The 55250-nt window shown below is 63.7% G+C and carries 43 protein-coding genes and 2 pseudogenes; 30 read left to right on the forward strand and 15 right to left on the reverse strand.

What is annotated here, in order from left to right:
* The first annotated feature begins 418 nt into the window (after nucleotides 1-418).
* Nucleotides 419-865, forward strand: a complete 447-nt coding sequence (locus DVT68_RS13185) for an HIT family protein (RefSeq protein ID WP_114825551.1) — start codon at nucleotides 419-421, stop codon at nucleotides 863-865.
* Between the two features lie 302 nt (nucleotides 866-1167).
* Here the strand turns inward: DVT68_RS13185 and DVT68_RS13190 are convergent, their stop codons facing one another.
* Entirely contained in the window at nucleotides 1168-1542 is a 375-nt protein-coding gene (locus DVT68_RS13190; RefSeq protein WP_114825552.1) for a hypothetical protein, read from the reverse strand.
* 179 nt (nucleotides 1543-1721) lie between these two features.
* Here DVT68_RS13190 and DVT68_RS13195 point away from each other — a divergent pair, with 179 nt between their 5' ends.
* The gene (locus tag DVT68_RS13195) at nucleotides 1722-2624 is read left to right on the forward strand and encodes a TSUP family transporter (protein ID WP_114825553.1); all 903 of its coding nucleotides are present in this window, start codon (nucleotides 1722-1724) and stop codon (nucleotides 2622-2624) included.
* 918 nt (nucleotides 2625-3542) lie between these two features.
* Nucleotides 3543-3899 carry a DUF1428 domain-containing protein gene (locus DVT68_RS13200; protein ID WP_114825554.1) on the forward strand — a complete coding sequence of 119 codons (357 nt, stop codon included), beginning with the start codon at nucleotides 3543-3545 and terminating at the stop codon, nucleotides 3897-3899.
* 69 nt (nucleotides 3900-3968) lie between these two features.
* On the opposite strand, the gene DVT68_RS13205 is transcribed toward DVT68_RS13200, so the two are convergent.
* The 3 genes from DVT68_RS13205 to DVT68_RS13215 form a co-directional block, all read right to left on the reverse strand.
* The gene (locus tag DVT68_RS13205; RefSeq protein ID WP_199536060.1) at nucleotides 3969-4334 is read right to left on the reverse strand and encodes a hypothetical protein; all 366 of its coding nucleotides are present in this window, start codon (nucleotides 4332-4334) and stop codon (nucleotides 3969-3971) included.
* Between the two features lie 443 nt (nucleotides 4335-4777).
* Nucleotides 4778-7087 carry a sensor domain-containing diguanylate cyclase gene (locus DVT68_RS13210; protein ID WP_147281728.1) on the reverse strand — a complete coding sequence of 770 codons (2310 nt, stop codon included), beginning with the start codon at nucleotides 7085-7087 and terminating at the stop codon, nucleotides 4778-4780.
* Between the two features lie 129 nt (nucleotides 7088-7216).
* Nucleotides 7217-7591, reverse strand: coding sequence for a hypothetical protein (locus DVT68_RS13215; protein ID WP_114825556.1), 375 nt, complete (start codon nucleotides 7589-7591; stop codon nucleotides 7217-7219).
* A gap of 816 nt (nucleotides 7592-8407) precedes the next feature.
* On the opposite strand from DVT68_RS13215, the gene DVT68_RS13220 reads away from it, so the two are divergent.
* The 4 genes from DVT68_RS13220 (at nucleotide 8408) to DVT68_RS13235 (ending at nucleotide 17851) form a co-directional block, all read left to right on the forward strand.
* Nucleotides 8408-9760 carry a sensor histidine kinase gene (locus DVT68_RS13220; protein WP_158543506.1) on the forward strand — a complete coding sequence of 451 codons (1353 nt, stop codon included), beginning with the start codon at nucleotides 8408-8410 and terminating at the stop codon, nucleotides 9758-9760.
* A 203-nt stretch (nucleotides 9761-9963) separates the two neighbouring features.
* Entirely contained in the window at nucleotides 9964-10695 is a 732-nt protein-coding gene (locus DVT68_RS13225) for a response regulator transcription factor (protein WP_114825558.1), read from the forward strand.
* 726 nt (nucleotides 10696-11421) lie between these two features.
* On the forward strand, nucleotides 11422-13575 hold the full coding sequence (locus DVT68_RS13230; protein ID WP_199536061.1) for a S53 family peptidase: 2154 nt from the start codon (nucleotides 11422-11424) through the stop codon (nucleotides 13573-13575).
* Between the two features lie 253 nt (nucleotides 13576-13828).
* Nucleotides 13829-17851: an ESPR-type extended signal peptide-containing protein gene (locus DVT68_RS13235; protein WP_114825560.1), complete on the forward strand. Its 4023-nt coding sequence runs from the start codon at nucleotides 13829-13831 to the stop codon at nucleotides 17849-17851.
* 132 nt (nucleotides 17852-17983) lie between these two features.
* On the opposite strand, the gene DVT68_RS20295 is transcribed toward DVT68_RS13235, so the two are convergent.
* Nucleotides 17984-18331, reverse strand: coding sequence for a hypothetical protein (locus DVT68_RS20295; RefSeq protein WP_147281729.1), 348 nt, complete (start codon nucleotides 18329-18331; stop codon nucleotides 17984-17986).
* A gap of 782 nt (nucleotides 18332-19113) precedes the next feature.
* Here DVT68_RS20295 and DVT68_RS13250 point away from each other — a divergent pair.
* From DVT68_RS13250 to DVT68_RS13265, 4 genes are all read left to right on the forward strand, one after another.
* Nucleotides 19114-19476 (forward strand): ArsR/SmtB family transcription factor, encoded by a 363-nt coding sequence (locus tag DVT68_RS13250; protein WP_114825563.1) that lies wholly within the window; start codon nucleotides 19114-19116, stop codon nucleotides 19474-19476.
* Complete coding sequence (locus DVT68_RS13255; RefSeq protein ID WP_114825564.1) at nucleotides 19473-19856, forward strand: arsenate reductase ArsC; 384 nt, start codon at nucleotides 19473-19475, stop codon at nucleotides 19854-19856. The genes DVT68_RS13250 and DVT68_RS13255 overlap by 4 nt, the downstream gene beginning before the upstream one ends.
* Nucleotides 19856-20560, forward strand: coding sequence for an aquaporin (locus tag DVT68_RS13260; protein WP_233523462.1), 705 nt, complete (start codon nucleotides 19856-19858; stop codon nucleotides 20558-20560). Before DVT68_RS13255 ends, DVT68_RS13260 begins: the two co-directional genes overlap by 1 nt.
* A gap of 247 nt (nucleotides 20561-20807) precedes the next feature.
* Nucleotides 20808-22022, forward strand: coding sequence for a PDZ domain-containing protein (locus DVT68_RS13265; RefSeq protein WP_114825566.1), 1215 nt, complete (start codon nucleotides 20808-20810; stop codon nucleotides 22020-22022).
* 562 nt (nucleotides 22023-22584) lie between these two features.
* Here the strand turns inward: DVT68_RS13265 and DVT68_RS13270 are convergent.
* Nucleotides 22585-23016: a hypothetical protein gene (locus DVT68_RS13270; RefSeq protein ID WP_147281730.1), complete on the reverse strand. Its 432-nt coding sequence runs from the start codon at nucleotides 23014-23016 to the stop codon at nucleotides 22585-22587.
* 366 nt (nucleotides 23017-23382) lie between these two features.
* Complete coding sequence (locus DVT68_RS20300) at nucleotides 23383-23994, reverse strand: hypothetical protein (protein WP_147281731.1); 612 nt, start codon at nucleotides 23992-23994, stop codon at nucleotides 23383-23385.
* Between DVT68_RS20300 and DVT68_RS13280 the strand changes: the two genes are divergently transcribed.
* Entirely contained in the window at nucleotides 23967-24323 is a 357-nt protein-coding gene (locus DVT68_RS13280; RefSeq protein ID WP_114825569.1) for an energy transducer TonB family protein, read from the forward strand. The genes DVT68_RS20300 and DVT68_RS13280 overlap by 28 nt on opposite strands.
* A 190-nt stretch (nucleotides 24324-24513) precedes the next feature.
* Here the strand turns inward: DVT68_RS13280 and DVT68_RS13285 are convergent, their stop codons facing one another.
* A complete protein-coding gene (locus tag DVT68_RS13285) occupies nucleotides 24514-25920 on the reverse strand; it encodes an Hsp70 family protein (protein ID WP_114825570.1) in 1407 nt (468 codons plus the stop codon).
* 168 nt (nucleotides 25921-26088) lie between these two features.
* Here DVT68_RS13285 and DVT68_RS13290 point away from each other — a divergent pair, with 168 nt between their 5' ends.
* The 7 genes from DVT68_RS13290 (at nucleotide 26089) to DVT68_RS13325 (ending at nucleotide 34177) form a co-directional block, all read left to right on the forward strand.
* Nucleotides 26089-27483 (forward strand): pyridoxal phosphate-dependent decarboxylase family protein, encoded by a 1395-nt coding sequence (locus tag DVT68_RS13290; RefSeq protein WP_114825571.1) that lies wholly within the window; start codon nucleotides 26089-26091, stop codon nucleotides 27481-27483.
* Nucleotides 27484-27694: 211 nt separating this feature from the next.
* On the forward strand, nucleotides 27695-29989 hold the full coding sequence (locus tag DVT68_RS13295) for a nitric-oxide reductase large subunit (protein WP_114825572.1): 2295 nt from the start codon (nucleotides 27695-27697) through the stop codon (nucleotides 29987-29989).
* Nucleotides 29990-30629: 640 nt separating this feature from the next.
* The gene (locus DVT68_RS13305) at nucleotides 30630-30842 is read left to right on the forward strand and encodes a hypothetical protein (RefSeq protein ID WP_114825574.1); all 213 of its coding nucleotides are present in this window, start codon (nucleotides 30630-30632) and stop codon (nucleotides 30840-30842) included.
* 208 nt (nucleotides 30843-31050) lie between these two features.
* Nucleotides 31051-31272, forward strand: coding sequence for a hypothetical protein (locus DVT68_RS13310; RefSeq protein WP_147281732.1), 222 nt, complete (start codon nucleotides 31051-31053; stop codon nucleotides 31270-31272).
* A gap of 363 nt (nucleotides 31273-31635) precedes the next feature.
* Entirely contained in the window at nucleotides 31636-32631 is a 996-nt protein-coding gene (locus tag DVT68_RS13315) for an aldo/keto reductase (protein ID WP_114825576.1), read from the forward strand.
* Nucleotides 32632-32882: 251 nt separating this feature from the next.
* Nucleotides 32883-33245 carry a PadR family transcriptional regulator gene (locus tag DVT68_RS13320; protein ID WP_114825577.1) on the forward strand — a complete coding sequence of 121 codons (363 nt, stop codon included), beginning with the start codon at nucleotides 32883-32885 and terminating at the stop codon, nucleotides 33243-33245.
* On the forward strand, nucleotides 33245-34177 hold the full coding sequence (locus DVT68_RS13325) for a sensor domain-containing protein (RefSeq protein WP_114825578.1): 933 nt from the start codon (nucleotides 33245-33247) through the stop codon (nucleotides 34175-34177). The genes DVT68_RS13320 and DVT68_RS13325 overlap by 1 nt, the downstream gene beginning before the upstream one ends.
* Nucleotides 34178-34244: 67 nt before the next feature.
* Here DVT68_RS13325 and DVT68_RS13330 read toward each other — a convergent pair whose 3' ends face one another.
* From DVT68_RS13330 to DVT68_RS13340, 3 genes are all read right to left on the reverse strand, one after another.
* Complete coding sequence (locus DVT68_RS13330; protein WP_114825579.1) at nucleotides 34245-35444, reverse strand: DUF1501 domain-containing protein; 1200 nt, start codon at nucleotides 35442-35444, stop codon at nucleotides 34245-34247.
* 11 nt (nucleotides 35445-35455) lie between these two features.
* Nucleotides 35456-37012, reverse strand: a complete 1557-nt coding sequence (locus DVT68_RS13335; protein WP_114825580.1) for a DUF1800 domain-containing protein — start codon at nucleotides 37010-37012, stop codon at nucleotides 35456-35458.
* A 192-nt stretch (nucleotides 37013-37204) separates the two neighbouring features.
* Nucleotides 37205-37492: a hypothetical protein gene (locus tag DVT68_RS13340; RefSeq protein WP_114825581.1), complete on the reverse strand. Its 288-nt coding sequence runs from the start codon at nucleotides 37490-37492 to the stop codon at nucleotides 37205-37207.
* 126 nt (nucleotides 37493-37618) lie between these two features.
* On the opposite strand from DVT68_RS13340, the gene DVT68_RS13345 reads away from it, so the two are divergent.
* Nucleotides 37619-38227, forward strand: coding sequence for a class I SAM-dependent DNA methyltransferase (locus tag DVT68_RS13345; protein ID WP_114825582.1), 609 nt, complete (start codon nucleotides 37619-37621; stop codon nucleotides 38225-38227).
* Nucleotides 38228-38316: 89 nt separating this feature from the next.
* Here DVT68_RS13345 and DVT68_RS13350 read toward each other — a convergent pair whose 3' ends face one another.
* Nucleotides 38317-39678 carry a carbohydrate porin gene (locus DVT68_RS13350; RefSeq protein ID WP_233523463.1) on the reverse strand — a complete coding sequence of 454 codons (1362 nt, stop codon included), beginning with the start codon at nucleotides 39676-39678 and terminating at the stop codon, nucleotides 38317-38319.
* A gap of 77 nt (nucleotides 39679-39755) precedes the next feature.
* The gene (gene typA / locus DVT68_RS13355; protein WP_114825584.1) at nucleotides 39756-41606 is read right to left on the reverse strand and encodes a translational GTPase TypA; all 1851 of its coding nucleotides are present in this window, start codon (nucleotides 41604-41606) and stop codon (nucleotides 39756-39758) included.
* 322 nt (nucleotides 41607-41928) lie between these two features.
* Here typA and DVT68_RS13360 point away from each other — a divergent pair, with 322 nt between their 5' ends.
* The 3 genes and pseudogenes from DVT68_RS13360 to DVT68_RS13370 all read left to right on the forward strand — a co-directional run.
* A complete protein-coding gene (locus DVT68_RS13360; protein WP_233523464.1) occupies nucleotides 41929-43707 on the forward strand; it encodes a 3-hydroxybutyrate oligomer hydrolase family protein in 1779 nt (592 codons plus the stop codon).
* Between the two features lie 106 nt (nucleotides 43708-43813).
* Nucleotides 43814-44323 (forward strand): peptidylprolyl isomerase, encoded by a 510-nt coding sequence (locus tag DVT68_RS13365; RefSeq protein WP_114825586.1) that lies wholly within the window; start codon nucleotides 43814-43816, stop codon nucleotides 44321-44323.
* Between the two features lie 137 nt (nucleotides 44324-44460).
* Nucleotides 44461-44913, forward strand: a pseudogene (locus tag DVT68_RS13370) (YidB family protein); the annotation flags it as partial.
* 57 nt (nucleotides 44914-44970) lie between these two features.
* On the opposite strand, the gene DVT68_RS13375 reads toward DVT68_RS13370, so the two are convergent.
* Nucleotides 44971-45228 carry a GlsB/YeaQ/YmgE family stress response membrane protein gene (locus DVT68_RS13375; RefSeq protein ID WP_114825588.1) on the reverse strand — a complete coding sequence of 86 codons (258 nt, stop codon included), beginning with the start codon at nucleotides 45226-45228 and terminating at the stop codon, nucleotides 44971-44973.
* A gap of 348 nt (nucleotides 45229-45576) precedes the next feature.
* Here DVT68_RS13375 and DVT68_RS13380 point away from each other — a divergent pair, with 348 nt between their 5' ends.
* From DVT68_RS13380 to prpE, 4 genes are all read left to right on the forward strand, one after another.
* Entirely contained in the window at nucleotides 45577-46776 is a 1200-nt protein-coding gene (locus DVT68_RS13380) for a pyridoxal phosphate-dependent aminotransferase (RefSeq protein WP_114825589.1), read from the forward strand.
* A gap of 75 nt (nucleotides 46777-46851) precedes the next feature.
* Nucleotides 46852-47838, forward strand: a complete 987-nt coding sequence (locus tag DVT68_RS13385) for a malate dehydrogenase (protein WP_114825590.1) — start codon at nucleotides 46852-46854, stop codon at nucleotides 47836-47838.
* Nucleotides 47839-47968: 130 nt separating this feature from the next.
* Nucleotides 47969-48310, forward strand: a complete 342-nt coding sequence (locus DVT68_RS13390; protein ID WP_114825591.1) for a hypothetical protein — start codon at nucleotides 47969-47971, stop codon at nucleotides 48308-48310.
* Nucleotides 48311-48415: 105 nt separating this feature from the next.
* The gene (gene prpE, locus DVT68_RS13395) at nucleotides 48416-50305 is read left to right on the forward strand and encodes a propionate--CoA ligase (protein WP_114825592.1); all 1890 of its coding nucleotides are present in this window, start codon (nucleotides 48416-48418) and stop codon (nucleotides 50303-50305) included.
* A 279-nt stretch (nucleotides 50306-50584) separates the two neighbouring features.
* Here prpE and DVT68_RS13400 read toward each other — a convergent pair whose 3' ends face one another.
* Nucleotides 50585-51799, reverse strand: coding sequence for a citrate synthase family protein (locus DVT68_RS13400; protein WP_114825593.1), 1215 nt, complete (start codon nucleotides 51797-51799; stop codon nucleotides 50585-50587).
* Between the two features lie 141 nt (nucleotides 51800-51940).
* Between DVT68_RS13400 and prpB the strand changes: the two genes are divergently transcribed.
* From prpB to DVT68_RS20450, 3 genes and pseudogenes are all read left to right on the forward strand, one after another.
* Nucleotides 51941-52828, forward strand: a complete 888-nt coding sequence (gene prpB, locus DVT68_RS13405) for a methylisocitrate lyase (RefSeq protein ID WP_114825594.1) — start codon at nucleotides 51941-51943, stop codon at nucleotides 52826-52828.
* Nucleotides 52829-52906: 78 nt separating this feature from the next.
* Nucleotides 52907-54052 (forward strand): bifunctional 2-methylcitrate synthase/citrate synthase, encoded by a 1146-nt coding sequence (gene prpC / locus DVT68_RS13410; protein ID WP_114825595.1) that lies wholly within the window; start codon nucleotides 52907-52909, stop codon nucleotides 54050-54052.
* Nucleotides 54053-54499: 447 nt separating this feature from the next.
* A pseudogene (locus DVT68_RS20450) lies at nucleotides 54500-55250 on the forward strand (hypothetical protein); the annotation flags it as partial.

The raw sequence follows: 55250 nt of genomic DNA on the forward strand, positions 1-55250 counted from the left end.
CCGCATGCACTGTCTGGTGCTTCGGGGGGCAATGTTTCGCGGGCGGCGCAGTGCCGCTCCTGACCGGGGGCGCTGGGCCGCCCTGGCGGCTTCACTGATACACACCATGGCAAGCGGGTCATGGGGGTTCTCTATGTGAAGCCGCTGATGCAGGCGATCGTGGTTGGATGGCCTGGCGATCTTGGCCTTATTTCGGAGGATGTCACGGCGATCATTGGGGCCATTAAGAGCTGTGTTTGGCCCGCTACTGGTCTTGCGGGTCACCCAGGCCGCCAGGGCCTGCGGAGGGCCTAGCCGATAGGGCAGGGTTGTGCTCCACCCACCCACCCATCCGCCCGACGGGCTGCTTAGGTCCGCTTTCGACCTGAAGCGAACAAGGCTAGGATGCCGCAACGAGGGCTTCAGAAGAGTCGGCGTTATGAGGAATGCTCCGCCCGGGTACGAGTGTCCGTTCTGCGATATCGCTCGGACGCTTCCATCGCCAGCGCCAGAATCAGCCGTTGTCTTGGTAGATGACAATGTGTTCGCTTTGGTTCCGACTCACCACTACGCTGGAATTAAAGGTAACTGCCTGGTGATTCCTCGGAGTCACTATGAGAACGTGCTGGACATTCCGGACAACCTTGGAATCGATTTCTTTCGTGCCACGCGACACCTGGCTCACGCCATGCGGAATGCCTTTGGGTGTGAGGGAATCTCCACCCGCCAACACAACGGCCCTGCCGGTAATCAAGATGTGTGGCACTACCATCTTCATGTATTTCCTCGCTACTCAAATGACGGATTGCATGCGGGCCAGAGAGTGCCCTACGCGACTGAGGAGCGAATAGAGTTGGCGGCCAGACTCCGGGCTGCTTTGCTGTAGCGTCCGCTTTCGACTGCCGTTTCAACAGGTCAATGCAACACCCCGGCGAGCCCGCTGGAGCAGCGTTTAAAAGGCCACCGCGCTGCCCTATGCCGGTATCGATCCTGCCAAACCAATTGGTCCAATCGGCCTCTCGAAATTAGGTACTTCGCGCTTTCTGGTTCGGGTGCAATGGGTTGGGTTTCAGGCAATCTCCCAACCTGCATCTTGAGGACAGCCCACTGGGGTGTTGCGTTGACCCATTGAGACCGCAACCCGTAGCGGACGAAAATTGGCGGCAGAACTGCGGTTGTTGCGGCGCGCTAATCGCCTAACTCTTCTTCGGCATGTTTGAGGTGCTTGACTGCCTGCTCCGCGGTATAGCGTGCTGACATCGCCACGCAGGTTGCGTTACGGGGCGTCAGGTGATTGGTGACTACCAGACCAGCAATTTGAGCCACGGCCTCTAGATCCATTTGAGCATTCAATAGCAGGCGGCGCGCGTCCGTCGACAGCGACTCGCCTTTGGCACACAAAAAGCGATCCAGGCGGTCAGCAGCGCCCTTCGCTGCGGCAGATAGCGTGGCCGCAAGCTGAGTCGGCAACGCTCCGTCATTGATTGCATCCGCCGCAAGCTCCGCGCAAGCTCGCGCGACCGTTAACGCATATGGGACCGCTTCGGTTCGCTCGGTCTGCATAGCTGCCCCTTTTCCCCGGGAACACTTATTTCGCAGAATCTGGCGGCCTGCAAGTCTAACGAAAGCTATGGGCTCGGCTTATCGACCCAGAGGCCTAAGGGGCGGGCGAAGAGTGTCTGCTTCCGACCCATTACGGACCTCGGCCTTTCGCGTAACATCGCTCCCGGAGGCTGGGGCTGATGCTGATAGCGCTACTCGCAACCCTCGGGATCGCTATCCTCGTCTATGGGGCCGTCTTGCTGCGCGCCGCCTTGGCCCGTGGGGCTGCGCCGCGTGCGGAGGCTGTGGCCCTGGGCGCCGCCACCAACTTCTTGGATACCCTCGGCGTGGGTTCGTTTGCGCCGACCATGGCCTGGTTCAAACTTCGGGGTCTCGTTCCGGATCGGCTTATCCCGAGCACCATGCTGGTGGGCCACACCCTCCCGGAGATGACGCAGGCGGTGATATTCCTGGCGATCCTGGGCGTGTTCGTGGATCCCGTGCTGCTGGCCGGATGCGTAATCGCGGTGCTCTTGGGCGCACTCCTGGGCGCGCCTTTGGTCGCTCGGACGCGGGTTCCCGTCGTGCAGGCGGTCGTGGGCGTAGCGCTGCTCGTTGCGGCAGCGTTCTATGCTCTTGCGAACGTCGGCCTCATGCCGGTGGGGGGCGTTGCCACGTCCCTTCCTTTGCCGCTGATGCTCTCGGCGATTGCGGCCAATTTTGTTTTTGGCGTTCTCCTGAACTTCGGCGTGGGGAACTACGCGCCCACGCTCGCCATGCTCAGCCTGATGGGAATGGATCCTCGCCTGAGCTTTCCGATCATGGCCGCGGGCGCTGCGCTAGCCGCAGCCGGCGCAAGTGTGCGTCATATCGGGAGCGGATACGTTGACCTGCGCATCGCCGTTGGGCTGGCTGTCGGCGGAACTCCCGCCGTCCTGCTCGCGGCGTTCCTCGTCAAGAGCATGTCCGTCGAGGTGCTGAGATGGCTGGTGACGGCCGTGGTGGTCTATGCGGCAGTCGTGATGCTAAGGGCTGCGTGGGTGGGTCGAGGCGAACGCCAGCCTCACATACATGCGGCCTCAGAAGGTGGCCTGGACCCCTAGCGCAAGGCAGCTCTCCGTCCCCTGCTGCCGTGCTGCTGGAACCTCTGCCGGGAGGGCGACTCGGGCATTCTGGTAAGGTCCGCTTCCGCCCCATAGCCGACATAGTTGACACGAGCAATCTGGGCTGGTCGGCCAATCCACATCAAGAAATACGGTACTCCGTGCGAAGGGGTGACCTGAGGCTCTGCACGGCGGCGAAGGGCCACATGGAGAGCCGCACTCTCTGACGACGGGCTCTATGGCTCTGTGTATCCCTGTGTGCTGCCGATCACCCGGACATGGGCCTCCGTCAGCTGCCGCACTTCGTGGCCACTGGACAGGCGAACGACCAGGCCGGATCCGCCGCGCGGCGTGCGCACGACCCGACCCTTGGCGCCCGCTCGAACGCGAAAGGTCGGGTAATAGAGATCCGTCAGGATCTCGACCTGTAGATGGATCCAGTCCCGCACGGACTTCCCGCACGGCGGCGGCGCCACGCTGATGCGCGTGGGTGTTTTCCGCGGACCGCGTCCTGGAAGCCTTTGCATCGAGCGCTCTCGTGATGGGTGCAGTTCAACCGTAGAGCTTGAGCCGGGCGCGCAACCCCCCTCGCCGAGGATGGGGGAGGGTCAATGGAGGGGGTGGGCAATCGACCTGCTTCCGACCCCGATATAGGTATTCCGCCCCGTTCTCAGTGACCATGTCACAGCGGCCCGACCGCTGGCCGCGAGGGCGGGACTTGCACCGATCGGCTAAGGTCGATATCGGGGAGTGAACGAAATGGCGTCAGGGTTGACCCATGGCGCGCGGGAACATAAGGACGTTTGCTTCCGTCCCAAAGTGGAAAGCTTCCAGAGCCGCCCCGTGTCGATTCCGCAGGCACTCGTGCGTCGCATACTTGAAGGTGAACAAGCCAACGACCCGTCCAAGGAGACAATCATGTCTTATATCGATGGTTTCGTGATCGCCGTACCCAACGCCAACCGCGAACAGTTCATCGAGCACGCCCGCACCCTCGACGTCATTTTCCTCGAGGTTGGCGCGACCCGCGTGGTGGAGTGCTGGGGTGATGACGTGCCCGACGGCAAGCTCACCGATTTCCGCCGCGCCGTGCACGCGACCCAGGATGAATCCGTGGTGTTTTCCTGGATCGAATGGCCCGACAAGGCCACTCGCGATGCCGGCATGAAGAAAATCATGGAAGACCCGCGCATGCCAGCCCCCGGTGACATGCCCTTCGATGGCAAGCGCATGATCTTTGGCGGCTTCAAGCCGGTGGTTAGCCTGCCTGGCTAGGAAGGCCTTGACCTGTTCGCTTTCAAAGTAAGGTCCGCTCCAGATCCGGAGCGGACCTCACAGCAGCCATCAGCGAGTCGTTCTGGGGTATGCGCTGGCTGTGTAGTAGTGGTTCGCCGCGAACGACGTTTGAGGGTGCTTGTGCAGTGCCGCCGAAGCGATGGCGCGACTAAGCTCAGCCTCCGTCAGAGCGACGGTTGGCGATTGGCGGATCGCAACGGCCTTCATCGATTGCGGCTTAAGCATCAGGTGACGCTGAAGTTCCCAGCTATTCGCCAGACGTTGCGCCTGGGCGACTTCGGCTGGCGTGGATCCGACGAAACCCACAACCGCATAACCATTCAGATTGATGGTGTAGGTTCGTACGGCGGCGTTGGCCTGTCCGACGCAAGCAAAGCCGAGGGCGACAACCATGGGAAACATTAAACGCTTCATGAAATGGCCTCCTTGTGCCCGGAAAGGAGTCTGAATCACTGCGAATCATGCGCGCGTAGGTGGGAACAGAAGCTGACCCTCCCACATGGTCTTTACGGGCTCGGAACGGAAGCTTCAACCCCGACTCCGGAAAAGGCTGGCGTAGATGAGAGCAACCAATCCTTTGGTTCTTACGCCAGGAAGTAAAACGAAGTCCTGCTGTGCAGGCTCAGACAGGCGGCTATCGACTCAACGGCCCAATCCATTCGCCTGAGTCCGGTTCCGCCCCATGGTCGACTTCAGGAAAGCTGCGCGGTCGGCAATTCAGCGCAGGTGATCGACCTACGCCATGCCGACGCAGGGCTGCCCACTCACTTTGCCTGACTGATCGGCACGGCATCAGCGCCGCAGGTGACGTCAGGTGTCGATCACGGTGGCGGCTTGAAAGTGATCGCTCGTATCGTTCAGAGGCCTTCGCTCACCAGGCGGAAACAGGCTCGTCCGGCTTCCTTCGCCAGATAGACGGCTTCGTCGGCGCGCTGCGACAGTGCTTCCATGGAAGCAACGTTGCGGCATAGCGCGACACCGATGCTAAGTGTCACCTTCAGTTCGGTTGTACCGAAAAGCACCGGCTGCTGCATCGCATCGGTGATCTGCTGCGCCAGACGTTCGGCGGTGGCGACGTCCTCAATGTCGTGGCAAAGCACGACGAACTCGTCGCCACCCAGCCGGGCGACCAGGTCGGTCTTGCGGATGTTTGCCTTCAGGCGATTCGCCACCTCGGTGAGCGCGACGTCGCCGGCGGCGTGGCCATAGGTGTCGTTGATGTGCTTGAAAAAGTCGACGTCAATCATCATCAGCAGCAAGGGTTGGTGCGTGGATGCAGCATGCTGGATCGCAAGCTGGCTGCTTTCGCGGAACGAGTGCCGGTTGGCGATGCCGGTGAGCGCGTCATGGTGGGCGAGGAAAGCCAGCTTCCGTTCGGCCAGCTTGATGCGCGTGATATCCGTGGTGAGCGTATAGAAGCCGGTCGTAGTTCCGTCGGCGGCGATGGCGGGCAGGTAGGTGGCCTCGAAGTAGCGCGGAGAGCCGTTGCCAGATCCTTCATATTCGAAAGTGGTGGCGGCGCCCTGCAGGACCGCGTCGATGTGCGGCTTCAGGACGGGATAGATTGCAGGGCCGCGCACCTCCTCGACGGTCTGGCCGACGTTCGATGGCGCCTCGCTGCCGGTCACTTGGGAAATATAGGCATTGACGAAGGTGTAGCGCTCGTTGGTATCAACATGCGCGATGTACGCCGGCACGTTATCGGTGATCGTACGCAGGCGCTTCTCGCTGTCGGCCAGCGCTTGTTCGGCGAGCGCTCGCTGGGTGATGTCTCGGCCGGTGTAGACGACCTCCGTTTCACCGGGATGATCCGGGCAGGGCGCCAGTTTCTCCAGCGCCTCAATCCACAAGAACCCTCCCGCGCGGTTGCGCATTCGGTAGCGCAGCATGGTTGGCTGGCCGGTTTCGCGTAGCCGAGCCCTCTGTCGAAGCACGTGATCGTAGTCATCGGGATGGATCAGGTCGACGCCCTGGCTGGCAAATTCCTCCGGGCTCCAGCCGAGTATTTCCTTGACCGAGGGGGAGACATAGCGGCGGCTGTCATCGTAGGCAATGCGCTGGATCAGGTCGCTGGAGTATTCCGCCAGCAGTCGGTATTGCATCTCGCTCGCGGCGACGTCCTTGCTCAGGCGCAGGCGGTCGGCAAGCGCGAGCGCCACGGGCAACGCCACAAGGCACAACACGCCAAGGAAGAGCTGGGCGATCAGCGTTCTGCCCTCGGGATTGAGCGTCTGGACCAGGATGACCGGCCCCTCGCCCAAGGATGTGGCCACGTTGGTCACCAGTGTCACGATGGCCAGGCCGATCACCAGGCCCGGAAAACGGTGCTGGAACACGAGGAAGATCAGCGGCGCAAAAACCAGGAACAGCAGTGGGTAGCCGGTCTGCGAAAATACGCCGACAGTGATGACGGCCAACAGCAACACATCGCGCAGCATGCGCAGGCGACGCCCCTGCACACCTAGCATGCGCTCGCGTTCGCGCAACGCCACCAGGGTGAGCATGCCCACGATCACCATGCCGAGCAGGTGGGCGCGAAACCAATCCCAAGGGGTCGCCGCGAAGAGACCTGGCGGCGCCACCTGCATCGCGATGCCAGCCAGGAGGGTGGATACGATGCAGCCAACCAGCGCCGCACCGACGGCTATTCGTCCGAACCGCTGATAGCTGCGGACTTCCCCGGTGATGGACGGCAAGTAGCGGTGAACAATCGCCGCGACGATCAGGATCTCCGACAGGTGGATCAATACCGTCAGCGCGAGGAGCGGCCTGCCAGGCAGCGCGCCCAAGGCAAGGAAGTGACCGGCCAATAGCGCTGCCGTGGTGATTGCTAGCAGGAGTGGCCAATCGCGGCGCGGCGCCGACAGCAAGACACCGACGACTATGCCGTTGGTCGACCATATCGAGGCCATGACGCCGCCATGGTGCCCGAGGGTCAGGGTAACCGCATCGGATACGAGCACCACCACAAACAAGGCAACCGCCCCGCCAAACAAGTGCAGGCGAGGGCGGTCGGGCAAACGCTGCTCGGCCATGGTCATGCTCCGGAGTGCTGCGACAGTGGGCGGAACTGGAGTGCCATCTTTAGGACGGTTGGTGTCAATGCGTCGTCGCGGGACCGGAGCGGAGAAGCGATCTGGATAACTCGCTCCATTGAGCTGAGGCACTCAATTCGTTAGTGATCTTCATTCGCGTTCGTATCTATAGCGGCCGGGCAGGGCTACCGGCGCAGGGCCTTTGTCCAACAGATATGCGTGCGGGATTGTCCGCGTTCGGCTTGAGGCAACCAGACGCACTTACAGGTTGCACACCTCTTCCACACGGCTGAGGCATTCAACGGCATGGTTGGCCGTGTGGCGAACAATCTTGGCGAGGTAACTCCCATCGCGAGGCGTCGATGTGTAGGTCAAAACGAGCCCGGCGAACTGGGCTATCGCCGCGAGGTCCGACTGGGCTTGAAAAGACCTGTGCACCAGATCAGGGGATATCGTGTCGCCGTGAGTCGAGAGGAATGCCTTGAGTCGTCCCGCAGCATCGCTGGCAGCGACCGATAAGGAAGCGGCCAAAGGCCTGGCGAAGCTCCCCTCGGTCTCCGCCTCAAGTGCAAGTTCCGCGCAAGCTCGGGCCACCACCAGCGCGTGCGACACCGGGTGTGTTCGCTCGGTTTGCATAGGCTCCCCTCTATCCCGCAAGTTTTTTCGCACGGCGTGACCCATTTCACAAGTCATACGAAAGGATGGATGGAAGTCTTTCGCGTAAGGTCCGCGTAAGTTTATGGATCGTAGCTGCCTTGGTGCGTGATCGGACGTGGGCTTTTGCCTCGAGTCGGGGGGCTGTCGAGTCGCCCCGGCGAGGGCTGTTGCGAAACACCACAGCGGGTGTGGCGACGACGGAAGATGCAAGTTTGGACGCCTTTGCGGCCGGTTCAGGCGCCACCTGCTGCGGCGCGACAAGGGCAAGAGTGGACCGATCGAGCGGCGATCCGGTAGAAATGTCCATGTTGACGACGCCACTGCGACTGCCACGACACGTGGTCATTCCCGCCTTGGGCGTTGACGGGGGGCAGCGTGGGAAGGGGAAAGGGACGCGTGGCCTAAGGGGACCTGGATGGCCGGGCTTGTTGTTAGTGCGTCCGGGCGCGGCCTTCGCGCTCGCTTGGTCGTGCCCCCCCTCCATCTGGTTGGGGGCAGTGAGTTCGCCCGTCCATAGACTTGACTGGGGTTGTGTCGCGATAACTGAGCAGAGGTCACCCATGCCTCACACGGAACTGTGATCATGCGATCAGAGGATGGAATTGCACGACGGAAGACGGATTGATGTCCTTGGGGGACATCTGCCCGTCGCAGATCATGTGATTAGTCTCGATGCCACCTGGGAAGTCTCGCTCCACCGAAAATGTTGGTGAGAAAATCATGTGGCACCGATTGCATAGTTGGCTTAACAAAACGCCCGTTTCCGATCCGATAGATCGGCATTACGTGTCGTTCATGCAGCTGTTGTTCGCTACTTGTGTCGTAGTCGTACCAGCGCTCAAATTGGCGTATTACGTTGCGATCATCCTCGGTGCTCCCTTGCACCGCGAACAACGTGTCGACCAGATTCTCGATCTGGGCACGGACGTACTGATAACCGCATCCGCATGCTTTGGCATTTTCTTGTCAATGCGTGGACATTTTCGTCTATCGGTCCTGCAATTCTTGGGCGTCCTCCTCGTTTCATTCACGATCGGCGACATGTCGCCTGGAATGAACCATCCTGCGGGCGACCCAACCCCCTATATCGTTCTCGCATTGGCCGGGCAAATACTGGGCCGGCGAGCGTTGTGGATGACCTATCTGGCGCTACTGGTGTGCATGACCTTGGGCGCACTCGGGACAGCCTCCGCCCCCCACGCGCCAAGCCTTCTGACCGTTGCAACGGTGCAAGTCGAGCGCGCGATAATTTCTCTGGTCATCGCAGTCATCGTGGACCAGACCATGGCGCCCCTCCGGGCGGCCCTGACCGAGTCCCAATCTCGAGGGCGAGAGCTGGAAAAGCTCAACGCCAACCTGGCGCAAGAGATCGTCATGCGCGAGAAGGCCCAGGATCATCTTATTCATGTCCAGAAGCTTGAGGCCGTGGGCCGCATCGCTACTGGTGTGGCGCATGACTTTGATAACGTGCTGAACGTGATGATTGGCTATGCCGCCCACCGCGATCGCCTTGCGGATCGCGGCATGCCAGCCGTGTTGGACGCGATGGAGGACATCGAACTCCAGGCGCGGCGTGCGCTTTCCATCAGCCGCAAATTGCTGAACTTTGGCCGCAAGGATGTCATCCGGTCCGAAACCTTCGATGCAGCCATGGCGTTGCATGAATTGCAGCCGATGCTGCGCCAGTTCTTCGGTGCAAGCACCCGCCTTCGGCTGGAAGGTCCGAGCGTCGGCCTGCACATCAGGATGGATCGAGGCCAGTTCGAGTTGATGCTCCTGAACCTGGCGGCGAACGCCGCCGACGCCATGCCACAGGGTGGCGAATTCATGATCAGGCTGGGCGCGGACGTCGGTGAAAAGATGCTGACTCTCGCGGTGCAGGACACCGGCCACGGCATGAGCGAAGAGGTCCGGCAGCGAATCTTTGAGCCGTTCTACACGACCAAGCCCTGGGGCTATGGCACGGGTCTTGGTCTGTCCGCGGTATTCGACATCCTTTCCGATGCCGCTGGAAGCGTGACGGTCGACAGCAAACTGGGCGAGGGCGCCACATTCAATGTGCGGCTGCCTTTGACTGTACCTGACCACACGGAGCCAGCGCGACCGCGAAGCGGCATACGCGTTTCGCGTGACAGTGTCGCCTTGTAGGTTTCCCGGCAGCACACCCAAGCCTGGAGCTGATCCGACACGCTGAGGGTCCTCACGCACGAGACGGGCCACGCACGCATTGCGGTGGGTTCATCGCCCACCGGACGCCGCCTGCTTAGGTAAATCCTCCTATTGTCAACGCGGCGCCGGATGTCATAGGTTGGTAATAGACGTTGGCGCCAACCGTATCCGATGAAGTAACGATGTCCGGTCTGAAGCAACACGACTTGTCTGCGGCGATACCCGCCCTCCGCGTTGCGATCGTGGAGGACGAGGAGCGCTTTCGCGAAGCGGTGCTCGTCCCGGGGCTCTGTGATTTCGGCTTCGACGCCATGGGCGTCGGCTCCGCTGGTGAGCTCTACAAGAGCATGCTTTCACGCCAGTTCGACATCATCGTCCTGGACATCGGGCTGCCCGACGATAGCGGGCTCAATATCGTCCGGCACATCCGGCAGCTCAATGCGAAGATCGGCCTGATCATGCTCACGGCCAGCATCGAGCGGCAGGATCGGATTCAAGCCCTCTCGGAAGGGGCGGACATGTACTTGCCCAAGCCGATCGACGTCGACGTGCTCGCAGTGACACTGCGCAGCCTCGCCCGCCGTCTCAGCGCCGCGAGTGAGCCGGCCCCTGCGGCCCCGAGTGAGTGGCATCTGGACCCCACCGGCTGGTGTCTCGTAGCTCCGAACGGGACGATCTTTGCGCTGACCTCATCAGAACGTTGCATTGTGAACGCCCTGATTGAGGCGGATGGATCGCCGGTGACGCGCGACGCGCTCATCGAGTCGATGGGCGAAGATCCTTTCACATTCGATCATCATCGACTCGACATGATCGTCTATCGCCTTCGCCGCAAGCTCGGCGATAGCAATTGCGGGCAAAACCCGCTACTTACGTCACGTCGAACGGGATACCTGTTCGTCAAGCAACCGTAGTCGCCGGGCAAATCTGCTTCTTCTTCCTGTCCTCCGGGATGCCCCAAAAAGGGGCAGGGCGAAGTTCAGGCGCGCCAACGAGCGAGTAGTGGAATTTCCCTCGCTGTTTACCTGGTCATGTCGCGATAGCAGGCATCGGAGATGCAGGCTGCACGGCGCTGCGCGCGTCGCTTAGCCCACTCATACCAATTTCCACGGTGACGCCGGGCTGCGCTCCATGCGCGGCCGTCCGCCATCTTCCCTGTGCAAATTTTGTCCCCCTCAAGCGGAAATACGGGGCCTATTTCGCCGCAAATCCCGCCCATAAACAACGATCTGGCCCGCCATCGGGATAGATCACCAATTTCGGATAGGTAGCGCGATGTTGCGTGGGTGACAACGATCCGCCGCGAGCGGAATGTAGCCCCAAGGGAGGATCGCTGGATCACTGGCGATTCATAAGCGAAGTCGCCAACGGCGAGACGCGTTTTCTGGTCGGCACTCACGAAGAGGCGTGAGTGAGGGGCGCACCTGGGGAGGTGCGTTGTGTCGGTCATGAGCGCGTCTTGTTCGCTTCGCCAGAGGTTGCCCTTTGCGCTTTGCATACGCGCCGGGTGGCGCATGTCAAAAACGAGGCCTCCGCCAGCGAGTCGCCGCGGAGACCTCCCTTTCATTTAATTTTCGGGGGAGTCAAAGATGTTTTGCCGTCTACAAAAGCTGAAAACCTGCAACAAGGCACTGCTGCCCATGGCCCTTGCGCTGGCGCTGAGCCCGCTGTCTGGCCACGCTGCCACCACCACGTGGGCGCCCATCGCGACGCATGCCGCGCTGCTCAAGACCACGTCGTCCTCGACCACCGGCTACGTGATCAATGCGCACGGCAAGCCGTCGGTGAAGGCGCCGGTCTCGTCGCTGGACAACAGCAAGGTGCTGCATGTCGCCGTTAGCGTGAATCTGCGCAACGTCGCCCAGCTGCAGGCCTTCAACAAGAGCGTGAACACGCGCGGCAGCGCCAACTATCACCAGTTCCTCACCCCGGATCAGTTCAAGGCCGCCTACGCGCCGACTGACGCCCAGGTGCAGGCCGTCGTGGCCCACCTGCAGCAGTCGGGATTCACCAACATCGAAGTGTCGCCGAACAACACGCTGGTGTTTGCGGACGGCAATGCCGCCGCCGTGGGCAAGGCGTTCAACGCGACCATGAAGTCGTACACCGAGAACGGCAAGCTGAAGTACGCCAACGACAGCGACACCATGGTGCCCCAGGCGCTGAATGGGGTTATCGGCTCGGTGATGGGCCTGCAGAACGTCAGCGTGAAGCATCCGCTCAACAACGGCGCACAGGCTTCCAAGGTGGCCGCGACAGGTACGCAGGCTTCGCAGTCCACTCCCGAATATGTGGAGCACTCGCCGACCCAGTTCCCGGTGATCTATGACGCGGGCAACACGCCGACCGCCTACAACACCACGGTGGGCATCATCACCTGGGGCGACCTGACCCAGACGCAGGCCGACCTGAATACGATGACGACGGTGAACGGCATGGCGCCGGTCAACGTCAAGGTGGTGAAGGTGACGGTCGGTAAGACGGAGGTGGACTTCTCCGATGACCCGAACGGCGACGTGGAATGGAACCTGGATTCGCAGACGATTACCGGCACGTCCGGTGGCGTCAAGCAGCTCGTGTTCTACACGGCGGCCAACGGCACCGATGGCCCGAATGACGGGGAACTGACCGACGCCGGCATCACGGCCGCCTACAACAAGGCGGTTACCGACAATATCGCCAAGGTCATCAACGTGTCGCTGGGCGAAGACGAGACCGCTTCCCACGAAGCGGGCAACCAGCAGGCGGACGACGCGATCTTTGCGCAGGCCGTGGCGCAGGGTCAGACCTTCTCCGTGGCGGCCGGTGACCAGGGCGTGTACACCGCGACCGGCGGCGAATTCGAAACCAACGCTGGCGCGGTGCTGCCGGCGCCGTTCAATCTCGGCACCTATTCGTCGAGCGAACCGGCGACGTCCCCGAATGTCATCGCCGTCGGCGGCACGGAGCTGAGCACCAGTGGCACGGCATGGGCCGGCGAAATCACCTGGAATGACGGCATCGCGGATGCCGGCGACGGCAACAACCGCATCTGGGCCACCGGTGGCGGCTATAGCGTGTTCGAAACGGCGCCCGCATGGCAGGCCACCACGCTGAACGCGACCGTGCGCCAGCTCCCGGACATCGCATTCGATGCATCGATGTACACCGGCGCGATTATCTATATCGATGGCCAGCGGTACAGCGTCGGCGGCACCAGCCTCGCCTCGCCGATCTTCGTGGGTGTGTTTGCCCGCGCCGAGACCTATGCGAACAACTCGATCGGCTTCCCGGCCAGCTACATGTACCGGGATTTCCCGAACAACCCGCAGGTGCTGCATGACGTGACGTCGGGCAACAACGGCGTGACGGTGGCCGGCACGACCTATGGTTACAACGGCGCCCCGGGCTGGGATTTCACCACGGGTTACGGCTCGCTCGACATCAACGCCTTCAACCAGCTCGCCTATACCTGGGGCAACGGCGCACCGCCGGCTGGCGGTACGCCGCCGCCGGTGGTCACCGCGTTGACCAACAATGTCGCGGTTACCACGCAGGGCACCGCCGGCGCCTCCCAGCAGTTCACCCTTGCGGTGCCGTCGGGCAAGTCCACCCTGACCTTCCGCACCTCGGGCGGTACGGGTGACGTCACGCTGACCGTGACCCTTGGCGCCCAGACCTGGACGTCGGCACACGCGAACACCAATACCGAAGCGGTGACGATCCGCGCACCGGCGCAGGGCACCTACAACGTGACGGTCTCGGGCGGAAACCAGATCTTCAGCGGTGTCAGCGTACTGGGCAGCTACCAGTAAGCGGTCGGGCGTTTGCCCGAACTGCCAGGAGCCCGGCCAGGTCCGGGCTCCTGGCAAGTGAATCCTTCTTCTGACTTGGGTGGCTTCTTGAAGCCGCCGGGGGACGGCTTGTCCCCGAGTCAAGGAAGAGGCCGCCTCTTCATCTCTTCTTCTTGGACGTCAAGGCGTCCGATGTCCGCGGCGTGATGCGTTCAACTGCCAACCATCGACGAGCAGGAACGCGCAGCGCGGATCCAACCTTTCGGGGATTTCAATGAACAAGATTCACAGCAAGATCTGGAGCAAGTCGCTGAATGCAACCGTCGTTGCCAGCGAACTTGCCAAGGCCAACGGCAAGGGCGGCAGCGCTCGCCGCGTGCGTTGCGGCGCAGCCGCGCTGTCGCTGGCCATCGGCATGGCGCTTTCGGCGACGTCCGCGACGGCCGCCGATGCACCGGCCACCCAGCAGGTGACGACGCAGGCCTCCGGGCCGCTACCCGACGGGAACGGCGTCGTCTATTTCTCTGCCGACGGCGCCAATGATGGCAGCGACAACGCGCTCTCGCTTGGCGCCAACAGCACGGCTGGTGGAGCCCTGAGCACGGCGCTGGGCACGGAAAGCACGGCGCTGGGCTACAACAGCTACGCCAACGACGACTACAGCACCGCCGTGGGCGGCAACGCTGCGGCTTTCGGCGTCGGTTCGTCGGCCATCGGCCATAGCGCCTTCACCGGCGCCGACTACGCGACCGCGATCGGTTACGGCGCGGGCGCCACCAACATGTACGCGATCGCCGTCGGCTCCAACGCGCAGTCCACCGGCCGCAGCAGCGTGGCGCTGGGTGGGATTGCGGTGGACACCAGCGGCAACGCGGAGGTGTTCGACGCATCCGGCAATCCGCAGTCGGCGGCAGCCACGGGTGATCTTTCCACGGCGATCGGCGCCAGTGCGGTGGCCTCGGGCCAAGCCGCCGTGGCCCTGGGCATTGGCACCCAGTCGAGTGGCGCGAGTTCCATAGCCATCGGTGATTCGGCCACTGCCGCCGGTGATTACAGCATTGCGATGGGGCCTGCTGCAGTGGCGTCGGGCACCGCTGGCACGGCCATCGGGTATGCGGCGGTGGCCCAGGGCAACGGCGGCACGGCCATCGGTTATGCGGCGCAGGCATCGGGCCTCGAAAGCATCGCCAACGGCTACCAGGCTGTTGCATCGGGTTCTGGCGGCATCGCCATCGGTCCTAACTCCACGGCCAGCGGTGGCACCGCGATTGCCATGGGCTATCAATCGGTTGCCTCGGGTGACCAGTCGATTGCGATTGGTACCTATTCCTTTGCTTATGGTGGCGCCGATACGGCAGTCGGATTCAACGCGATCACCGCAGGAAATTCGGAAGTTGCCCTTGGTAACTTCGCGGACGCCGAGGGTCGATACAGCATCGCCGTGGGTGTGTACTCCCAGGTGTTGGGCAATTATTCGACCGGCGTTGGTTACAACTCGTCGGCGAATGGCCAGTATTCAACCGTCATGGGTAACTGGGCGACGCAGGTTGGATACCAGGATGCGGCAGGGAACCAGTACTACTACAACAACGGTACCGCGATTGGTTCCAATGCCAGCGTAGCGGCGTCCGGTACGGCGCTGGGTTACGGGGCATCGGCCGGCAAGAATGACGTGTCGATTGGCGCCAGCTCATCCGTCTACAATTTCTCGGCGGGCTACAACTTCCCCACAGCGCCGCAGAACTATATGCCGAGCAACTCCGTGGCGATCGGCACCAGCGCGAGTGTGATGACGCCGAGTAACTTGGCGGGCACGACCACTCAGGTGAGCTCCGCGGTGGCGCTGGGTTACTTGGCGCAAGCCTCGGCCAGTAAGTCGGTGGCGGTCGGCGCCAGCGCGATTGTGCAGACTCCGAATCCGTCTGCGGCGACCAGCCTGCTCACGAACGAGGTCGCATTGGGTTACAGCGCGAACGTCGCCGCCAGTAACTCGATGGCGCTCGGCGCCGGCGCGCGAGTGCTGACTCCGACCGGGGCGGCCAACCCGGTGACCAATGCGGTCGCCTTGGGCACCAATGCGGTGGCCGAGGTCAGCAATACCGTGTCGGTGGGCAATGACGGCACCCAGGGTGGCACGGCGTTCACCAGCCGCATCACCAATGTCACGGCCGGCACTGCCGACACCGATGCGGTCAATGTGTCGCAGATGAAGGCTTCGGGGCTGATCGACAGCAGCGGCAACCCGCAGGTGGCCGTGACCTATACCGACGCCACGCGGACGGCGGTGACGCTGGGAGACGGCGCGACGCCCGTGAAGATGTCCAACGTCGCAGCCGGCACCGCCGCTACCGACGCGGTGAACGTTTCGCAGATGCATGCTTCGGGGCTGATCGACAGCAGCGGTAACCCGCAGGTGGCCGTGACCTATACCGACGCCACGCGGACGGCGGTGACGCTGGGAGACGGCGCGACGCCCGTGAAGATGTCCAACGTCGCAGCCGGCACCGCCGCTACCGACGCGGTGAACGTTTCGCAGATGCAAGCTTCGGGGTTGATCGACAGCAGCGGCAACCCGCAGATGGCCGTGACCTATACCGACGCCACGCGGACGGCGGTGACGCTGGGAGACGGCGCGACGCCCGTGAAGATGTCCAACGTCGCAGCCGGCACCGCCGCTACCGACGCGGTCAACGTTTCGCAGATGCAGGCTTCGGGACTGATTGACACCAGTGGCAACGCACTGGCAGCCGTGACCTATACCGACGCCACGCGGACTGCGGTGACTTTGGGTGATGGCGTGACGCCCGTGAAGTTGTCCAACGTCGCCGCCGGTACCCAGGCCACCGACGCGGTGAATCTGAGCCAGCTGAACTCGGCGGTTTCTTCGAGCGCGTCGCAGGTCAGCGCAATGGCGGTGAACTACGACACGGCAGGCAAGGACAGCGTAACGTTGGGGGGAGCCAACGGCACGACGCTCCACAACGTTGCCGCCGGCGTCGCTAGCACTGATGCGGTGAACGTTTCACAGATGCAGGCTTCGGGGCTGATAGACAACAACGGCAATGCACAGGTGGCCGTGACCTATACCGACCCCACGCGGACGGCGGTGACGCTGGGTAACGGCACGACGCCCGTGAAGCTGTCCAACGTCGCCGACGGCACCCAAACCACCGACGCGGTAAATCTTGGCCAGCTGACAGCGGCGGTCTCCTCGGGCATGTCTCAGGTCAGCGCCATGGCGGTGAACTACGACTCGGCAGCCATGGACAGCGTCACCCTGGGTGGAGCCAGCGGCACGACGATCCACAACGTCGCCGCTGGCGTCGCCAGCACCGACGCGGTGAACATGGGCCAGCTCAATGCGCTGAGCGCCCTGGAGAACCAGGACATGCAGGCGATCACCACGCTCAACGGCGCGATGACCACCGTGCAGAACTCCCTCACGACGCTGCAGTCGAACGTTTCCGGCGGGATGATGCCGTCGACGATCGCGATCGATGGCACTAACGGTGCGTCGGTGCAGACCAACTCGGGCGATATCGCGATCGGCAATGGCGCGAAGACTGGCGGCGCGATGGGTACCGCCATCGGCGGCAGCGCTTATGCCGCTGGTCCGCACGACACTGCGATTGGCGGCAACGCCAAGGTGAATGCGGACGGCAGCACGGCTGTCGGCGCGAACACCACCATTTCCGCCGCAGCGACCAATGCTGTCGCGGTGGGTGAGAGCGCGTCGGTGACGGCCGCCTCGGGTACGGCGATTGGCCAGGCCGCGTCTGTCACCGCCAACAACTCGGTGGCCCTGGGCCAGGGTTCGGTGGCCGATACCGCCAACACGGTGTCGGTCGGTTCGGCGACCAACCAGCGTCAGATCACCAACGTCGCTGCCGGTGTGAACGCTACCGATGCCGCCAACGTCGGTCAGGTCTCGAGCCAGGTGGCTTCGGCGTTGCAGACCGCGAAGTCCTATACGGACGCCAGCGCCCAGCAGACCATCAACGCCGCCAACGCGTACACCAACCAGCAGTTGAGCAAGGTGAACGACCAGTTCCAGCAGGTCGACAAGCGCATCCATGAGGAAGGCGCCATGAGCGCTGCGTCGACCCAGATGGCCATCAACGCGGCGGGCGCCACCGGCATCGGTCGCCTCGCAGCGGGCGTGGGCGTGGAATCGGGCCGTTCGGCACTCTCGGTGGGTTATGCGGCGCCGCTGGGTAGCCGCATGCACGTCAGCGTGGGCGCCACGGCCAGCAGTTCGCAGACCTCGGTTGGCGCCGGCCTCGGCGTGGATCTGTAAGTAGTAGGGGAGTGTGGCCGGCATGGCTTCTGCCGTGCCGGCCCATTCCGCAAGCAACACCCTGGATCGTTGTCCTGATTGGCGTCGTGTAAACCATAGTCTCTGTGCGCCGTTTCAGGGATGGCTCGATTTTCAAGCGGCGCGGCGGCCAGGGGTCTTTGAATGAGTGCGACTGCGATGAAGTCGCTGCGGCACGATTCGTCTCGAAGAGAATGTTTCGTCGCCGCTTGTCCAATCACAGCATTGTGCCGCCAGCGACTTGAGTCGCGCGAAGGTTATTGCGGCCACTAGTTGACGTGTCACCGTGCTGGCGTGACTGCCCTGGAAGGGCGTCACGACGCATGAAATGCTGCGGGCCCCGATCGGGCTGAACATCTGGCGGCAGGTGCTTTCAACTCCTTTCTCGACAGGTCCGTTTTCTACCCTTTGGCGGACCTTCTTTTTGACGTAAATGCTTTTCCACCAGTCGATGAACATCATGCAGTTAGCTAAGAAAGACGAGGTACTCCGTCCGGCGATATATGGTGGGATCGGACTGCTCTGCGCACTCTGCGGCTTTGGACTCGTCGTCCTGGCGTCGCACTTCGGATTCCGTCCACTGGTGGACGTTGGGGCCATGATCGTGGTCGGCGGGCTTGCTGGTGGTTTGATGTCCATCCTCTGGGGATGGATCAGCCTGTTTTGGCGCCAGCGCGGTTAGTTCCAGCGCGAGCTTCGCCGGAAGTTCGATCGAGTTTCGGAAGAGTCCCGTTCCGAGCCGAAGCAGTCCTTACGGGACCAAGGTGGCAGTATGAAGTGTGACAGGTGTGGGGCGCCCATCTGGCGCGTCGCAACGAAGCTGGGGTCGTTGGAGACGTGGGAGTGCGTCCAATGTGGCGCCCGTATTCCCATCGGCGCCAACGAGTCAGGCCGGGGTGATTCGGTTCCCAGCGACTCGCTTCATCTGTCTGAGCTGCAAGGCGCCTGGTTGTTGATGCCGTCGCAGGAACGAGTGCAGCGAGCTGAAGCGCTCCTGCCAAATATGGAACGGCTTACGCTTGCCCAGCACCTCCGGCGCTATCTCGACAAGGCGGGATTCTCGCTTGGAAGAATCAGCAGTGCCGACAGGCAGGAGACTGTCCGCGAGCTTGGGGATGTGGGAATAGAGATCCTGGGCGACTGAATCGCTCTGCCTCCGACCCGAGGCCGACCGTTGTCTGCACCGCTTTTTAATTGCCTTTGGCCCTCTTGACGGGTCTTTATATTTCTATAATTCTAGAAATATGAAATCACCTGATGCGCTGGCTTGTCTCAACGCCCTGGCCCAAGAGCACCGCCTAAATCTCTATCGCCTGTTAGTCCAGGCGGGTAACGAAGGGATGGCGGTCGGGGAGCTTGCGGAAGCTACTGGCCTACCAGGGGCGACGCTAACCAACCATCTCCACATCCTGCGGCGCGCAGGCATGGTGAGCGACGAGCGCCAGGGCAGAGTCATTCAATGTCGCGCGAACTACGCGCAAATGAATGCCCTTCTCGGGTTCCTCACCGAGAACTGTTGCGCGGGAACGGTCACGGCGAATTGCTGTGAGACCTCGACCTTGTGCGCCCCAACGAAAAAGTCAACTCGCAAGGTGTCGCCGCGATGAAGCGTGTGCTTTTTGTGTGTGTCGAAAACTCGAATCGAAGCCAGATGGCTGAGGCTTTCGCGCACATTTATGGCGGTAACGACATTGAGGCATTCAGCGCCGGCTCGCGACCGTCCGGCGTCATCAATCCCAAGGCCATTCGGTTCATGGGTGAAGTCGGGTATGACCTCGCGCAACATGCATCTAAGTCACTGGATGATATTCAGGGCGAGTTCGATGCTGTTGTCACCATGGGCTGCGGTGACCAATGCCCCTGGGTGCCAGCAAAAGTTCGTGAGGACTGGGCACTGCCCGATCCCAAGCACATGGAAGACGACGCCTATCGATGCGTGCGAGACGAGATTGCTGCACGTGTTCGCAATCTGGTTGCGAGGCTCTAATGAACCTTTGGCGCAAACTCCTCGCCGAATTTGTCGGCACCGGGCTTCTTCTTACCATCATCGTCGGCTCCGGGATCATGGCTGTCTTGCTCGCCGCCGGGAACGACGCTATCGCGCTGCTAGCCAACGCATCGGCGACAGCTGCCGGACTCTACGTTCTCATCACTCTGCTTGGCCCCATTTCCGGCGCGCACTTCAATCCGGTCGTCACGCTCGCAATGCGCTGGCAGGGTGAGCTAACCAATGGCGAAGCCATGGGCTATATCGTCGTCCAATGCGTGGCGGCGATCGCAGGCGTCATGCTTACGCACGCCATGTTTGGCATGCCCTTGGTGCAGGTTGGGATTCATGCACGGACGGGAGCGGCGCTCTGGATCAGCGAGGGATTGGCCACCTTTGGACTGCTGGTAACTATTCTCCTCGGGCGCGTCCACCGACCCGGCGCCGTGCCGATCCTTGTGGCTGCCTACATTTTTTCGGCCTACTGGTTTACCGCGAGTACTTCGTTTGCAAACCCGGCGGTCACGCTGGCGCGCTCGTTGACCCAGACGTTCTCGGGTATCCGCCCAGAGGATGTTGCGGCATTTGTGGTCGCTCAGATTGCCGGCGGTGTTGTGGGGATGGCCGTCGCCTGCGGATTCGTGGCGCACGATCGACGGACCTCTCCAAAGTCAAATTCAGCGGTGACACCAGCCTCGCGCTGATTGCTCCACTTTGCGCTACCGACCCGTCGCCAACACTTCCACCCAACGAACATTGGTGGGTTCTGAGCCAGCGAGGAGGAAAGAGACCTCTCTGTTCGGCGGCCCTAGAAATATTGGGCTTGAGTCAATCGCAGCGAGATTGGTGTGAAGAGACGGCGCGAGGGTGGACGCGCGTGATCCGAGGGTCTAACGTCTCGATGTCAGTCCCCGCCACGCCCGGCGCGGTTCCGCCGGTCGGAGCCGCCGTATGTCACACCTCCATCTGCCGCGCGTTGCGTGCGAAACCATCGCTCCCTTCGCGCTTGGCCTGTGCGCCATCGCCTTGTCAGTCACTTCGGCTGCGTCCGATGAGTCCATTCCGTTCCGCTTCGAGGATCTGCGAGCCTACGTGCCGGTGACGGTTGGCACGCAGAGCGGCGAGTTTGTGCTCGACACCGGCGCCAACGAGGTGATGATCGATACGGTCACCGCCAACGACCTGGGGATGCGTGCGACCTCTGTGCACGAGGAGCGCGGCGCGGGCAGGGGCAGCTTGCCGACGGGCGATGGCGGCGGTGTGTCCCTTTCGGTTGGGAGCGTTCCGCTGAAGGTCGACTCTGCCGGCGTTGCCCCGATCAACCGGGTCCTAAGACCGTACAACGGACTCGACATCAAGGGCGTCATCGGGGCGCCGTTCTTCATGGAACACGTGGTCGAAATCGATTTCGCCACGCGCAAGCTCGTCCTGCACGACCCTGCGAGCTTCGCCTATCACGGGTCTGGCGTGCGCCTGCCGTTCCAGTTCGTGGACGGTGACCCCGTCGTCCAGGGGCAGCTTGTCCTCGGGGACGGGGCCCGCCTGCCTTTGCGACTGCTGATCGACCTTGGGGCCAAAGCCGACCTGTTGGTCGCTGCGCCCTTCGTCAAGGATCACCAACTCCTGATCCGGATGGGGCCGACGGTGATCGAGCCGCTGGGCGCGGGCGTGGGCGGGGAGACCCGGTACGCGTTCGCGAGGCTCGCCGGACTGAAGGTGGGCAACGACCTTGCCGGCGCCGACCTGATTGCCGGGCTGTCGGTGAACGGGACTTTGCGTGGCGGCGACTACGATGCGCTGCTGGGCGCAGGATTCCTGCAGCGGTATCGCGTGTTCGTCGACTATCCGCACCAGACGATGATCCTTGAGCCACGCGAGCCGATGCCGGCCACAAGCTTCGACCGGAGCGGCGCCTTCCTCGTCGCAAGTGGCGAGAAGCTCGACAACATCGTCGTCCACGAGGTGGTCGCCGGGTCTCCCGCGGATGAGGCGGGGGTTCGCAGTGGCGACGTCATCGAGGCCGTGGATGGCCGTGACGTGCGCGACCTGAGGATATGGGACACACGCAAGGCGCTCTCGGCGCCGGGAGAGAGAATTGTGACGTTGACGCTACGGAGGAACGGGCGGAGCCTGTCGGTGCCCGTCAGGCTGAAAGACCTGATCTGACAGCGCGCCTCCGCATCGGCAGGTTTGCCGCGTTGAGTGTGCCTGGTTGCATGATCGACATCGCTTGCGGAGAGTGCGTTGAGTCGCCTGGTCGGTCCGGGAATTTTCAGTCCCTGCGGCGCCAGGCAGGAGAGGGCGAACGACCGGTGCTTGAGGCCGTGGCATGAAGAACGCTCACGAGCCAATCGGCGGCGTTCGTCAGTCTTGATGAGAAGTACGCGATCGGGCGGTGCCAAAAGAAAAGCCCGGCGCATCACCGGGCTTTCGCTTTCGCGTGGCGAAGTTCTATGAGCGCCAGAGCGTCGTGCCGCAGGTCCGACAAATATGTGTGCGTCCCGAACGGCTCCCGCGCCTATCGATGAGGATATTGGAGGCGTTGCACTTGTAGCAGCTGGGCGCGCCGCTTCCATGCCTGGCGGTGGGGTGCATGGCCCGATATTGCTCGAGTGTGGGCAGCTGGCGAAGACGATAATAGGCGCCGGCGACAATGACGACGAGGACGGCGGCGACGCCGTACGCAATTAGCTCAATAGTCGACATGACGTTTCCCTCGCGCCACGGGCTATGGGTGAGCAGCCTTCTGGGCGGCTGCTCGGTATTCGAGCACCTGTCCGATGGCCAGGTTGACGTCAAAGTTCTTGATGGCTTCGTTGGCGGCGTCCGCCATGGCCTTGTTGGCGGTGTCCTGGCTCGGCGGGTTGTTATCCACGATCGTCTCGCTCTGTCCCTCGTCGCTGACGATGTTGTAGTCGGGGTCCATGATCCGGACGGATGCCCACCCGATGTTCTTGCCGCCCGAAATCACGGGCATGCCGGTCAAGGAGATGGCCAGGCGGTTCGCATTGACTGCGGCGCACTGGGCCTCCGGCATGGAAAGCCCGCCATGAGCATTGACGATCGCCCTGACTGCTCCCGATGCAACAAAGACGACGTCGCAGGCGAGCGCCGGCGCCGCTGCCGCAAGCAGCGCCAGTCCAAATAGAACCCGTTTCATGTTTTCCCCTGTGAGTGTTCAAGACCAGGACTCAGCCCGGCCCTCCACGAAGGTACGACAAGCGCCGTGGTAGCGCTAGCGTGGCGAAGCCTTGGCGTCCACGCGTCATCTCACAGAAACAATGAATCTCATGGCGGGCACGGTGCAGCCGTGCGTTGGGGACAGCCGACGTCCATACGAAGGGGGCTTCACGAGGCTCGCTTCCTGTCCGAAGGGGGAGTCAGCTGGGGAGTGGCATTCGGAATCCCCAAAACGCCGCATCAGTGTTCGTCGAAGTGTGGGCAACCGGAACGTTGGCGGAGATGTGCAGGTTCGATGCCTGTGGCGCGCATTTCTCCAGCCGTGCCCGGTCGTCAGCGCTGTCGCTCAGTGCTTGGTCTTGTCCTGCTTATGACAAACGCCCCGGAAGCCAATGACGTTGGCGGTGGATTCGGCAACCATGGCGCCGCTGTCACGATCCACGCTGACGGTTGCGCCCGGATGTTCCATGTAGAAGTGGATCGCGTTGGGCGTGATCTTCGCTGGATATTTGTCCACGCGTTGGTTTGGCGGGTCCACCAGGAAAGTGAAGGATGCGTGGGCGCCGCTGCTGTATGCCGCGTCGCATACGAGCGTAAATGCCTCCTTGGAAGGCTGGGAGGAATCGGCGCCCGAGCAGCCAGCGCAGCCAAGCGCACACAGAAACGCCATCGTTCTGATGAGTCGCATACGCCCTCCCGGTTCGCACCGGACAGAGAATAGCCTTTCCTTCGATCCCAATGCGAACTCGCCGTAGGTTATGGCCGGTACGACCGAGGTGGATCTATGGCCGAGGCCGAAGTGCAGCGAGGAAGGGCGCGGCCGAGGATTGGCGCGCCATTGGCTCCCGATCTGGAGCAGGCATGCTGCCGACTTGAAGCAGACATGTTCCTCGCTGATTATTTGCGCCCGTTTCGAATGATGAAGGTCTGATGAAAATTCGCGTGGTTCGCGTGGCATCCCTCGCGCTGCTCTGCTCGGTAGGCACGATGGCCTGCTCGAATGCAAAACCCTCGATGGCTGACAGTTGGCCTCGCGATTCGTCGGGCGCCCTCGTCGGCGGAACAGCCATGGTGCTCGCCACGGTCCACCCGGACGGACAGGTCGCCAGCGCGACGATCGAGAAGAGCTCCGGCTACCGCCAACTGGATGCAGATGCGGTCGCCACGGTGAAAAAGTGGCGCTTTCAGCCCCTCTCCAAAAAGGACGCGGATCAAAAGATCCTGATTCCCGTGCGGCTTGACCCGAACCATGTTCCGGCAGTTGGAAGCAGTAGCCAGGCGGGATGAGTGCGTGCCGCTATCACCGCCGGTCTATCGACCATGGCGGACTTGCCAGAACGAATCCAGACGCAGCTTCGACGACGAATCCATGGACCATTGGGCCGTTAGGGGCTCAAATCCTGGCTTTCAGTGGAAACATCGAGCGTCGCCCATCAGCAGGGATCGACAACCGCCCGCTAAATGACCGCGCGAAGCTTCACGCCGCCGCGAGCAATGGCGCTTCGCTTGCCGCCACGGCCAATCCAGAGACCACACCCAGCGAGGGATCACCATGCACCATGGGAATCTCCGGGAAGCATGCAGCGACCTTGGCTTTCACCTGCGGTGAGCGGGAAGTACCGCCGGTGAGGAAGACGCTGGCCGGCAGGGTGGGCAGATCGCCGCGCACAGTGGCGAGCGTGCGCTCCAGTTGCGTGAGAAAAGGCTCGATAGCCGTGTCCAGATCGTCGCGACTGGCGTCGACGGCGAGGCCGTGCTCGATGAAATCGAGTGGAGCGCGATAGGTCGCCGCGCCGCTCAGGTTGATCTTGGTGCGCTCGGCGGCCTGGTTGAGTCGCGTGGTGGCGCCAAGCTCCTGCAGCGCGCGCAGGCGGGGGCCGTAGGGGGCGGCGACCAGGCGATAGTTCTGTTTGCGGAATTCACGTTGCTTGGGCAGGTTGTGCACGCTGGCCGCTTCCACGAACTGATGCTGCGGCACGCGCACGATGTCCTTGCCCATCAGTGGCATGAAGCTGTGCAGGCTCACGCCCACGTCGAGGTCCGTACCGCCTTTGGGCAGGCCCCAGTTGCGCGCAATGAGCGGGGACGCCGCACCACCAAGTTCCGCGTGGGTGACGTCGGTGGTGCCGCCGCCGATGTCGACGATCAGCGCATGCTGCCTGTCCGCCAGACTCTTGTGGTAGTGCATCGCGGCGGCGGCGGGTTCTTCCAGAAAGCGCACTTCGTCGAAGCCCGCCGTGGCGGCGGCTTCGCGCAGTATCTCGATGGCCTGTTCCGACCCGGCCGCGCCCATCGAGCTGCGAAACTCCACGGGACGGCCGATCACCGCGCCGCGCACCGGTTCACCGAATTGCCGGCTCGCGGTAAGGCGGATGTGTTCGAGGATGTGCGTGGCGATGTGCACGATGACCTTGCGCACCTGCGGATCCAGTCGATACCCGAACATCGACTTGGGCGATTCGATCAGGTTGCCGCCACCGCTCTCCAGATACCCCTCCACTGCTTCTTCGCCAAACAAAGCATGCTGGAAGCTGGCGACGGACGTGGTGGCGGCGCGCGCCTGTTCTTCCATCCATTGACGACGCACGACGCGCAGCGCATCGCGGCGCAGTTCGTCATCCGTGCGCGTCACGGGCGCCTGGCCACGGGCAGCAGCGGCGGCCGCCTGCTGGCGCAGGTCATTACGGGCCGAACGGATATGCGTCTCCACTTGCGCTTCGAGTTCGGGCGTCAGCTCGAAATCGTTCGGATCGGGCACGAGTTCCGGGAAGTACACCGCGGTACGGAACTGCTCCGCATCGCCAAAGCGGACCAAGGTGAGTTCGCCGTCCCTGATGGCGGCAGCGGCCGAATAGCTGGTGCCGAAGTCGATGCCGATGTACATAAGGACGCCTGGCGAGAAAAGAATAATCTTCAATTATCTCAGGTTCTTGCGTTGCGTGGCAATGAATGCTGCGTCCGTCGGGCTTGAGTGGACTGGTTCGGTCAAAGCAGGCTATATCGGTCCCTGAGATTTGTCTCGCGCCTGCCAGATACAGCATCGAGGGGTTCCATGTACGACCGTCTAAAGGAAGATCTCGCTTCGTTCGACGAAATTCTTGATCAAGCACGCGCCATGGCGGGCAACTACCTGGCATCGCTGGATGAGCGCCCGGCGGCGGCGAACCTTCCGCCGAGCCTGCCGACATGTCCCGCCTTGCCGGAACAAGGGGAGGGCGCCCAGGCAGCCTTGCGACGGTTTGAGGAGAATTACTCGGCGTTGCTCTCCGGCAGCCCGGGGCCGCGCTACTTCGGCTTCGTGACGGGCGGTGGCACGCCGGCCTCGGTGGCGGCCGACTGGCTGGTGAGCGTTTATGACCAGAACGCGCAGAAGAACGGTGATACGTGCGCATCTGCGGTTGAGCTGCAGGCGCTGGACATGCTCAAGCAGCTGCTTGGCTGGCCCTCGTCATGGACGGGTGTTTGCGTCACCGGCGCGACCATGGCGAACTACGTGGGCATGGCCTTGGCGCGGCAATGGGTCGGGCATCAATTCGGCGTGGACGTGGCAACGAATGGTTTGCATGGCTTGCCGCGGACGCCAGTGTTCTCCGCCAGCGCGCACTCAAGCACGCTGAAGGCGCTGAGCATGGCGGGCATGGGGCGAAATGCGATTCAAGCGATGCCGCAGCTGCGCGGCCGTGAGGCTTGCGACGTGGCGGCGTTGGAGCAGGCACTGCGTGAACGTGGCGATCAGCCAAGCATCGTGGTCGCAAGCGCAGGCACCGTGAATACGGTGGACTTCGACGACATCGCCGCCATCGCCGAGCTCAAACAGCGCTACCCCTTTTGGCTGCACGTCGATGCGGCATTCGGCGGGGTGGCGGCAGCCTCACCAGGTCGGCGCGGTTTGATGGCGGGCATCGAAGCGGCGGACTCCGTCACCGTTGACGCCCACAAATGGCTGAACGTGCCCTATGACTGCGCGGTGGCCTTCACTTCGCACCTGCCGCTCCAGATCGAAGTCTTCAAGAACCACTCCGACTATCTGCCGGCCCCGGAACCGACACCGGACAACTTCCTGCATCTGGCGCCTGAGAATTCACGACGCTTCCGCGCACTTCCTCTGTGGATGGGGCTGCTCGCCTACGGTCGCGAGGGCTACGCCGAAGTGGTGGAGCGCAACTGCGCCGCCGCGCGTCACCTGGGCGCCCTCATTGCGGGTGATGGCCGCTTCAAACTGGTGGCGCCTGTACGCCTGAACGTGGTTTGTTTTGCGCCAGTCGGGGCGGATGCCGCGGCCGTCGCTCTGCTGCAGAAGGCACTGCATCGCGACGGCTCCGCGTACGTGACGCCGTCGGTACTGCATGGTGAGCCGATGTTGCGCGTGGCCATCTGTAACTGGCGTACGACCACCGAGGACATGGATCGGACCTTTGAAGCGTTGCAACGGCTTTTGTCCTGCTAGCTAGGCGCAGGATGTCTGGGTGCGTCCATGGCTGACACTGCCGCCCCCTCGCTGGGCGATCAGTGACAGTCCCCGAGATCCCCGGGGCCTGCTACGGCCAGGTCATCGCGCGGCTTTCACGCAGCTTGCGGCATAGACTTTCAGTCGCCGAGCGCGCTGGCTCTTCCGCCATTCGGCGCAATTCCGGGGAAACCAAAGGGAGCTCGTAGTCATGAACGAGGCTGTCGTTGGAATGCGCGTGGATGAAGATCGCCTTTCGCCCTGGTGGCTGCGATCCGTGCTGCTGGTGATGGTGTTCGGATTCGCCATGCTCATCGGCATCACCGGGCTGGCCTATCGCCATGCGCCGCCCATCCCCTCGCAGGTGCTGGGCCCGGACGGCGCTGTCCTGTACACCAGCGACGATGTCGGCGCCGGCCAGGCCGTGTTCCTGAAATACGGGCTGATGGACAACGGCAGCATCTGGGGGCACGGCGCTTACCTGGGGCCTGACTTCGCCGCCGAGGCGCTGCATCGGATGGGAGTGGCGACCGAAGAGCAACTCGCCCAACGGCAATATGGGCAAGCGTGGGCCACGCTGGATCCCATGCAGCAGGCCTCGGTCCGGAGCCAGGCGGCGGTGATCCTGAAGATCAACCGCTATGACGCGGGCAGCGACCGCCTTTCACTCACCGAGCCCGAAGTGGCGGCCTTCAAGCAGGAGGCTGCCTACTGGGCGCAGTACTTCCAGGAGCCCACGCGCAATGCGGGGCTCACGCGCGGACTCATCACCGATCCGAAGGAACTGCACGACTTCAGCGCCTTCGTCAGCTGGGCGGCGTGGGTCTCGGTGGCCAATCGGCCTGGCCATCCCTATTCCTACACCAACAACTTCCCGTTCGATCCGGCGGTGGGCAACGTCGCGCCGAGTGGCGCGCTGCTGTGGAGCGCGTTGAGCCTGGTGATGCTGCTGGGCGGCATTGCCGCGGTGCTGCTCGCCTTCGGCAAATTCGACTACCTCGGCTGGGTGAGCAGCGGGCATCGTGCCTTGCCAAGAGTGATTCCCGGGCAGGCGAGCCGGGGTCAGCGCGCGCTGGCAAAGTTCTTCGTCGTGGTCGCCGTCCTGTTCCTCGCGCAGACACTGATCGGTGGCGCAGTGGCGCACTTCCGCGCAGACCCGGGTACGTTCTACGGCTTCGAGCTGGAGCGCATTTTTCCCAGCAACTTGCTGCGCACCTGGCACCTGCAGACGGCGATCTTCTGGATCGCGACTTCCTATGTTGCGGCTGCCCTGTTCCTCGCACGATCGCTGCGCGGCAACGAACCCCAATGGCTGGCGATGGCGATAAACCTTTTGTTCGTGGCCTTCGCCATCGTCATCTTCGGCAGCCTGCTCGGTGAATGGGCAGGCATCGCACAGCGACTGGGCGACCTTTGGTTCTGGTTGGGCAATCAGGGTTGGGAGTACCTCGAGCTGGGACGCATCTGGCAGTACCTGCTGGTGGTGGGCCTGCTCGGCTGGTTTGCGCTGCTCTGGTTTCTTGCCCGGCCACGCGACGTGGTCCAGACAGAGGCCCGCCCGCTTGCGCGCGTCTTCCTGCTGGCTGCGTTGTCGATCCCGGTCTTCTACATTCCTGCGCTCTTCTTCGGCGCCAAGACCAACTGGACCGTGGTCGATACCTGGCGCTTCTGGATCATCCATTTGTGGGTCGAGGGCTTCTTCGAGTTCTTCGCCACCACGGTGGTGGCCGTCGTGTTCTACCAGCTCGGCCTGACGCGCCTGACCACGGCCATGCGGGTGATCTATCTCGACGCCATCCTTTACTTCCTTGGCGGCCTGATCGGCACTGGCCACCACTGGTACTTCAGCGGGCAAACACAGTTCAACATGGCCTTGTCCGCCATGTTCTCCACCCTCGAAGTGGTGCCGTTGACCCTGTTGACGCTCGATGCGTGGGACTTTGTACGCACCACGCAGGGGCAGCGTGACGATCGCGGCGGGGTTGTCCAGATACCGCACAAATGGACGTTCTTCTTCCTCATGGCGGTGGGCTTCTGGAACTTCGTTGGCGCGGGCGTGTTCGGCTTCCTCATCAACCTTCCGATCGTCAGCTATTACGAGGTAGGGACCCAGCTCACGCCCAACCACGGTCATGCCGCCATGTTGGGAGTATTCGGCATGCTGGCGCTGGCCCTGCTGGTGTTCGTGCTGAGGCAGACCACCGACGACAAGCATTGGCCCGCCGTGGAGAAGTACATCAAGGTCGGGTTCTGGGGCGTCAACATCGGTCTGGCGATGATGCTGGTGATGAGCCTTTTCCCCAGCGGTGTGCTGCAGGTGTGGGATGTGATGGTGAACGGCTATTGGCATGCGCGTGGCTTTGACTACGTCAACGCGTCCCGTTCCCGCCTCATCGAATGGCTGCGCATGCCGGGGGACCTGGTGATGATCATCTTCGGCGCCATTCCCATGGCCCTGGCCGCGATCAACGGCTGGTGGCTTTCGCGCCAGTCGGGGCAGGCCTGATGGAAAGCGGGTAACGGTGGCCGGCTAATTGGCGGCAATCGCGAAGCGCTGTTGCGGGCATTCATGGATGCGAGCAGCGCTGTCGCGTGACGAGATCGGATGCCATCGCCTTCATCATCAATGCAGAGCGTGTCGGTTCGAAGGCGCCGGCCTTGAAGGTTCGGCGCTTTTCTCCAAATGAAGCCCGATGCGTTATTTCCGATACAGAAACAAAACGGACATCTCCAAGTCAGGCAGATCGAACTTCCCGTGCCAACAGCGGCCAGTGGACTACACGTGCTTCACGATAGGTTAGAGAGGTGCGGCGTACGGTCGGGTGATGGACGCGCAACTCGTCATCGAGTGGGAGCGTCTCACCATGGATGGGTTGCCCACAAACAACTACCTGGCCAGGCTGGTCGAACCGCACGTCTCGGACCGGTTCGCCACTGTTCTCCAGCAGGGCGACCGATGGGTAGTGATCTGGTATCCCAACATCAGCTCTAGGCAGGGCTGCACGTTTGAGTGCGGCTCATTGGCGGCTGCACAAGGCAAGGTCGAACTGTGGGCGGCACATCATGGAATGAGCTTGCGCCCGCATGGCCACCCGGGTCGCTGCTCCTTCTCAACGTACGAATGGCGCCGACTGTGAGGTGACTCGATGAAAACGCGCAGTGAGTTGCAGCTCATCATCAACGACCTGGAGGCGTCCATTCCGCATTGGACGGAGAAGGGAGCCGATGAGGTCGACCTTGCCATGGCCTTCGCTGACGTGGCCGACGACGCTTTCGAGAACGTCGCGATCGAAGATTACGAATGGCTTCGCGTCAAGATGTTCGACATACAGGCTCACTATGGCATTGGTGGTCAGTAGGGGCGGAGGCTCCGCCTCTGTGGTGCGTGCGTCATGCTTGGGTTACGGATAAAGAGTGTTCTCTACCGTCCATGCCGAATGGCGCGCTGAATCGCGAAGTAACAAGCGTCATGTGTTCAGTGCATGAGTCTCTCCCGTCACGCAGGCGTCGCCTTTTGCACGTGATACTCGCACTACCGCCGGCAGCGAAAGCTCGGGTCCAGAGACCATGAGCAGGAATCAAAACACAACGACCACGATGACCGAAGGTTCCTGGGTGGTCGTTCTATGGAAGGGCTACCTGCCAGTCGAGGTCGGCCGTTATCCGGTGTGGCGAGCGGCCGACAACGAGGCACAGCAGATGCGCCTCAGCGACCCGGTTCGTCGTGTGACCGTCGAAGCCGGTGAAGTGTGGGATCGTCAACGTCCCACTTATACGGTGCGACGCTAGGACCAAGCCCCTCTGTTCTCGGACACGGGCAGACGTGGTTGCTCTCCGTTGACTATGCCTCGCAGGTCACTGCGGGCCGGCGTGCTTAGCGCGCTCTCACTTGCAGCGTTGTTGCGTCCGCGCGCGAGGCTTAAGCGGTCAGGGCATGCTCGGGTCATAATATGTCGGTCAGCGCGCTAGCCACTGCGCACCCTTTCGACCTGGGGCGGAGATCCGCGTCCAGCGTCGCTGGTGGTGCAGCCAGGCAGCGACGGCTCGGCGCGGCGCTTCAGCAAGATGCGCGGGGCGAGCCGGAATTCCGTTGAGTTGTCACCCATATAAAAACCAACGACGTAGTACGAAGAGCACAGGACCAACACAAGAATGACGCTTTCGAAGAGGAAATTTGGGCGGACCGGCTGGAACGTGTCGGAAGTCGGTTTCGGGGCCTGGGCCATCGGCGGCGCCTGGGGCAGCGTCGCTGAAGACGACGCCAAGGCCGCACTGAACGCCGCGCTCGACAGTGGCGTCACTTTCATTGACACGGCGGACGTCTATGGCGACGGTCGGTCGGAGCGGATCATCAGGGACGTATTGCGCCAACGTGGCGGTGAGCGGCCTGTTGTGGCGACCAAGCTCGGACGCCGGCTCGATCCGCATGTGACCAGCGGCTATGCGAGCAAGCGTGAGCTCGCCGGTTTCATCGACAGGAGCCTTTCCAACCTGGGCGTCGATGTGCTCGACCTTGTCCAGCTGCATTGCCCGCCGACGGAAGTTTATTACCGCCCCGAGGTGTTCGATGCGATGGACGAATTCGTCGCTGCCGGCAAGGTCCGCTTCTACGGCGTGTCTGTCGAAAAGGTCGAGGAAGCACTGAAGGCGATCGAGTATCCCAACGTGGTTTCGGTGCAGATTATCTACAACATGTTCCGCCAACGCCCAGCGGAGCTGTTCTTCAGGCAGGCGCGCGAGAAGAACGTGGCGGTCATTGCGCGGGTACCGCTGGCGAGCGGCATGCTGACAGGAAAGATGTCCGCTGATTCGGTATTCGCGTCAGACGACCATCGCGCGTTCAATCGCCATGGTGAGGCCTTTGACGTCGGCGAGACGTTCTCCGGCGTGCCTTATGACGTCGCCCTGAAAGCCGTCGACGAGCTGCGCGGCCTCGTGCCGGTGGACGCTTCCATGGCGCAACTCGCGCTTCGCTGGATTTTGATGGAGGACGCCGTCTCCGTCGTCATTCCGGGCAGCAAGAACGCGGTGCAGGCAGCGTCAAACGCCTGTGCGGCGAGCCTCGCGCCTCTCTCTGATGAGGTTATGCAGAGCGTGCGTGAAATCTATCGGCGGCATATTGCGCCTCACGTTCACCAGCGCTGGTAAAGGGCTTCGCACCAGCGGAAGGGCGGCCCGTCGACTTCTCATCTGCCATGGGGATGAAGGGTCCTGGACGGCCGCCGTCTGCTGGACCCCAGGGGTATGGTGAATCTCTCAAGCGCTCAGCCGACTTTGGGCTGGCTGAGCGCTGCGCGTGACCATCCAAATCGACGCCTGGGCCATGACTTCAGGCCCATGCACTAGTGTTAACTGAACACTATGCTTTACTCCAAGGTAAGTAGCAGTGCGGGTGGGTTGTGGAAGACAACACCGGCCATCTGAAGAAATTCCAGAAGGAGCTGTCGGCGGGCACCGTGTCGCTGGTGCTGCTGGCCGTGCTCGGGCAGTCGCGGCAGCCGATGTATGGCTACCAGATCGCCAAGCGGCTGGAAGAGGTGGGTGAGGGCGTGCTGGCGGGCAAGCAGAGCGCGCTGTATCCCGTGCTGCGTAACCTGGAGGGGGCGGGGTTGCTGGCGAGCGAGGTGGAGCCATCCATCAGCGGGCCGCCGCGACGCTATTACCGCATCACGAAACCGGGGCGCGAGGTGTTGCGAAACTGGGTGGATGCCTGGAACGCCACGCGCGACTCCGTCGACGCCGTTCTGCAAGGAGGGGTGTAATGAACATGCCACGCACGATCGCCGAGTATCTCGAACAGCTGCGCGCAGCCTTGCGCGGGGCGGATCCGGCGCTGATCCAGGATGCCTTGTACGACGCCGAGGAACATCTGCGCTCGGAACTGGCGGAAAACCCGCAACGCAGCGAGGCGGACATGCTCGCTCATGTGGTGGGCACCTATGGCGCGCCGGACGAAGTGGCGGACATCTACCGCGACCAGGAGATCAAGATCCAGCGCGCGCTGCGTCCGCCGCCGGCGCCCAAGCGTCGCTCCATCTTCGGCCGCTTCTTTGGCGTGGCCGCCGATTCGCGCACCTGGGGCGCCATGTTCTACATGGTGCTCGCGCTGGCCACCGGCATCTTCTATTTCGTGTGGGCGGTGACCGGTGTGTCGCTGTCGATGGGTTTGTCCGTGCTGATCATCGGCATCCCCTTCATCGTGCTGTTCCTCGGTACGGTCCGCGCTCTGTCGCTGCTGGAAGGCCGTATTGTGGAAACCATGCTGGGCGTGCGCATGCCGCGCCGGCCGCCGTATCCGGTGCGCCATGGGCAGACGCTGTGGCAGCGCATCGGCGCCATCTTCACCGACGGACGCACCTGGACCACGCTGTTCTACATGGTCCTGATGTTGCCGCTGGGCATCCTGTATTTCACGCTGACGGTGACCCTGATGGCGGTATCGCTGGCCTTCATTGCCTCGCCGGTCGCCTATCTGCTCGGTCGGTACGACGCCTTCGGCTGGTTTACCAACGACCAGATCACCATCAACTGGGGCATGGGGCCGCACGTGCCGACGCTTGGCGATGGCATCGTGCTCTGCGTGATCGGCATCATCCTGCTGTTCGCCACGCTGCACCTGGTGCGCGGTCTGGGCAAGTTGCATGGCCATATCGCCAAGGGCTTGCTGGTGCCTTCGGTTGAGCGGGCTGCGTGAACGATCGTGGGTAAGCCGTCATCACCTCTCCGCTGGCTTGTTGCGCACGGAGAGGTGATTCGGTGGGTCACACGAGTTGGAGGTCTCGCGGCTTGGAGCCCGGGAATACCGTCTGCAGCTGGCTGTTGGACAGCCCCCACATGCGCCCCATCAGACTGCCGAGCATGTCGCGGTAGTTGGTGAGCACAGGATAGTCGCGGTTCTGCAGCAGGCTTTGGGCATTCACCGCCACCTGCGAGCCGGCGATGCGGCCGCCGTTGACCTTGCCGCCCAGCACCCAATAGACCGTGCCGTGCCCATGGTCGGTGCCCTTGTTGCCGTTCTCACGGAAGGTGCGGCCGAATTCCGAAACGACCACCACCACGGTGTTGTTCCACTCGTCGCCGAGCGCGTCGGCGTAGGCCGCCAGGCCCTTGCCGAGGTTGGTCAGGTTATTGGCCAGCCCGCCGGTCGTGCTGCCCTGGTTGACGTGGGTGTCCCAGCCGCCGACATCAACGAAGCCGAGCCGGAACTGGTCGCGCATCATGGTGGCGATGCGATGCGTTTCGTCAGCGAAGTTCTTGGCGTTGGCTGCGCCGCGATTGGCTTTCATCATCTCGTCCTGCAATTCCTTCGAGACGGTCTGGCGCAGTTCCAGGCCATCGGCGGCGGCCGAGGCGAGTGAGGTGTCGCGGTACATGCCCGCAAGAATGCCGGCCTGGCGATCGTCGAACACCGGCTTGGAGTTGCCGCGCAGGGAGATGTTGGGGATGTCGTGGTTGGCGCCCTGGAAGGTCAGGGGTAGGGCGTCGGTGAAGGCGATCGACGGCACATTGGTCATCTGCCCGGACAGGCGCGCAAGGAAGCCGGAGCGGTAGTCGCTGCGCGCGCTGCTCGGTTCGCCCGATTCGATGTTGTCCTGCGTTTCGAAATGGCTGCGCGAGAGGTCGTCGGTGCCGGCAAACGGCACGAAGGCCAGCTGGCGCTTCTGCCATAGCGGGTAGAGCGACTCGCGCAACACCGGATTGAGGCCCCATTCGGCATCCAGGCCGAGTGCACTGTTCTGGTTGTAGGGATCGGGCCGGGCGATCGACAGGGTGGGGCGCGACTCGTAGTAGAAGTCGCTGCTGTACGGAATTAGCAGGTTGTTGCAGTCGTAGCCGCCACGCAGGAACACCAGCAGGAAGCGCGGGCTGTTGGCAGGGGCGGCGAACAGCCTGCCGGAAAAGGTGAGGGCGGGTGCGGCGACGGCGGCAGCGGCGGCGAGCAGGAATTCGCGGCGATTCATGGCGGTCGGCCTCAGCGATAGTTGAAGTCGGGTGAGGAGAGCAGGAAGGTGTTCCATTCCTGCTGGGAGGTGGCCTTGGCCAGCGCGTCACGCGTGGACGGGGTCAGGCGTGGGTCAAAGGTGTCGTAGTACAGCCGCGTGGTGAGCATCGGGAAGTCGCCGCCGATCTTGGGCGTGCCCTCGGGCGTCAGCAGGCGATTGTTGCCGGTGCCGATCGCGTTGGCGATCTCGAAGCGTTTGGCCATCTGCCCGGAGCTGGACCAGCCGCTGCCGTCCAGCGGCCAGCCATCGGGCGTCAGTCGGCCAAACACCGGTTCACCCAGCTGGTTGAGCCAGTTGAGCAGCGGCTTGCCATTGGCGATGGCCTTGTCTCCGTAGGCCATGCGCACCGAGGACACCACGAACTGCATCGGGTCCTTGAATTTCTTGCCGTAGCTCTCGGCCAGTTCCCTGGAGTCGAGCATGGTGCGCAGCACTTCGGCAATGTCGCCATCGGTGCGCTGGAAGGTCTTGGCCATCCTGGCCACCAACTCCGGCGGCGGCTCGTCGGCCACGAAGTACTCGGCCAGCTTCCTGGAGATGAACTGCCCACAGGCTGGCTGGCGGGTGATCAGATCGACCGCCTGGGTCACTTCGTCGAAGCCGCTGCCCTTGATCTTCTGGCCGAGCAGCACCTTGTCGCTGTAGTCGTGGCGCATGGGGTTGAATTCGAACATGCCCTTGCGCACGAACATCGCGGCGTAGCGCGGATGCCGCTGCAGGCCCGGGCGATCACGCAGCGGCGCCACGCCCGAGCCGGTAAGGATCAGCGCCAGTTGCTGCACGTCCTGCTGGGTGTAGCCCGAGCCCACGCCCAACGTGTGCAGCTCCATCAGTTCGCGCGCGTAGTTCTCGTTGACGTGGTCCTTGGCATTCTGCGCGTTGTCCAGGAACTCCATCATCGCCGGGCTTTGCAGCGTGGCCATGACCAGATCGCGGAACTTGCCCAGTGCGTGGGGGCGGATGGTGTTCTGCACATAGTCGTTGGCCACCCAGCGTACGCGGCCCTTGGCGCCGTACACGCTGAAATGGTTCAGCCAGAACCACACCATCTGTTCTTTCAGCTGGTTCTCGCCATAGATGGCCTGCAGCATTTCGATCTGCTGAGCCTGCTGCAGCAAGTCGTTGCCGTGTTGCTGCTGGGCCTTTTTGGCGTCGTTCTTGGCGTCGCCGTCCGGCATGTTCTTGATCTTCTCCTGCTCGTCCCGGAAGTTGGTGAGCAGTTGCTCGATCGGGGTGGTGGCCACCTCGTAAGTGTTGATCAGCGCGGTGACCTGGGCGGGCAAGTCATCGCCCTCGTAGCCGTCGACCTGCAGCTCGAGGAAGCGCGATCGGCCCAGGTCGCGATACCGGGAAACGGTGGTGCTGTCGAGCTCGAAGCCATCGCGGCGCAGCCAGGCCACGTCATCCGGGGAAAGCGGGCGAGGATCCCGCGCCATGGCGCCGGCGGGGCCGAGCGCCAGCAGCAGGCCAAGGGTCACCAGCAGGGGGCGGATGCCGCCGGAAGGCGGTTTCGGGGTGTCGCGCATGCGTCGGGTTTCCTGGTGGCAAGGTGGAACGACGGCGTTGGCTCGGCAGTGTCAACGCGGTAGTTGACGTCCGGCTTACTGAGTTTTCGGGGCCGGCGGCGTGTCCGTTGGGCGCAGATTCATACGGCGGTCGCGGGCGACGAATACGGCCCGGGAGCGACCGGCGGGCGCTCCATGCGGAGGCGAACGGAGTCAGAACTCGTCGACGAATTCGACGACGGCTCCAAGCAGGCCAGCCTCGACTTCGGTCACGGCGCGCACTGCGGCGGCATGCAGCTGGTCCGCCGCCCGTACCTCGATGAGGAACAGCTCGCTGCTGTTGTCTTCGGTCAGATCGCCGGAGCTGGCGTCGTCGCGCGGAAAGGGCGTTTCATCGTCCAGCTCTTCGACGTGCTCGATGCCGTCGATGCCGTGCAGGATCGTAAGTAGGGTATCCGCGTCGTCGCGGTTGCCGGTCATGCGGATGCGGATCGTGGGCATGGTGGACGGGTCCCAGTTCCTGCAGACCTATGCTGGGCCAAGGCATGTTCATGGCAGGTGATTCCCGGCGCCCTCGGCGATCATCGTGCGCAGGCCCTAAAATGGGACGTTTGCCGGAGATCCGCTGTGCCCAAGGTTTACGACGAAGCCTATTTCGACAAGTGGTATCGCCATCCCGACCACTCCGTGGGTTCGCCTGCCGAGCTTCGGCGCAAGGTGGCGATGGTGGTGGCGCAGGCCGAGTACTACCTGGGGCGGCCGGTGCGAACCGTGCTGGACGTGGGATGCGGCGAGGGGGTGTGGCGGGCGCCGCTGCGCGCGCTGCGGCCGGGCATCCATTACCAGGGGCTGGACGCCAGCGAGTACGCCGTGGCGCGCTACGGACGTCGTCGCAATATCGGGCTGGCTCGGTTCGGGCAACTGGAATATCTGCGCTTCGATCACCGCTTCGACCTGATCGTGTGCACGGACGTACTGCATTACCTCAAGCCCGCCGAAATCCGTGCTGGCCTCGCCGGCATCAGCGACATGCTGGAGGGCGTGGCCTTCCTCGAGGTGTTCACCAACAAGGATGGGGTGGATGGCGACCTCGATGGCTTCCACTCGCGCGCGCCGTCCTGGTACCTGAAGGCGTTCGGCGAGGCCGGCCTGCTGCCGTGCGGTTCGCATTGTTACCTCGGTCCGCGGCTTGAGCGGCGGATAGCGGCGCTGGAACGGGCGCAACTGCCGGCCTGAGGTTTCCTGGATGGGGCGTGCGCCGTATCGCGAAGAGTCCACGGAGCGATGCGGCTGCGGCCCCTTCGTCGCGCGCCGGAACCGAGACGTCAGAACTCCAGGTGTGCGCGCAGAGCAACAAAGCGGGCAGGACCACGGTCGCGGTTGTAGCCGGGGTTGTGGATGAGCTGCAGGTCCGGGCTGAGCGTCAGGTGCGCGATGGGGGTGAAGCTGTAGTACGCCTCGAGGATCTGCTCCCGGCCGTAGTTCAGGGCGCCATCGCCGAGCACGAAGCCATTGCCACCCAGCGCGAGGTATTCGCGGTGGTCGGGGGACAAGCCGTTGACGTTCAGCGCCACGGCGACGTGGTCGGTGGGGCGGCCCCAATGCACGCCGGAGAGCTGGAAGCCGCCGCTGAGCGTGCGGTCCACTTCGGTGAATACGAAGGACTCGGTGCGGCCATCGTTCCAGCCGGCGCGCATGAACAGGCCGGTGTCGCCATCGTCCGCCAGTGGCAGTTCGCCGTTGAGTCCGAAGCCGTACTTGTGCCGCCCGGGCTGGTCGTCGGCGCGGATGTCGGGTGGTTCGCCGGTCGCCAGTGCGATGGCGATGGCGTCGCGATAGATGCCCATGCGCGCGATGTTGCTGAAAGCGAGGAAGCGCAGCGCCCAGCCGTCGGGCCGGGGTTGCACGGTCAGCTCCACTTGCTGGCCCCGCGAGTCGCTCAGTGCGCTCACCAGGCGCTGGCCATTGGCCTCGTACGGCATGCGATAGATGCCGTAGCGCAGGCTCCAGCCGCTCTCGATCCAGGCCAGCATGGCGCCGAGGGTGTAGCCACGCGTGTCGGCGGCGAAGTCCCAGGCGGTGTTGTTGAACAGCGACCAGTTCATGAACTGCGTGCGCGTGCTGCCGGCGTAGCGGTTCTTGTCGAAGTCGTCGTTCACAGCCATCTTGCCGACCTTCACTTCGACGCGTTGGTCGGCTTCCTGGCCGGGCAACTGGTCCTGCCCGCGCTCCACCGCCGTGGTCTCATCGCCCAGCGGCAACATCCAGCGCAGATAGGCCCGGGCCAGGTAGGGATCCTTGCCCAGCGATACGGTGCCCGAGCGGATCACGTCGCCATTAGTGAGGCCGCCGAGGCCGGTGGCGCCGGACACGCCTTCGCCCTTGAACATTTCCACGTCCGTGTAGAGCTGCAGGTGGCCCGGCAGCGCCACCCCGAAATACGCGCCGAAGGTGTGCGAGCGCGCGGTATCACCCTGCGGGCGCAGGCTCATCGGGCCCTCGTAGGGCGAATGCAGCGAGTCCTGGTGCTGGTCGACGAAGGTGTACTGGGCGCCGAGCCACTGCGGCACGAACAGCGCCGCCTCGTCCGCATTGGCGGCGAACGGGGCTAGCAGCAGGGAGACAGCAAGCGGGACGGTCTTCAGTCGCATCGAGTCGAGGGCGTAGCGGAAGATCGGTGTAGCCACCTTATCGCAGGCGGAGGGCGTCTCCCAATGCAGAAGGGCCGCCTTGCGGCGGCCCTTCGTGCGTTGCTTGGGAGCGATCAGCCCGCGGCGCGCGAGGCCTTCTTGCGATCGTTTTCCGTCAGGTGCTTCTTGCGCATGCGGATCTCCTTCGGGGTGACTTCGACCAGCTCGTCGTCGTCGATGAAGTCCAGCGCCTGCTCCAGCGAGAACTTGGTCGCCGGGGTCAGCTGGATCGCATCGTCCTTGCCCGAGGCGCGCATGTTGGTCAGCGGCTTGGGCTTGATGGCGTTGACGGTGAGGTCGTTGTCCTTGGCGTGGATGCCGATCAGCTGGCCTTCGTACACCGAGTCACCTTCCGCGGCGAACAGCTTGCCGCGATCCTGCAGGGGCCCGAGCGAGTAGGCCGGGGTGGTGCCACCGGCGTTGGCGATCATCACGCCGTTGGGGCGCTTGGCGATGGCGACCGGCGTGTACGGACCGTAGTGGTCGAACACGTGGAACAGCAGGCCCGAACCCTGGGTCAGAGTCTTGAACTGGTTCTGGAAGCCGATCAGGCCACGGGCCGGGATCAGGTATTCAAGGCGCACGCGGCCCTGGCCGTCCGACACCATGTTCTTCAGGTCACCCTTGCGGATGCCCAGGCGCTCCATCACGCCGCCCTGGTGCTGCTCTTCGATGTCGACCACCAACTGCTCGATCGGCTCCATCTTCTGGCCGTCGATTTCCTTGATGATCACTTCCGGACGCGACACGGCCAGCTCGTAGCCTTCGCGGCGCATGTTTTCGATCAGCACCGACAGATGCAGTTCGCCGCGGCCCGAGACCAGGAACTTGTCGGCGTCGGAACCGTCTTCCACGCGCAGCGCCACGTTGTGGACCTTCTCGCGGTCCAGGCGCTCACGCAGCTGGCGGCTGGTGAGGAACTTGCCGCCCGACAGATCCTTGTTGCCGACGAACGGCGAGTTGTTGACCTGGAAGGTCATGCTGATCATCGGCTCGTCGACGCTCAGCGCCGGCAGCGCTTCCGGCACGTCTGGCGAGGTGACGGTGTCGGAAATGGTCAGCTCGGGGATGCCCGAGATGGCGACGATGTCACCGGCTTCGGCGGTTTCCTGCTCGATGCGCTCGAGGCCGAGGAAGCCGAGCACCTGGCCGATCTTGCCCTGGCGCTTCTTGCCATGGCGATCGATCACGGCGACCTGCATGCCCTTCTTCAGGGTGCCGCGCTGGATGCGGCCGATGCCGATGACGCCGACGAAGTTGTTGTGGTCCAGCTGGCTGATGCGCATCTGGAAGCCGCCTTCCGGATCGACGTCCGGCTTCGGCGCGTGCTGCATGATCGCTTCGTACAGCGGGGTCATGTCGCCTTCGCGGGCATTTTCGTCCAGCGAGGCGTAACCGTTCAGCGCCGAGGCGTAGACGATCGGGAATTCCATCTGCTCGTCGGTGGCGCCGAGCTTCTCGAACAGATCCCACACCTGCTCGACCACCCATTCCGGACGGGCACCCGGACGGTCGACCTTGTTGACCACGACGATGGGCTTGAAGCCCATGGCGAACGCCTTCTGGGTCACGAAGCGCGTCTGCGGCATCGGGCCGTCCATCGCGTCGACCAGGATCAGCACGGTGTCCACCATCGACAGCACGCGCTCCACCTCGCCGCCGAAGTCGGCGTGGCCTGGGGTGTCGACGATGTTGATGCGGTTCTTGGTGCCGGTCTTCTTGTCCGTCCAGGTGATGGCCGTGTTCTTGGCCAGGATCGTGATGCCACGCTCCTTTTCCTGGTCGTTGCTGTCCATCACGCGCTCGGCCAGCACGGTGCGCTCATTGAGCGTGCCGGACTGTTTCAGCAGCTGATCGACGAGCGTGGTCTTGCCATGGTCGACGTGGGCGACGATGGCGATATTGCGCAGATTTTCGATGGACATGAGGTCGACTCGGGCGGCTCGAGGGCCGTCGCGTGAGGTTTTAGAGGGGTTAACTGGAGGATTATACGTACTTATGTGACAGATTGCCTGAAGCAAGGCCACGCCGGTCTCAAACCCGGGCGAGCGAGCGTCTTTGCGCCCTTGGAGCGGGCTGCCGTCACCTGGGGGAAACCGCCCCTATGCTCTACTCCGGCGCGTTCCAGGGGGCATGCTTCGCCTGCGGAAGGTGGACGGGATGGGCTACCACCTTTGCCGATGGATGCTGCTGCTGGCGCCCGTGCTGGCGTCCTGTGCGCCTGTGCCCGCGACCAAGGAGACCGGCATGCCTACCCCAGACTTCGTGCGTGGCGGGGTGCGCGTCACCGAGCACCACGGGGGCGACGACCTGCTCAGCGCCGGACTGGGCCTGGCCGGTCTGGCCGGGCCGCCGGCCCCGTTCGCGCATCCGCTGAGTCCGACGGCGGAGGAGTTGCGGCGGCGGGCGATCCAGACGAGCTGGCAGGGCATTGCCGACCTGGGACCACTGGGTGGCTTTGGCCATGTCTATGGCGCCGTACCGAATGTGCCGGGCCGCGAGTACCAGGCGTTTGCGTGGCTGCCCGGCGCGCATGCGCCGCATCGCGTGCTGCTGCAGGTGCCGGACGCTTTTGACAAATCGCGACGTTGCCTGGTGGTGACGGCATCCTCCGGGTCGCGCGGCATTTACGGCGCCATCGCCTTGGCCGGAGCCTGGGGGCTGCCGCGCGGTTGCGCCGTCGCCTACACCGACAAGGGCGCCGGATCCGGTTACTTCGACCTGGCGGAGGACAGCGGCGTGACCCTCGACGGCACGCGCGCAAGGCGCGGCCGCGCCATGCTGGAGTTTGAACCGTCGGCGGATACGCCGCGCCAGGGCATCGCGGTCAAGCACGCGCACTCCGGCGACAACCCCGAAGCCGATTGGGGCCGCCACGTGTTGCAGGCGGCGCAGTTCGGGTTGGCCATGCTCAATCAATCCTTCCCTGACCAGGCGCCTTTCACTGCGGAGAACACGCGCATCATCGCCACCGGCCTGTCCAATGGCGGCGGCGCCGTGCTGCAGGCGGCCGGGCTGGATGAAGATCGACTGTTGTCCGGCGTGGTCGCGCTGGAACCCAACGTGCGTGTGCCCGAGCAGGGGCGCGCCTTGTTCGATTACGCCACCGAGGCCTCGATCTGGCTGCCCTGCGCGCTGATGGACACGCGCTTCGACAAGACGCCGATGGCGCGCACCGCCAAGGGCGAAGCGCCACCGGCATGGGTGGAGCGCTGCCATCGGTTGCATCAGCACGGCCTGGTCAGCGGCTCGCGGGTCAGCGCCCAGTCGGCCCAGGCCTATCAGCACCTGCGCGGCGCCGGCTGGACCGACGAGGCCCTGGAAGCGGCGGCTTCCTCCACGGCGCTGGACCTATGGCGCGCCATCACCGCGGCCTACGCCTCCGCCTATATGCGCCGCGGGCCTGCCGACATGCCCTGCGGCTTTCATTACGCAGCGATCGGCAAGGGTGGGGCGCCGGGCGCGGCCGATCCCGCGATGCGGGCAGCCTGGTGGTCCGATGCCTCCGGCATTCCGCCGGGCAACGGCGTCGGCCTGTTTGGCGGCGCCGATCATTCGGCCGATCCGACTTTGCCGGGGGCACTGTGCCTGCGCTCGCTGTGGGATGACACCGATCCCAGCACCCAGGCCCTACGCGACGGCATAGACGCCACCACGGTGAAGGCGCCGCGGGCCAGCCTGCCGTTGTGGGTGGTGCACGGGGCTTCCGACGGCCTGCTGCCCACGGCCTTCAGCTCTGAGCCTTACGTGCAGTGGCTGCGCAGCAAGGGTGGCCATCCGCTTTATTGGAAGGTGCCGTACGCACAACATTTCGACGCCTTCCTTGCCTTGCCGGGCTTTGGCGACCGGCACGTGCCGCTGTTGCCCTATGGCTATGCCGCGCTGGACCGACTGTGGGCACATCTTTATGAAGGCGCGCCATGGCCGGCCCTGGTTCCGACACCGGCGCCCACGCCGAGGGGCGAGGGCGCCCTCACTCCGGCCACGCTGGCGCTGCCGCCGACGTGGACCTCGGGCCCCGGTTGAGGTGGGTGTGACGGGAGGGACCTGCAGATCACGCCAGCTGGGGTATCCTTTCCGGCCCGCAGGACGCCCGCCCGCGGCGTCCTGCCTTTGAAAACAAGGATTTCCGATGAGCATCACCGTCACCATGACCACCAACCGCGGTCCGATCCACCTGCGCCTGCATGCGGACAAGACCCCGGTGACCGTCGCCAGCTTCGTCAACCTGGCCCGTCGCGGTTACTACGATGGCCTGGCGTTCCATCGCGTGATCGCCGACTTCATGATCCAGGGCGGTTGCCCGGAAGGCAGCGGCCGCGGTGGTCCGGGTTACCGATTCGAAGACGAGTTCGATGCCTCGCTGCGCCATGACAAGCCGGGCGTGCTGTCGATGGCCAATGCCGGTCCGCGCACCAATGGCAGCCAGTTCTTCATCACCCACGGCGCCACGCCGTGGCTGGACGGCAAGCACAGCGTGTTCGGCGAAGTGGTCGGTCCGGAAGACCAGGCCGTGGTCGACGCCATCCGCCAGGGCGACGTGATCGAGAAGCTCACCATCGAAGGCGATGTCGACGCGCTGCTGGCCGCCCAGGCCGACCGCGTGAAGGAGTGGAACGCGGTGCTCGACGAGCGCGGCTGAGCCGTTTCGTCGACATGACGTGAAGAAGCCGCCGTTCCCGCGAACGGCGGCTTTTTTATTGCCCCGGATTCACGGTGGTGTCGTGGCCGCCGGCCTAGAATCGAAGGGCTCCACACGACACACGATGTGCGTCTTCCCCATCCCAAGGAGATGTAGTCATGTCTTTCCTCAATGATCTGCTCGGCGCGGCCCAGGGCAACCAGGCCGGAGGTTCGACCCTCATTTCGGTGGCGGGCCAGCTGATTGAAAAGGCCGGCGGCGTGCAGGGCCTGGTGGCGATGTTGCAGCAGCACGGCCTCGGCGACGCCGTGCAGTCATGGGTCGGTACCGGCGCCAACCAGGCGATCTCCGGCGACCAGCTCGGACAGGCCCTCCAGAATGGTGGATTGGGCCCCGCGGTGCAGGAAGCGGCAGGCAAGCTTGGCGTGGATCCCGGCCAACTGATGGGCCAGCTCTCGCAGGTGTTGCCGCAGGCGGTGGATCACCTCACCCCGGATGGCCAATTGCCGGCACAGGGGCAGGGCGGCTTCGATCTGGGGTCGCTTGCCTCGCTGGCGGGCAAGCTGTTCGGCGGTGGCGGCAACGCCTGAGGGCGGCCCGCCGAAGCGACCCCGACGGCGCGCACGGCGCCGTCGGGGCAATCGGCGTCACGAGGTGGCGCCACGCCGGAACAACGCGTGATAAATCACCAGCAGGATCACAGCCCCGCCGATCGATCCGAGAAAGTGCACGAGTCCGGTTTCGCCCCACCAGCCGAGCTTTTCGCCGATAAAGGTGGAGATGAAGGAACCGGCGATGCCGAGAATGGCGGTGATGATGAAACCCATCGCCTCCTTACCAGGAGTTACCGCCTTGGCAATGATACCTACGACCAGACCGACAATGATCACCCATAGCCAGTGCATATTCGTGTGTCCTTGGTGAGTGTTCGTAAGGTTTCCTGAACTGTCCTGCCGGGCTGCCTCCAGCGTGCCCGTTGCCCCCGTCCCCACACCCGCCTCCAAGCGAGGTCGCCGGCGGCCTGCCCATGATGCGCCTGCCTTTGGTGGTGCGGGCGTGATGCCTTCGTCAGGGCGTTTCGAAACGCCAGCTTGCCGCGCGTCATCTCGTTGCTTGCCCTGTTGGCGCAGGCATGACGGGCCGTCGGTTCCCGGTCCCCCGGAACAGACCCGACCATCGGATAACCGGATGACGCGCCGCCGCATGCTAAAATCGCCGGGTTTGCTGTCTTCGTCCCCTATCAAGAGGAAGTCATGCCCCAGCTCGCCCAGCGTGTCGGCCGCGCCAAGCCCAGCGCGATCATGGTCATCGCCGAGAAGGCCAAGCAGCTCAAGGCTGCCGGTCGCGACATCATCAGCTTCTCGATCGGCGTACCCAATTTCCTCCCTGGCGAGCATGTCTACGCCGCCGCACGCGAAGCGCTCCAGCACGATACCGGCCAGTACGGCAGCAACCGTGGCGCCGACGCGCTGCTCGATGCCTTCCTCGCGCACATCGGGAAACTGGGCTTCACCGGTTATGGCCGCCTCAATCTTTCCATCGGCATCGGCGCCAAGCAGGTGCTGTACAACCTGGCCGAAGCGCTGATGGATGAAGGCGATGAAATCGCCTTCGCCGCGCCGTACTGGACCACCTATCGCGACATCGCCGACATCGTGGGCGCGAAGGCCAACGTGCTGCATTGCGGCCCGGAGCAGAACTACAAGCTGGCGCCCGCGCAGCTCGAAGCCGCGCTGGCGCGCAAGCCGAAGGTGTTCCTGTTCAACAACCCGTCGAACCCGACGGGCATGGTCTATACGCGCGATGAAATCGCCGCGCTGGCCGAGGTGCTGGTGAAGTATCCGGATACCTGGATCGTCACCGACGACATTTACAACTCGATGGTCTTCGACGGCATCGGCTACCACAACTTCGTGCACGTGAAGCCGGAGCTGAAGGATCGCCTGATCTTCGTCGACTCGGTGTCCAAGACCTATGGCATGCCGGGCTGGCGCGTGGGTCTCATCGCCGGTCCCGAGAACGTGGCCAAGGCCATCACCACGCTCAATTCCAACCACATCACCAGCGTGCCGGAAGTGATCACGGCTGCGGCGGTCGCTGCGTTCGGTGGCCCGCAGGACGTGCCCGAAGCGAAGTGCAAGGAGTTCGCCGGCAAACGCGACATCGTGGTGAACGCGTTGCGAGCGATCCCTGGCGTGGTGTGCCCCTATCCGCAGGGCGCGTTCTATGCGTTCCCCGATATCTCCGTGGCGTTCGGCAAGAGCCACAACGGCGTGCGCATCGACAGCGATGTCGATCTGTGCGCCGCGCTGCTGGAAGCCAAGGGCGTGGCCTGCGTGCCTGGCTCAGCCTTCGGCGAGCCGCGCGCCATGCGCATTTCCTATACCTGCCCGACAGCACAATTGCAGCCCGGGCTGGAACGCATCCAGGCGTTCTTCGCTGAACTGTCCTGATGGTCTTGGGGCCCGCGTCGTGTGACGTGGGCCTTGTCATTTGTAAGTCCTAGCCAAGTTGAAGGAGTTGCCCCGATGAAAGCCCCCGTTCGTGTTGCCGTTACCGGCGCTGCCGGCCAGATCGGTTACGCCCTGCTGTTCCGCATCGCCGCGGGCGACATGCTGGGTCCGGACCAGCCGGTGATCCTGCATCTGCTGGAAATCACCCCGGCGCTGCCCGCGCTGCAGGGCGTGGTGATGGAACTCAACGACTGCGCGTTCCCGACGCTGGCCGGCGTGGTCGCCACCGATGACCTCAACGTCGCCTTCAAGGACGTCGACTACGCGCTGCTGGTCGGCGCCCGTCCGCGCGGCCCGGGCATGGAGCGCAAGGACCTGCTCGAAGCCAACGGCGCCATCTTCGGCCCGCAGGGCAAGGCGCTGAACGATCACGCCAAGCGTGACGTGCGCGTGCTGGTGGTCGGCAACCCGGCCAACACCAATGCGCTGATCGCCCAGCAGAACGCCCCGGACCTGGATCCGAAGTGCTTCACCGCGATGGTGCGCCTGGACCACAACCGTGCGCTGTCGCAGCTCGCCGAGAAGACCGGCAAGCACAACACCGACATCAAGAGGATGACCATCTGGGGCAACCACAGCTCCACCCAGTACCCGGACCTGCACCACGCCACCGTGGGCGGCAAGCCGGCGCTGTCGCTGGTCGACCAGGCCTGGTACGAGAGCGACTTCATCCCGACCGTGCAGCAGCGCGGCGCGGCGATCATCAAGGCCCGTGGCGCTTCCTCCGCCGCGTCGGCCGCGTCGGCCGCCGTCGACCACATGCGCACCTGGGCGATGGGCACCGCGGAAGGTGACTGGGCTTCGATGGGCATCCCGTCGGACGGTTCGTACGGCATCGCCCCGGGCGTGATCTACGGCTACCCGGTGACCGTGAAGAACGGCAAGTACGAAATCGTGCAGGGCTTGGACGTGAATGATTTCTCGCGCGCCCGCATGGACGCCACCAACAAGGAACTGCGCGAAGAGCGCGCCGGCGTCGAGCACCTGTTCGCCAAGAAGTAAGCCGCGTCGATCGGCCATGGGAAGGGCGGCTTCGGCCGCCCTTCTTTTTTTAGCAGCCCCGTCGGGGAGGGCATCTCCGTACGACGGCGCTTCATGGTTAAATCAGCGAATCGTCGACTGGAACCCGGATATGAAGCAACTAATTGCGATCGCCACCTTTGCTGTGCTGCTGACGGCTTGCGGCGGTCTTCATGGCTTGCGCGATACCACGCCCAAGATGAGCAGCCGCACCAACAAGGACGTGGCGACCTATCTGCAGTGCGTGCGCGCCAAGTGGTCGGAGACGGCCCAGGTGGGTGGATCGGAGGGCAAGCAGGAGAGCACGCTGACGGCCACCAACAAGGCCGGCGCCAACATGCTGCTCATCGTGACCCAGGATGGCACCGGCGCGCAGGTGATCATGCACGAGACGCAGGATCCCAAGAAGGAATACAACTCGGCTTATCGCGACGCCGCGGTGGCCTGCCTCTAAGGCATTGCTGTCGACGTCGCCGCGACTCGACCAAGGTCGCACAGCCCGTCTTCCGCTGCTGGTCTAGGCTAGACCGGACCAGCAGTTGGACGGAGGTTGGGAGCGATGAAGTACGAGGAGTTCTATCGGCGTTCGATCGAGCAGCCCGAAGCTTTCTGGGCCGAGCAGGCGCAACGCATCCACTGGCACACGCCGCCGCAGCAGATCCTTGATGTCTCAAGGCTGCCATTCCGGCGCTGGTTCGTCGGCGGCACGACCAACCTCTGCTACAACGCAATCGATCGCCACCTGGAGGCGCGCGGCGGACAGCTGGCGCTGGTGGCGATCTCCACGGAAACCGGCATCACCCGCGAGTTGAGCTATCGCGAGCTCTACCGCGAGGTGAACACCTTTGCCGCCGTACTTGCCTCGCTCGGCGTGGGCACGGGTGACCGCGTGGTCATCTACCTGCCCAACATCGCCGAGGCGGTGTTCGCGATGCTGGCATGCGCGCGCATCGGCGCGATCCACTCAGTAGTGTTTGGCGGCTTCGCCGCGCACAACCTCGCGCTTCGCATCGAGGATGCCGAGCCGAAGCTGGTCATCGCCGCCGATGCCGGCATGCGTGGCGGCAAGGTCATTCCGTACAAGCCACTGGTGGATGCGGCGCTGGAGGAATCCACCTTCAAACCGCCGCATGTGCTGATCGTCGATCGCGGGCTCGATCCGCAGATGACCCGTGTCGCCGGACGCGATCTGGATTACGCCAGCCTGCGCGGCTCCTACGAAGGCGCTGAAGTACCGGTGACCTGGCTTGAGTCCAACGAGCCGAGCTATCTCCTGTACACCTCGGGCACCACGGGTCGCCCCAAGGGGATCCAGCGCGACGTGGGCGGCCACGCGGTCGCGATGGCGATGTCGATCACCTGCATCTTCGACATCGCGCCGGGGCAGGTGATGTTCGCCACGTCCGACGTGGGTTGGGCGGTCGGTCATTCGTACAATGTGTACGCGCCGCTGATCGGCGGCGCCACGTCGCTGTTGTATGAGGGAACGCCGATCAACCCTGATCCGGGCATCTGGTGGCAGCTGTGCGAGCGCTACGGCGTGCACAGCATGTTCTCCTCGCCCACCGCGATCCGCATGCTCAAGAAGCAGGATGCGAGCTGGCTGAAGAAGTACGACCTGTCGCGACTGAAGTGGCTGTTCGTCGCCGGCGAGCCGCTGGACGAGCCCACCGCGCAATGGATCACCGAGGGCCTCGGCGTGCCGGTGATCGACAACTACTGGCAGACCGAAACCGGCTGGCCCGCGCTCACCCTGATGCCGGGACTGGACCTCAAGCCGGTGAAGTTCGGCTCGCCCGGCCTGCCCAGTCCAGGTTATCGACTGAAGGTGATCGACGAGGTCACCGGCGAGGAACTGCCGCCGCATCAGAAGGGCGTGCTGGTGTTCGAGCCGCCGCTGCCGCCGGGCTGCCTCACCACCGTGTGGCGCGACGACGAGCGCTACGTCTCCAGCTACTTCAGCCACTTCAACGAGCTGCTATACAGCTCGCTGGATTGGGCGATCCGCGACGAGAACGGCTATACCACCATCCTCGGCCGCACCGACGACGTGATCAACGTGGCCGGGCATCGACTGGGCACGCGCGAGATCGAGGAGTCGGTCTCGACCCATCCGGCCTGCGCCGAAGCCGCGGTGGTCGGCGTGCACGACGATCTGAAAGGGCAGGTGCCGGTGGTGTTCGCCACGCTCAAGCAGGGCGTCGCCGAGCAGCCTGGCGTGGTGGCCATGGGCATGCAGCAGCGCGTGGTGCAGCAACTGGGTGGCCTGGCGAGGCCGGCCCACGTTTACGTGGTCAATGCCTTGCCCAAGACCCGCTCCGGCAAGCTGCTTCGCCGTTCTCTCCAGGCTCTCGTCCAGCACACCGATCCGGGTGACCTGTCGACACTGGACGATCCCAATGCGCTGGAGGAAGTGCGGCGCGCGCTGGAGCGGGGGCCGGATTTGTAGGGGCGCCTGGGGGCCATGGCTTTGCGTGTTCAGGTCTGGTGCGTTCGACAAAACCGCTTCGTATCTCTGCTGGATCCCGGCCTACGCCGGGATGACGAGCATGAGGGGCTGGGACGAATCTTGTCTCACGTGTGTTCTTTGCCCGTGATCCCGGCGTAGGCCGGACGAAGCGCGCAGCGCGGAGAACGTCCGCAGGACGGCCCCGAAAGGGGCGAGCGTAGCGAGTCATCCAGAGCCCTGGATTCCAGTAAATCTGGCGCACCACATCGCAAGCGGAAGTCACCCTTCCCGCCCCGGCAAAGTCCCCGCATAGTTCGCTCGCGGCCTGATCAGGCCACCCACATCCTGTTGTTCCAATGCATGCGCCAGCCATCCCGCCATGCGGCCAGCGGCAAACAGCGACAGGGCCGCATCGGCGCCGAGGTCGTAGAGCCATGCGATCGTGGCCAGCGCAAAGTCGAGGCTGGGCTCGCGCCCGCTGCAGTCCTTCACCGCATCCACCAGGTGGCGGATACGCGTCAGCCCCGCTGGGCGCGGACGGATCTCGTCGATCATCGTCAGTAGCAATGCAGCACGCGGATCGCCTTCGGGGTAGAGCGGGTGTCCGAAGGCCGGCAACTCGTCGCCCCGGCGCAGACGCTCGCGCACGTGATCGACCGGGCGACGTTCGCGCAGCGCTTCCTGGATGAAGGCGTGCGCGCGCGCCGCGGCGCCGCCGTGCTGCGGCCCCGATAGCGCGGCCAGACCCGCGCCCACGGCCGCGTGCAGGCTGGCGCCGGTGGAGGCCGCCACACGCGTGGCGAAGGCCGAGGCGTTGAGTTCGTGATCGGCGCACAGCACCAGCGTGCTGCGCACCAGTGCTGCAAAGGCCTCGTCGCCGCGCTTCCAGCTGTCCGCAATCAGCCGGTGAATCGGGCGTCGGTCCGGGCGGGTGGCGCAGAGCAGGGCGGCGGTCTGCCGGAGCAGCTGCGCGGCATATTCGCGGCGTTGCGCAGTGTCGGTGCTGTGGGTGTAGGGCGTGTACAACGACAGCAGCGGCAAGGCCGCAGCGGTGCGCTCCAGCGGCGGCAGACTACGCTGTCGCAACAGCTGTCCGACAGGCTCTGGCCAGTTCCCCGGGGGCGCCGCTGCGAATGGATCGCCCTGGCCATCCCACAGCAGCGTGGCCACGTCCTCGAGGCTGGCGCCCGAGCGCGCCAGGGTGAGCGCCGATTCGCCGCGGTAGTAGTGTCCGCCGGGCCGGATCAGCGAGATCCGCGTCTCCAGCACCGGCAAGCCCCAAGTCAGGCTTTGCGCCGCGCCATGTGCGGCGCCGCGTCCCGCGCGCCTGCGCTCGATCAATCTCTCGATGTCGCCGGCGAGATACTCGCGGCTGCGTCCGTCCGGGCCGGGCCGCGAATCAATCTTGCCGCGACTGACGTAGGCATAGAGCGTGGCTGGACTCACCCCCAGGAGGGTGGCGGCTTCTCGGGCATTGAGGTAATGGGCGCGCATGGCGATATATTGATCTTATCGATCAAGATTGATCAATACATCATCCGGTGACAGAGTGGACTCTGCGGCCGTGGCGCGTAGTGCGCCGCGACATGGCCTTGCCATGGCATCGCCTAGAATGTGAGGTTTCGGAGAACCACCATGTCCCATCCTGAATCTGCCGGCGCGCGGTTCCGCGCTGCCGTTGCCGCCGAAAGCCCCCTCCAGGTCATGGGCGCCATCACTGCCTACGCCGGCCTGATGGCCAAGCGCGTAGGCTACAAGGCGCTGTACCTCTCCGGCGGCGGCGTCGCAGCCAACTCCCTGGGCATGCCGGACCTCGGCATCTCGACCATGGAAGACGTGCTCACTGACGCCCGTCGCATCGTCGACGCCACCCAGATGCCCCTGCTGGTGGACATCGACACCGGCTGGGGTGGCGCCTTCAACATCGGTCGCACCATCCGCTCGTTCATCAACGTGGGCGTGGCGGCGGTGCATATCGAGGACCAGGTCGGCCAGAAGCGCTGCGGCCATCGTCCGGGCAAGGAAGTGGTGCCGAAGGAAGAAATGGTCGACCGCGTGAAGGCGGCCGTCGACGCCCGTACCGATGCCGGCTTCGTGATCATGGCGCGCACCGATGCCGCCGCCGTGGAAGGCATCGATGCCGCCATTGATCGTGCCTGCGCCTATGTCGAGGCCGGCGCCGACATGATCTTCCCCGAAGCCATGAAGACGCTGGACGACTACCGTCGCTTCCGCGCCGCGGTGAAGGTGCCGATCCTGGCCAACCTCACCGAGTTCGGCTCGACCCCGTTCTTCACCACCGACGATCTGCGCAGCGCCAATGTCGACATTGCGCTGTATTGCTGCGGCGCCTACCGCGCCATGAACAAGGCCGCGCTCAACTTCTACGAGACGGTGCGTCGCGAAGGCACGCAGAAGAACATCATTGACACGTTGCAGACGCGCGCGGAGCTGTACGACTTCCTCGGTTACCACGCTTACGAGGACAAGCTCGACGCCCTGTTCGCAGGCAAGAAGGCCTGAGCGGCCCGACCCATTCACCGGGCCGCGATCCGCTGGTCGCGGCCGGCCAGAGACGCATGCATTGAGGAGATGTATCCGATGAGCGAGCAAACCCTTCCCAAGCCCAAGAAATCCGTCGCGCTGTCAGGCGTGGCTGCCGGCAACACCGCGCTGTGCACGGTGGGCCGCAGCGGCAACGACCTGCACTATCGCGGCTACGACATCCATGACCTGGCGGCCAAGGGCAGCTTCGAGGAAGTGGCCCATCTGTTGGTGCACGGCGTCCTGCCCAACTGGGCCGAGCTGAACGCCTATCGCATCAAGCTCAAGCGCCTGCGTGGCCTGCCGGCGCCGGTGAAGAGTGCGCTGGAACTGCTGCCTGCCGCGACGCATCCGATGGACGTGATGCGCACCGGTTGCTCGGTGCTCGGTACGGTGCTGCCGGAGAAAGAGGATCACAACCTCACCGGCGCGCGCGACATCGCCGACCGCCTGATGGCCTGCTTCGGTTCGATCCTGCTGTACTGGTACCACTTCAGCCACAACGGCAAGCGCATCGAGACGGAGACCGACGACGACTCCATCGCGGGCCACTTCCTGCACCTGCTGCACGGCAAGAAGCCGAGCGAGCTGCACGCGCACTCGCTGGACAAGTCGCTGGTGCTGTATGCGGAGCACGAGTTCAATGCGTCGACCTTCACCGCCCGCGTGATCGCCGGCACCGGTTCGGACATGTACTCGGCCATCACCGGCGCCATCGGCGCGCTGCGTGGTCCCAAGCATGGCGGCGCCAACGAAGTGGCGATGGAGATCATCGCGCGCTATCGCAACGCGGCTGAGGCGGAAGCGGACATCCGCGCCCGTGTCGAGCGCAAGGAGATCATCATCGGTTTCGGCCACCCGGTGTACACCGTGTCCGACCCGCGCAACGAGATCATCAAGGAAGTCTCGCGCAAGCTTTGCACCGAGGGCGGCAACCCGACCCTGTTCGACGTCTCGGAGAAGATCGAGAAGTTGATGTGGGAACAGAAGAAGATGTTCCCGAACCTGGATTGGTTCTCGGCCAGCGCCTACCACATGATGGGCGTGCCGACGGCCATGTTCACCCCGCTGTTCGTGATCGCCCGCACCTCCGGCTGGAGCGCGCACGTGATCGAGCAGCGCCAGGACGGCAAGATCATCCGCCCGAGCGCCAACTACACCGGTCCCGAGGACCAGGTCTACGTGCCGATCGAAAAGCGCTGAAGACACCGCGTTGTCACAAAAAAGGAGGGAGCCGCTGGCTCCCTCCTTTTTTTCTTAACTTTCGTTCTGGTTCAGGACCCTGTACGACATTGCTATCGTTTTGTGTGCATGGGTGTATCAGGCTTGATACACGTGTTTCACGTTGAGCTTGCCGTTTTGATTAGCGCGGCAACGCATTGAATGCGGGGCTCATCTCTGTGCGGTGATGAGCTCGCGTGGCCGCGATTGCCATCGGCCCATGTAACAGCAGTGAATCACTTTTCGCCGCGCAAGCCTGACCGAAGCCAGATTCGCCCATCAAGAGTTGGCTCAAGCGGCTGATTTAAAGGCTGTCGCAAGGTCGTCTGCGCCAGTGCGATGCATGGCACGCAAGTTGCCAAAACCCGATGCTGGACCAGCAGTACCAGCGTCACAGGGGGTCATCGCATCGCTCCAGGAGTAATGACTATGCGTAAGACTCTTATTGCAACCGCGATCATGCTCGCGATGGGGTTGGCGCTTCCCGCCATGGCGGGAACCACCACTACCAATACCACTGGTGATACCAGTGCCATCGTAAACACCAGCGCCAACACCGAGACATACACCAACACTGATTCGTTCAACACCAATATTGCCGAGTCCAACAGCACGTTGAACGGCTACGTGAGCAACGTGGGTGTATCGAATATCGGCAACTATGTGACGAACAATGGCAACGCCAATGGCGGCCGCGGCGGGCACGGCGGCGACGGCAACGGCGGTAATGGCCATGGCGGCACGGCAGCCTCGGGTAGCAATGGCGGCGACGGCAACTCGAGCAGTGGCGACGGTGGTTCGGCCGATTCCTCCAGCGGCAACGGGCTTGCCGGAACCCGGTCCTCCGGCGCAAGCGCGCACTCGCATTCGGGTAGTGCGACCGAGGGCGGCTACAACGTAGGCAATGGCGCAGCGACCTCTGGCAACAGCAGCTCGACGGGCGGCGCAAGCTCGTCCGGTGCGGCCACCGCCTCCTCCGGTGCTTCGACCGGTACGGGCGGCGCGTCAGGCGCTGGCGGTGCGGCAACCGGTGGCGCCGGTGGCGCTGGCGGCAGTGGCGGCGCGGGTACTGGCGGCGCAGGCGCCGGCGGTGCGGGCGCGGCGGGCGGCGCCGGCGGCACGGCCTATGCCGATGGCGGCTCCTTCGACATGTCCAACCAGATGAACGGTTCAGCCGCTG

This window comes from Dyella solisilvae, assembly GCF_003351225.1.
Taxonomy (GTDB): Bacteria; Pseudomonadota; Gammaproteobacteria; order Xanthomonadales; family Rhodanobacteraceae; genus Dyella; species Dyella solisilvae.

What these genes read in the sequence shown, in the direction of transcription:
- DVT68_RS13185 (WP_114825551.1), top strand. Translation starts at nt 419, where the DNA reads ATGAGGAATGCTCCGCCCGGGTACGAGTGTCCGTTCTGCGATATCGCT.
- DVT68_RS13190 (WP_114825552.1), bottom strand. Translation starts at nt 1,542, where the DNA reads ATGCAGACCGAGCGAACCGAAGCGGTCCCATATGCGTTAACGGTCGCG.
- DVT68_RS13195 (WP_114825553.1), top strand. Translation starts at nt 1,722, where the DNA reads ATGCTGATAGCGCTACTCGCAACCCTCGGGATCGCTATCCTCGTCTAT.
- DVT68_RS13200 (WP_114825554.1), top strand. Translation starts at nt 3,543, where the DNA reads ATGTCTTATATCGATGGTTTCGTGATCGCCGTACCCAACGCCAACCGC.
- DVT68_RS13205 (WP_199536060.1), bottom strand. Translation starts at nt 4,334, where the DNA reads ATGAAGCGTTTAATGTTTCCCATGGTTGTCGCCCTCGGCTTTGCTTGC.
- DVT68_RS13215 (WP_114825556.1), bottom strand. Translation starts at nt 7,591, where the DNA reads ATGCAAACCGAGCGAACACACCCGGTGTCGCACGCGCTGGTGGTGGCC.
- DVT68_RS13220 (WP_158543506.1), top strand. Translation starts at nt 8,408, where the DNA reads ATGCAGCTGTTGTTCGCTACTTGTGTCGTAGTCGTACCAGCGCTCAAA.
- DVT68_RS13225 (WP_114825558.1), top strand. Translation starts at nt 9,964, where the DNA reads ATGTCCGGTCTGAAGCAACACGACTTGTCTGCGGCGATACCCGCCCTC.
- DVT68_RS13230 (WP_199536061.1), top strand. Translation starts at nt 11,422, where the DNA reads ATGGCCCTTGCGCTGGCGCTGAGCCCGCTGTCTGGCCACGCTGCCACC.
- DVT68_RS13235 (WP_114825560.1), top strand. Translation starts at nt 13,829, where the DNA reads ATGAACAAGATTCACAGCAAGATCTGGAGCAAGTCGCTGAATGCAACC.
- DVT68_RS20295 (WP_147281729.1), bottom strand. Translation starts at nt 18,331, where the DNA reads ATGATGTTCATCGACTGGTGGAAAAGCATTTACGTCAAAAAGAAGGTC.
- DVT68_RS13250 (WP_114825563.1), top strand. Translation starts at nt 19,114, where the DNA reads ATGAAATCACCTGATGCGCTGGCTTGTCTCAACGCCCTGGCCCAAGAG.
- DVT68_RS13255 (WP_114825564.1), top strand. Translation starts at nt 19,473, where the DNA reads ATGAAGCGTGTGCTTTTTGTGTGTGTCGAAAACTCGAATCGAAGCCAG.
- DVT68_RS13260 (WP_233523462.1), top strand. Translation starts at nt 19,856, where the DNA reads ATGAACCTTTGGCGCAAACTCCTCGCCGAATTTGTCGGCACCGGGCTT.
- DVT68_RS13265 (WP_114825566.1), top strand. Translation starts at nt 20,808, where the DNA reads ATGTCACACCTCCATCTGCCGCGCGTTGCGTGCGAAACCATCGCTCCC.
- DVT68_RS13270 (WP_147281730.1), bottom strand. Translation starts at nt 23,016, where the DNA reads ATGAAACGGGTTCTATTTGGACTGGCGCTGCTTGCGGCAGCGGCGCCG.
- DVT68_RS13280 (WP_114825569.1), top strand. Translation starts at nt 23,967, where the DNA reads ATGAAAATTCGCGTGGTTCGCGTGGCATCCCTCGCGCTGCTCTGCTCG.
- DVT68_RS20300 (WP_147281731.1), bottom strand. Translation starts at nt 23,994, where the DNA reads ATGCCACGCGAACCACGCGAATTTTCATCAGACCTTCATCATTCGAAA.
- DVT68_RS13285 (WP_114825570.1), bottom strand. Translation starts at nt 25,920, where the DNA reads ATGTACATCGGCATCGACTTCGGCACCAGCTATTCGGCCGCTGCCGCC.
- DVT68_RS13290 (WP_114825571.1), top strand. Translation starts at nt 26,089, where the DNA reads ATGTACGACCGTCTAAAGGAAGATCTCGCTTCGTTCGACGAAATTCTT.
- DVT68_RS13295 (WP_114825572.1), top strand. Translation starts at nt 27,695, where the DNA reads ATGAACGAGGCTGTCGTTGGAATGCGCGTGGATGAAGATCGCCTTTCG.
- DVT68_RS13305 (WP_114825574.1), top strand. Translation starts at nt 30,630, where the DNA reads ATGAAAACGCGCAGTGAGTTGCAGCTCATCATCAACGACCTGGAGGCG.
- DVT68_RS13310 (WP_147281732.1), top strand. Translation starts at nt 31,051, where the DNA reads ATGAGCAGGAATCAAAACACAACGACCACGATGACCGAAGGTTCCTGG.
- DVT68_RS13315 (WP_114825576.1), top strand. Translation starts at nt 31,636, where the DNA reads ATGACGCTTTCGAAGAGGAAATTTGGGCGGACCGGCTGGAACGTGTCG.
- DVT68_RS13325 (WP_114825578.1), top strand. Translation starts at nt 33,245, where the DNA reads ATGAACATGCCACGCACGATCGCCGAGTATCTCGAACAGCTGCGCGCA.
- DVT68_RS13330 (WP_114825579.1), bottom strand. Translation starts at nt 35,444, where the DNA reads ATGAATCGCCGCGAATTCCTGCTCGCCGCCGCTGCCGCCGTCGCCGCA.
- DVT68_RS13335 (WP_114825580.1), bottom strand. Translation starts at nt 37,012, where the DNA reads ATGCGCGACACCCCGAAACCGCCTTCCGGCGGCATCCGCCCCCTGCTG.
- DVT68_RS13340 (WP_114825581.1), bottom strand. Translation starts at nt 37,492, where the DNA reads ATGCCCACGATCCGCATCCGCATGACCGGCAACCGCGACGACGCGGAT.
- typA (WP_114825584.1), bottom strand. Translation starts at nt 41,606, where the DNA reads ATGTCCATCGAAAATCTGCGCAATATCGCCATCGTCGCCCACGTCGAC.
- DVT68_RS13360 (WP_233523464.1), top strand. Translation starts at nt 41,929, where the DNA reads ATGCCTACCCCAGACTTCGTGCGTGGCGGGGTGCGCGTCACCGAGCAC.
- DVT68_RS13365 (WP_114825586.1), top strand. Translation starts at nt 43,814, where the DNA reads ATGAGCATCACCGTCACCATGACCACCAACCGCGGTCCGATCCACCTG.
- DVT68_RS13375 (WP_114825588.1), bottom strand. Translation starts at nt 45,228, where the DNA reads ATGCACTGGCTATGGGTGATCATTGTCGGTCTGGTCGTAGGTATCATT.
- DVT68_RS13380 (WP_114825589.1), top strand. Translation starts at nt 45,577, where the DNA reads ATGCCCCAGCTCGCCCAGCGTGTCGGCCGCGCCAAGCCCAGCGCGATC.
- DVT68_RS13385 (WP_114825590.1), top strand. Translation starts at nt 46,852, where the DNA reads ATGAAAGCCCCCGTTCGTGTTGCCGTTACCGGCGCTGCCGGCCAGATC.
- DVT68_RS13390 (WP_114825591.1), top strand. Translation starts at nt 47,969, where the DNA reads ATGAAGCAACTAATTGCGATCGCCACCTTTGCTGTGCTGCTGACGGCT.
- prpE (WP_114825592.1), top strand. Translation starts at nt 48,416, where the DNA reads ATGAAGTACGAGGAGTTCTATCGGCGTTCGATCGAGCAGCCCGAAGCT.
- DVT68_RS13400 (WP_114825593.1), bottom strand. Translation starts at nt 51,799, where the DNA reads ATGCGCGCCCATTACCTCAATGCCCGAGAAGCCGCCACCCTCCTGGGG.
- prpB (WP_114825594.1), top strand. Translation starts at nt 51,941, where the DNA reads ATGTCCCATCCTGAATCTGCCGGCGCGCGGTTCCGCGCTGCCGTTGCC.
- prpC (WP_114825595.1), top strand. Translation starts at nt 52,907, where the DNA reads ATGAGCGAGCAAACCCTTCCCAAGCCCAAGAAATCCGTCGCGCTGTCA.